Source organism: Azospirillum sp. SYSU D00513 (assembly GCF_017356015.1).
In the GTDB taxonomy this organism is placed as follows: Bacteria; Pseudomonadota; Alphaproteobacteria; order Azospirillales; family Azospirillaceae; genus Azospirillum.
Genome location: NZ_JAFIQV010000017.1, coordinates 1 through 56,236, shown reverse-complemented (window position 1 = coordinate 56,236; position 56,236 = coordinate 1). Strand labels below are relative to the sequence as shown.

The 56,236-nt window shown below is 65.1% G+C and carries 54 protein-coding genes and 1 pseudogene (1 of these 55 cut by a window edge); 31 read left to right on the top strand and 24 right to left on the bottom strand.

Translation table 11 applies throughout. The features are described 5' to 3' along the window. A protein-coding gene (locus tag JUB11_RS14410; protein ID WP_207459251.1) for an MFS transporter crosses the window boundary here: on the top strand, positions 1–261 show its final stretch. 984 nt of this gene lie to the left of the window's left edge; only the last 261 of its 1,245 coding nucleotides appear in the window; its start codon lies off the left edge, out of view; it ends in the stop codon at positions 259–261. A gap of 82 nt (positions 262–343) precedes the next feature. Here JUB11_RS14410 and JUB11_RS14405 read toward each other — a convergent pair whose 3' ends face one another. From JUB11_RS14405 to JUB11_RS14390, 4 genes are all read right to left on the bottom strand, one after another. Further along, entirely contained in the window at positions 344–1,615 is a 1,272-nt protein-coding gene (locus tag JUB11_RS14405) for a TRAP transporter large permease (protein ID WP_207459250.1), read from the bottom strand. 1 nt (position 1,616) lies between these two features. Continuing rightward, positions 1,617–2,084 carry a TRAP transporter small permease gene (locus JUB11_RS14400; protein ID WP_207459249.1) on the bottom strand — a complete coding sequence of 156 codons (468 nt, stop codon included), beginning with the start codon at positions 2,082–2,084 and terminating at the stop codon, positions 1,617–1,619. A gap of 66 nt (positions 2,085–2,150) precedes the next feature. After that, positions 2,151–3,128 carry a C4-dicarboxylate TRAP transporter substrate-binding protein gene (locus JUB11_RS14395; RefSeq protein ID WP_207459248.1) on the bottom strand — a complete coding sequence of 326 codons (978 nt, stop codon included), beginning with the start codon at positions 3,126–3,128 and terminating at the stop codon, positions 2,151–2,153. A gap of 80 nt (positions 3,129–3,208) precedes the next feature. Further along, entirely contained in the window at positions 3,209–4,213 is a 1,005-nt protein-coding gene (locus JUB11_RS14390) for a zinc-binding alcohol dehydrogenase family protein (protein WP_207459247.1), read from the bottom strand. 256 nt (positions 4,214–4,469) lie between these two features. Here JUB11_RS14390 and JUB11_RS14385 point away from each other — a divergent pair, with 256 nt between their 5' ends. From JUB11_RS14385 to opgC, 3 genes are all read left to right on the top strand, one after another. After that, positions 4,470–5,453 carry a GntR family transcriptional regulator gene (locus JUB11_RS14385; RefSeq protein ID WP_207459246.1) on the top strand — a complete coding sequence of 328 codons (984 nt, stop codon included), beginning with the start codon at positions 4,470–4,472 and terminating at the stop codon, positions 5,451–5,453. Between the two features lie 70 nt (positions 5,454–5,523). Beyond that, a complete protein-coding gene (locus JUB11_RS14380; protein ID WP_207459245.1) occupies positions 5,524–6,249 on the top strand; it encodes a hypothetical protein in 726 nt (241 codons plus the stop codon). 84 nt (positions 6,250–6,333) lie between these two features. Further along, positions 6,334–7,530 carry an OpgC domain-containing protein gene (gene opgC, locus JUB11_RS14375; RefSeq protein ID WP_207459244.1) on the top strand — a complete coding sequence of 399 codons (1,197 nt, stop codon included), beginning with the start codon at positions 6,334–6,336 and terminating at the stop codon, positions 7,528–7,530. Positions 7,531–7,552: 22 nt separating this feature from the next. Here the strand turns inward: opgC and JUB11_RS14370 are convergent, their stop codons facing one another. After that, complete coding sequence (locus tag JUB11_RS14370) at positions 7,553–8,311, bottom strand: SGNH/GDSL hydrolase family protein (protein WP_207459243.1); 759 nt, start codon at positions 8,309–8,311, stop codon at positions 7,553–7,555. Between the two features lie 288 nt (positions 8,312–8,599). Between JUB11_RS14370 and JUB11_RS14365 the strand changes: the two genes are divergently transcribed. Both JUB11_RS14365 and JUB11_RS14360 read left to right on the top strand, forming a co-directional pair. Further along, entirely contained in the window at positions 8,600–8,836 is a 237-nt protein-coding gene (locus JUB11_RS14365; RefSeq protein ID WP_207459242.1) for a hypothetical protein, read from the top strand. A 23-nt stretch (positions 8,837–8,859) separates the two neighbouring features. Next, positions 8,860–9,438 carry a hypothetical protein gene (locus JUB11_RS14360; RefSeq protein ID WP_207459241.1) on the top strand — a complete coding sequence of 193 codons (579 nt, stop codon included), beginning with the start codon at positions 8,860–8,862 and terminating at the stop codon, positions 9,436–9,438. A gap of 554 nt (positions 9,439–9,992) precedes the next feature. On the opposite strand, the gene JUB11_RS14355 is transcribed toward JUB11_RS14360, so the two are convergent. Both JUB11_RS14355 and JUB11_RS14350 read right to left on the bottom strand, forming a co-directional pair. Further along, positions 9,993–10,673: a hypothetical protein gene (locus JUB11_RS14355; protein WP_207459240.1), complete on the bottom strand. Its 681-nt coding sequence runs from the start codon at positions 10,671–10,673 to the stop codon at positions 9,993–9,995. Between the two features lie 9 nt (positions 10,674–10,682). Further along, positions 10,683–11,486, bottom strand: coding sequence for a 2OG-Fe(II) oxygenase (locus tag JUB11_RS14350; RefSeq protein ID WP_207459239.1), 804 nt, complete (start codon positions 11,484–11,486; stop codon positions 10,683–10,685). Positions 11,487–11,745: 259 nt separating this feature from the next. On the opposite strand from JUB11_RS14350, the gene JUB11_RS14345 reads away from it, so the two are divergent. Beyond that, a complete protein-coding gene (locus JUB11_RS14345) occupies positions 11,746–13,632 on the top strand; it encodes an asparagine synthase-related protein (protein ID WP_207459238.1) in 1,887 nt (628 codons plus the stop codon). Between the two features lie 6 nt (positions 13,633–13,638). On the opposite strand, the gene JUB11_RS14340 is transcribed toward JUB11_RS14345, so the two are convergent. From JUB11_RS14340 to JUB11_RS14330, 3 genes are all read right to left on the bottom strand, one after another. Beyond that, a complete protein-coding gene (locus JUB11_RS14340) occupies positions 13,639–14,832 on the bottom strand; it encodes a sugar-transfer associated ATP-grasp domain-containing protein (RefSeq protein WP_207459237.1) in 1,194 nt (397 codons plus the stop codon). An 81-nt stretch (positions 14,833–14,913) separates the two neighbouring features. Further along, positions 14,914–15,768, bottom strand: coding sequence for a sulfotransferase domain-containing protein (locus JUB11_RS14335; RefSeq protein WP_207459236.1), 855 nt, complete (start codon positions 15,766–15,768; stop codon positions 14,914–14,916). 2 nt (positions 15,769–15,770) lie between these two features. Continuing rightward, on the bottom strand, positions 15,771–16,670 hold the full coding sequence (locus JUB11_RS14330) for a hypothetical protein (protein WP_207459235.1): 900 nt from the start codon (positions 16,668–16,670) through the stop codon (positions 15,771–15,773). A 415-nt stretch (positions 16,671–17,085) separates the two neighbouring features. On the opposite strand from JUB11_RS14330, the gene JUB11_RS14325 reads away from it, so the two are divergent. The 3 genes from JUB11_RS14325 to JUB11_RS14315 all read left to right on the top strand — a co-directional run bounded on the left by JUB11_RS14325 (position 17,086) and on the right by JUB11_RS14315 (position 18,393). Then, positions 17,086–17,262: a hypothetical protein gene (locus JUB11_RS14325; protein WP_207459234.1), complete on the top strand. Its 177-nt coding sequence runs from the start codon at positions 17,086–17,088 to the stop codon at positions 17,260–17,262. Between the two features lie 376 nt (positions 17,263–17,638). Then, on the top strand, positions 17,639–17,908 hold the full coding sequence (locus tag JUB11_RS14320) for a PqqD family peptide modification chaperone (RefSeq protein ID WP_207459233.1): 270 nt from the start codon (positions 17,639–17,641) through the stop codon (positions 17,906–17,908). Between the two features lie 8 nt (positions 17,909–17,916). Next, positions 17,917–18,393: a lasso peptide biosynthesis B2 protein gene (locus JUB11_RS14315; protein ID WP_207459232.1), complete on the top strand. Its 477-nt coding sequence runs from the start codon at positions 17,917–17,919 to the stop codon at positions 18,391–18,393. 12 nt (positions 18,394–18,405) lie between these two features. On the opposite strand, the gene JUB11_RS14310 is transcribed toward JUB11_RS14315, so the two are convergent. Next, positions 18,406–19,361, bottom strand: a protein-coding gene (locus JUB11_RS14310; RefSeq protein WP_207459231.1) for an IS630 family transposase whose coding sequence is annotated in 2 segments (ribosomal slippage) — positions 18,406–19,013 and positions 19,013–19,361 — 957 coding nt in all. Because the reading frame shifts where the segments join, the coding sequence is not laid out codon by codon here. A gap of 469 nt (positions 19,362–19,830) precedes the next feature. On the opposite strand from JUB11_RS14310, the gene JUB11_RS14305 reads away from it, so the two are divergent. From JUB11_RS14305 to JUB11_RS14290, 4 genes are all read left to right on the top strand, one after another. After that, positions 19,831–20,382 (top strand): tail fiber protein, encoded by a 552-nt coding sequence (locus JUB11_RS14305; protein WP_348771430.1) that lies wholly within the window; start codon positions 19,831–19,833, stop codon positions 20,380–20,382. Positions 20,383–20,466: 84 nt separating this feature from the next. After that, entirely contained in the window at positions 20,467–21,021 is a 555-nt protein-coding gene (locus JUB11_RS14300; protein ID WP_207459230.1) for a tail fiber protein, read from the top strand. Positions 21,022–21,043: 22 nt separating this feature from the next. Then, a complete protein-coding gene (locus JUB11_RS14295) occupies positions 21,044–21,604 on the top strand; it encodes a tail fiber protein (protein ID WP_207459229.1) in 561 nt (186 codons plus the stop codon). A gap of 62 nt (positions 21,605–21,666) precedes the next feature. Next, positions 21,667–22,185: a GNAT family N-acetyltransferase gene (locus JUB11_RS14290; RefSeq protein ID WP_207459228.1), complete on the top strand. Its 519-nt coding sequence runs from the start codon at positions 21,667–21,669 to the stop codon at positions 22,183–22,185. A gap of 19 nt (positions 22,186–22,204) precedes the next feature. Here the strand turns inward: JUB11_RS14290 and JUB11_RS14285 are convergent, their stop codons facing one another. Beyond that, positions 22,205–22,507, bottom strand: coding sequence for a hypothetical protein (locus JUB11_RS14285; protein ID WP_207459227.1), 303 nt, complete (start codon positions 22,505–22,507; stop codon positions 22,205–22,207). A gap of 329 nt (positions 22,508–22,836) precedes the next feature. Here JUB11_RS14285 and JUB11_RS14280 point away from each other — a divergent pair, with 329 nt between their 5' ends. Further along, positions 22,837–23,589, top strand: a complete 753-nt coding sequence (locus JUB11_RS14280; protein ID WP_247887056.1) for a hypothetical protein — start codon at positions 22,837–22,839, stop codon at positions 23,587–23,589. 7 nt (positions 23,590–23,596) lie between these two features. Here the strand turns inward: JUB11_RS14280 and JUB11_RS14275 are convergent, their stop codons facing one another. Next, the gene (locus JUB11_RS14275) at positions 23,597–25,348 is read right to left on the bottom strand and encodes an ABC transporter ATP-binding protein (RefSeq protein ID WP_207459226.1); all 1,752 of its coding nucleotides are present in this window, start codon (positions 25,346–25,348) and stop codon (positions 23,597–23,599) included. 374 nt (positions 25,349–25,722) lie between these two features. Between JUB11_RS14275 and JUB11_RS14270 the strand changes: the two genes are divergently transcribed. Beyond that, on the top strand, positions 25,723–26,955 hold the full coding sequence (locus JUB11_RS14270; RefSeq protein ID WP_207459225.1) for a nucleotidyltransferase family protein: 1,233 nt from the start codon (positions 25,723–25,725) through the stop codon (positions 26,953–26,955). A gap of 27 nt (positions 26,956–26,982) precedes the next feature. On the opposite strand, the gene JUB11_RS14265 is transcribed toward JUB11_RS14270, so the two are convergent. The 5 genes from JUB11_RS14265 to JUB11_RS14245 are packed head-to-tail and all read right to left on the bottom strand — an operon-like array spanning position 26,983 to position 33,015. Further along, positions 26,983–28,179, bottom strand: a complete 1,197-nt coding sequence (locus JUB11_RS14265; protein ID WP_207459224.1) for a glycosyltransferase family 4 protein — start codon at positions 28,177–28,179, stop codon at positions 26,983–26,985. After that, positions 28,176–29,246: a glycosyltransferase gene (locus JUB11_RS14260; RefSeq protein ID WP_282189079.1), complete on the bottom strand. Its 1,071-nt coding sequence runs from the start codon at positions 29,244–29,246 to the stop codon at positions 28,176–28,178. The genes JUB11_RS14265 and JUB11_RS14260 overlap by 4 nt, the downstream gene beginning before the upstream one ends. A 38-nt stretch (positions 29,247–29,284) precedes the next feature. Then, on the bottom strand, positions 29,285–30,553 hold the full coding sequence (locus JUB11_RS14255) for an O-antigen ligase family protein (protein WP_207459222.1): 1,269 nt from the start codon (positions 30,551–30,553) through the stop codon (positions 29,285–29,287). After that, entirely contained in the window at positions 30,553–31,701 is a 1,149-nt protein-coding gene (locus JUB11_RS14250; protein ID WP_207459221.1) for a glycosyltransferase family 4 protein, read from the bottom strand. The genes JUB11_RS14255 and JUB11_RS14250 overlap by 1 nt, the downstream gene beginning before the upstream one ends. 45 nt (positions 31,702–31,746) lie before the next feature. After that, positions 31,747–33,015 (bottom strand): oligosaccharide flippase family protein, encoded by a 1,269-nt coding sequence (locus JUB11_RS14245; RefSeq protein ID WP_207459220.1) that lies wholly within the window; start codon positions 33,013–33,015, stop codon positions 31,747–31,749. Positions 33,016–33,352: 337 nt separating this feature from the next. Here JUB11_RS14245 and JUB11_RS14240 point away from each other — a divergent pair. Together JUB11_RS14240 and JUB11_RS14235 are read left to right on the top strand one after the other, a co-directional pair. Further along, positions 33,353–34,060, top strand: a pseudogene (locus JUB11_RS14240) (IS1 family transposase); the annotation flags it as partial. A 242-nt stretch (positions 34,061–34,302) separates the two neighbouring features. Further along, positions 34,303–35,277 carry an NAD-dependent epimerase/dehydratase family protein gene (locus JUB11_RS14235; protein WP_207459218.1) on the top strand — a complete coding sequence of 325 codons (975 nt, stop codon included), beginning with the start codon at positions 34,303–34,305 and terminating at the stop codon, positions 35,275–35,277. A gap of 93 nt (positions 35,278–35,370) precedes the next feature. On the opposite strand, the gene JUB11_RS14230 is transcribed toward JUB11_RS14235, so the two are convergent. The 4 genes from JUB11_RS14230 to JUB11_RS14215 all read right to left on the bottom strand — a co-directional run bounded on the left by JUB11_RS14230 (position 35,371) and on the right by JUB11_RS14215 (position 40,753). Next, entirely contained in the window at positions 35,371–36,108 is a 738-nt protein-coding gene (locus JUB11_RS14230) for a hypothetical protein (protein ID WP_207459217.1), read from the bottom strand. Further along, complete coding sequence (locus JUB11_RS14225) at positions 36,077–38,326, bottom strand: Wzz/FepE/Etk N-terminal domain-containing protein (protein ID WP_207459216.1); 2,250 nt, start codon at positions 38,324–38,326, stop codon at positions 36,077–36,079. Before JUB11_RS14225 ends, JUB11_RS14230 begins: the two co-directional genes overlap by 32 nt. A gap of 23 nt (positions 38,327–38,349) precedes the next feature. Continuing rightward, on the bottom strand, positions 38,350–39,672 hold the full coding sequence (locus tag JUB11_RS14220; RefSeq protein WP_207459215.1) for an outer membrane beta-barrel protein: 1,323 nt from the start codon (positions 39,670–39,672) through the stop codon (positions 38,350–38,352). A 238-nt stretch (positions 39,673–39,910) separates the two neighbouring features. Further along, on the bottom strand, positions 39,911–40,753 hold the full coding sequence (locus tag JUB11_RS14215) for a metallophosphoesterase family protein (protein WP_247887055.1): 843 nt from the start codon (positions 40,751–40,753) through the stop codon (positions 39,911–39,913). A 323-nt stretch (positions 40,754–41,076) separates the two neighbouring features. Between JUB11_RS14215 and JUB11_RS14210 the strand changes: the two genes are divergently transcribed. The 4 genes from JUB11_RS14210 to JUB11_RS14195 all read left to right on the top strand — a co-directional run bounded on the left by JUB11_RS14210 (position 41,077) and on the right by JUB11_RS14195 (position 46,198). Continuing rightward, positions 41,077–42,222 carry a hypothetical protein gene (locus tag JUB11_RS14210; protein WP_207459214.1) on the top strand — a complete coding sequence of 382 codons (1,146 nt, stop codon included), beginning with the start codon at positions 41,077–41,079 and terminating at the stop codon, positions 42,220–42,222. A gap of 26 nt (positions 42,223–42,248) precedes the next feature. Next, complete coding sequence (locus tag JUB11_RS14205) at positions 42,249–43,622, top strand: O-antigen ligase family protein (protein ID WP_207459213.1); 1,374 nt, start codon at positions 42,249–42,251, stop codon at positions 43,620–43,622. Between the two features lie 208 nt (positions 43,623–43,830). Beyond that, positions 43,831–45,264 (top strand): sugar transferase, encoded by a 1,434-nt coding sequence (locus JUB11_RS14200; protein ID WP_207459212.1) that lies wholly within the window; start codon positions 43,831–43,833, stop codon positions 45,262–45,264. A gap of 64 nt (positions 45,265–45,328) precedes the next feature. After that, on the top strand, positions 45,329–46,198 hold the full coding sequence (locus JUB11_RS14195; protein ID WP_348771429.1) for a WecB/TagA/CpsF family glycosyltransferase: 870 nt from the start codon (positions 45,329–45,331) through the stop codon (positions 46,196–46,198). Between the two features lie 91 nt (positions 46,199–46,289). Here the strand turns inward: JUB11_RS14195 and JUB11_RS14190 are convergent, their stop codons facing one another. Further along, on the bottom strand, positions 46,290–46,508 hold the full coding sequence (locus JUB11_RS14190) for a hypothetical protein (protein ID WP_207459210.1): 219 nt from the start codon (positions 46,506–46,508) through the stop codon (positions 46,290–46,292). A gap of 332 nt (positions 46,509–46,840) precedes the next feature. Between JUB11_RS14190 and JUB11_RS14185 the strand changes: the two genes are divergently transcribed. Further along, positions 46,841–47,431, top strand: coding sequence for a polysaccharide biosynthesis/export family protein (locus JUB11_RS14185; protein WP_247887054.1), 591 nt, complete (start codon positions 46,841–46,843; stop codon positions 47,429–47,431). Between the two features lie 347 nt (positions 47,432–47,778). On the opposite strand, the gene JUB11_RS14180 is transcribed toward JUB11_RS14185, so the two are convergent. Next, a complete protein-coding gene (locus JUB11_RS14180; RefSeq protein ID WP_348771428.1) occupies positions 47,779–48,483 on the bottom strand; it encodes an aspartate/glutamate racemase family protein in 705 nt (234 codons plus the stop codon). A gap of 231 nt (positions 48,484–48,714) precedes the next feature. Between JUB11_RS14180 and JUB11_RS14175 the strand changes: the two genes are divergently transcribed. The 8 genes from JUB11_RS14175 to JUB11_RS14140 all read left to right on the top strand — a co-directional run bounded on the left by JUB11_RS14175 (position 48,715) and on the right by JUB11_RS14140 (position 55,942). After that, complete coding sequence (locus tag JUB11_RS14175) at positions 48,715–49,278, top strand: cysteine hydrolase family protein (protein WP_207459209.1); 564 nt, start codon at positions 48,715–48,717, stop codon at positions 49,276–49,278. A gap of 262 nt (positions 49,279–49,540) precedes the next feature. Beyond that, positions 49,541–50,371 carry an alpha/beta hydrolase gene (locus JUB11_RS14170; protein ID WP_207459304.1) on the top strand — a complete coding sequence of 277 codons (831 nt, stop codon included), beginning with the start codon at positions 49,541–49,543 and terminating at the stop codon, positions 50,369–50,371. Between the two features lie 111 nt (positions 50,372–50,482). Further along, positions 50,483–51,478: an MBL fold metallo-hydrolase gene (locus JUB11_RS14165; RefSeq protein ID WP_207459208.1), complete on the top strand. Its 996-nt coding sequence runs from the start codon at positions 50,483–50,485 to the stop codon at positions 51,476–51,478. A 50-nt stretch (positions 51,479–51,528) separates the two neighbouring features. Further along, positions 51,529–52,983 carry a catalase gene (locus JUB11_RS14160; RefSeq protein ID WP_207459207.1) on the top strand — a complete coding sequence of 485 codons (1,455 nt, stop codon included), beginning with the start codon at positions 51,529–51,531 and terminating at the stop codon, positions 52,981–52,983. Positions 52,984–52,992: 9 nt separating this feature from the next. After that, complete coding sequence (locus JUB11_RS14155; protein WP_247887053.1) at positions 52,993–53,793, top strand: SDR family oxidoreductase; 801 nt, start codon at positions 52,993–52,995, stop codon at positions 53,791–53,793. A gap of 50 nt (positions 53,794–53,843) precedes the next feature. Next, positions 53,844–54,269 carry a hypothetical protein gene (locus JUB11_RS14150; protein WP_207459205.1) on the top strand — a complete coding sequence of 142 codons (426 nt, stop codon included), beginning with the start codon at positions 53,844–53,846 and terminating at the stop codon, positions 54,267–54,269. A 40-nt stretch (positions 54,270–54,309) separates the two neighbouring features. Continuing rightward, positions 54,310–55,026: a hypothetical protein gene (locus tag JUB11_RS14145; protein WP_207459204.1), complete on the top strand. Its 717-nt coding sequence runs from the start codon at positions 54,310–54,312 to the stop codon at positions 55,024–55,026. A gap of 205 nt (positions 55,027–55,231) precedes the next feature. Continuing rightward, positions 55,232–55,942, top strand: coding sequence for a glutamine amidotransferase (locus JUB11_RS14140; protein ID WP_207459203.1), 711 nt, complete (start codon positions 55,232–55,234; stop codon positions 55,940–55,942). Positions 55,943–56,236: the final 294 nt, after the last annotated feature.

Below are 56,236 nucleotides of genomic sequence, written 5' to 3'. Positions count from 1 at the left end.
GCCTTCGCCGTTGCCCTGACGCTGATCGTCCTGCGCTCCCCCGACAGCCGCATCGCCTCCCACCTGTCGGGCATGGCGCAGAGCGTCGGCTACACGTTGGCCTCGGCCGGTCCCTTCGCCGTCGGCGTCCTGCACGGCTGGAGCGGCGACTGGCACGCCTCGGCGGTGCTCTTCGCGGTCGTGGCGGTCGTCGCCGGCTTCTTCGGCATCCTCGCCGGCCGCCCCCTCCAGGTCCGCGCGACCGCAGAGCCGCGGCGCTGACCCGGAAAGGCGGCATGAAAAAGCCCCCGCCCCCGGCGGCCAGCCGGAAGCGGGGGCTTGAAGGCCGGGCCGGACGTGCGGCTCAGACCAGGGCCAGCGACAGCAGCGGCACGTAGGTGACCAGCAGAAGGGCCAGGAACAGGGCGGCCAGCAGCGGAGCGCTCTGGCTGATGAACTCGCCGACGCGCACCTTCGCCAGGTTGCACACCAGCAGCATCACCGTGCCGACCGGCGGCGTCAGGGTGCCGAGCGACAGGTTCAGGATCATCACGATGCCGAAATGCACGGGGTCGATCCCGAGCTGGAGGACCACCGGCTTCAGCAGCGGCACCAGCACGATCAGGATGGCCGTGCCCTCGATGAACAGGCCGAGCACCAGCAGCACGACGTTGACGACCGTCAGGAAGACGTACTTGTTCGTCGTGAAGGAGGTGATCATCGCCGCCAGCGAATCGCCGGCATGCTCCAGCGAGAAGATCCAGGCGAGCGCGGAGCTGGCCATGATCACCAGCATCACCGAGGCGGTGGACTTCGCCGTCTCCAGCAGCGCGCCGCCGACGTCCCGCAGCTTCAGCTCGCGGTAGACGACGAAGCCGATCAGCAGCACCAGCAGCACGGCGACCGCACCGGCCTCGGTCGGGGTGAAGATGTTGGCGCGGATGCCGCCGATGATCGCCACCACCAGGAACAGCGCCGGCCAGGCGCCCAGCAGCGTGCGGCCGATCTCGCCGCCGCTCGGCCATTCTGTGCGGTTCGGCCGGTATCCGCGCCGCTTCGACACGACATAGACCGCAACCATCAGCAGGGCCGAGCAGAGCAGGCCGGGGATGATGCCTGCCATGAACATGCTGCCGATGGAGACGTCCGCGACCAGCCCGTAGATGATCAGCGCGATGCCCGGCGGGATGATCGGCGTGACCAGGGAGCCGGCGGCGGTGACGCCCGCGGCGAAGGCGCGGTTGTAGCCCTGCCGCTCCATCTCCGGCACCATCATGCGGGTGAGCATCGCCGCGTCGGCGAGGTTCGAGGCGCTGACGCCGCCCATCAGCGTGCTCAGCGTGATGTTCGCCAGCCCCATGCCGCCCGTGAACTTGCCCACCAGCAGGTCGGCCACGCGCAGCATGCGCTGGGCGATGCCCGTGTGGCCCATCAGCGTGCCGAGCAGGATGAAGAAGGGAATGGCGAGCAGCGAGGCGTTCTGCGTCGGCCCGATCAGCCGCTGCACCGCGATTTCCAGCGGCACCGCGTTGAAGAACAGGAAATAGGCCAGTATGCCGGCGAACATGGCCAGGTAGAGGCGCATGTTCAGCACGAACAGCAGCAGCATCAGGGGAACGATGACGACCCAGCTCATGTCAGGCGTTTCCCTTCGCGGCGGTGCGCGCGTAGCCGATGCAGCGCGCGAGCGTGAACAGAGCGATGCCCACGGCGCCCAGCGGCACGGCGAGGTCGATCCAGGTCCAGGAGATCTTCAGGATCTGCGTGAACTTGAACTGCGCCTTCATGGCGAGGCTGTAGCCGTACCAGGCCAGCGCCATCAGGAGCCCGACGGACAGCAGCGAGGTCACGAGGTTGACGCCGGCCGCGATGCGGTTCGGCAGCGCCTCGGTCAGAAGCGGGATGGTCAGATGCTGGTCGTCGCGCTCGGCCACCACGGCGCCGATCATGACGATCCAGATCATCAGGAAACCCGACATCTCCTCCGTCCACTGGATCGGGGTTTCGAAGACGTAGCGCATGACCACGGCGGCGCAGAACAGGGCGACCAGAAGGAGGAGCGTGCCGGCTGCGGCGACGCTCGCGATGGTTCCGATGAGTTTCATCGAAGGCTCCGGAAGCGGAAAGGGCGGGCGCCGCCCGAAGGCAGCGCCCGCCCTTCCGGCGGTTTCTTACTTCAGCATGCCCTGGACCTGCTGGTACAGGTTCGGCGACCATTCGGGGAACTGCGTGTAGACGGCCTTGGCCGCCTCGCGGAACGGCCCGAGTTCCGGGGTCACGACCTCGACGCCGGCCTTCTTCATGGCCTCGATCATCTCGGCGTCCTGCTCGGCGGCGAGCTTCTGGCTGTAGAGGCCGGCCTCGTAGCCGGTCTTGTGGATCAGGTCCACCTGCTCCTTGGGCAGGCTGGCGAAGAAGGCCTCGCCGCCGACCCAGACGGAGGTGTTGGTCAGGTAGCCGACGAGGTTCAGGTACTTGGCCTGCTCGTGCAGCTTCTGGCCGTAGAGCACCGAGATCGGGTTCTCCACCGCGTCGATGACGCCCTGGGTCAGGGCCGGATAGACCTCGCCCAGCGGCATCGGCGTCGGCGTGCCGCCCAGCGCCTGGATGGTCTTGATCTGCATGACGTTGTTCGGCACGCGGACCTTCATGCCCTTCATGTCCGCCGGCGTGTTGATCGGCTTCTTGGACAGGATGTGGCGCACGCCGTACAGGTAGTTGGACATCACGATGTGGACGCCCTTCTCCTTCAGCGATTCGTTCTTCTGCTTGAACCAGTCGCTCTCGTAGATCTTGAAGAGCTTCTGCGGATCCTCGGTCAGGTAGGGTCCGAAGAGGATGCCGAGGTCCGGCTCGTAATCGGCGAGGAAGGCGACGTCGCTGAGCGTGATGACGTTCATGCCCATCATCGCCTGCTCCATCACGTCCTGCTTGGAGCCGAGCTGCGAGCTGGGATAGAGGTCGAAGGTGATCTCGCCCTTGCTCTGCTCCTTCACCTGCTCGGCCCAGTGGCGCATGACCTTGTCGAGCGGCTCGCCGGGGTTGTTCTCGTAGGCGACCTTGATGGTCACGGGCTTGGCTTCGGCCATGCCGGCGGCGCCGGTGACGGCCAGGCACAGGGCGGCGACGCCCGCCAGAATGCTCTTCATGATGTCTCCGCTTGCTGTCGTTGTTTCGGCCGGCGGGCGTGACGCGTTTTCGGCGCCGCGGCCCGCCGGGCGGTTGAGCTTCAGACCTCGATCAGCACCTTGATCGTGCTCGCCCGCTCGGAATCCCAGTAGGGCAGGGCCTGGTCGGCCTCCGAGAAGGGGAAGACCTTGGAGATCAGGTCGTCGGGGGCGTGCTCCAGCGTCTCCAGATATTGGATGACGCTGCGGAAATCCTCGGCCGTGGCGTTGCGCGACCCCATGATGTCCAGCTCCTTCAGGTTGAAGAGCTGGGTCTTGTAGGAGACCTGTTCCTTGGCGTAGCCGACATAGACCACGCGGCCGGAGAAGCAGGCGAGGTCGATGGACTGGGTGAAGGTCGCCGGCAGACCGACCGCCTCGATCACCACGTCGGCGCCGTCGCCGCCGGTCAGCGCCTCGACCCGCTCCTGCACGTTCTCCGCCGAGGCGTCGATCGCGTGGCGGGCGCCGTATTTCAGCGCCATCTCGGTCTTGGCCCGGCTGACGTCCACCGCGATGACCTCGGCCCCGCGCGCGACGGCGCCGGCCACCGCACCCATGCCGATCATGCCGCAGCCGATGACGACCACCCGGTCCTGCTCCGTCACCCGGCCGCGCGCAACGGCGTGGAAGCCGACCGACAGCGGCTCCACCAGCGCCAGATGGCGCGGCGCCAGCGTGTCGTTCAGGATCAGCTTGCCGTGGGGCAGGGCGATCCGCTCCGCCAGCCCGCCGTTCTGCTGCACGCCCAGCGTGCGGTTGGTCTTGCAGGCGTTGACCCGGCCCCGGCGGCAGGAGGTGCAATGGCCGCAGCTGGTGTAGGGCACGACGATGACGCGCTTGCCGACCGCGTATTCCGCCGGCACGTCCGGCCCGACCGCGGCGATCTCGCCGCCGATCTCATGGCCGGGGATGCGCGGCAGCGTCACCAGCGGGTTCAGCCCCTTGAAGGTGTTCAGGTCGCTGCCGCACATGCCGATGTGGCGCACGGTGACGAGCACCTCGCCCGGCCCGGCCTGCGGCTCCGCCACATCATGCATGCGGCAACGGCCTTCGCTTTCGATCATCAAGGCTTTCATCGGATCTCACTCTGCTCGCCGGGCGCGCGTGCGGGGGCGCGCCGGGCATCTGGACGGGGCTCGGGCTTCGGGGGCCGGTTGGGACGGCGCGATGACGTATTGTTGTATGTTGTTTATTATCGGTATAAACCAACAGTGCCCCGGCGCTGTCAAGGGCCTTGGCCCTAGCCCTTTTCTGCTAAGCTCATTGCATGGCCGCCGGTGTCCCGGCGTCCTCTCCGGCCGAACGGGTGCGGCGTTCACGATGTCCAAGACCGATCATCTCTTCCGCAGGACGACCAACGAGATCCTGCGCTACATCGCCGATCACGTCCCGGTCGGGGCGCCCGCGCCGACCGAGAATTTCCTGGCCGCCCATTGCGGTGTCAGCCGTTCGCCCGTGCGCACGGCGCTGGCCCATCTGGGCGAGCGGGGGATCATCGGCGGCGGCGGCCAGGCGCGGATCGTGGCGCGCCATCCCCGCGCGGAGGATTATTTCGACGACGTGGCGATGGGGCCGCGCGCCGACCACATCGAGAAGGTCTTCATGGACCTCGTGCTCCGTCAGGAGCTGCTGCCCGGACAACGCTTCTCGGAGGCCGAGCTGGCGCGCCGCGCCGGCAGCAGCACGACCGCCGTGCGGGAGTTCCTGATCGGCTTCGCGCGTTCCGGCCTGATCGCCAAGAAGCCGCAGGGAAGCTGGCGCCTCCAGGCCTTCGACCGGCGCTTCGCGACCGAGCTGGCCGACATGCGCGACATGCTGGAGACGCAGGCGGTGACCCGCTTCGCCGGGCTGGGGCCGGACGACCCGGCCTGGGCGGCCATCGGCGGCCTGATCGCCCGCCACCGCGCGCTGCTCGCCGCACTCGCGGGCGGCACCGGCCATTACAAGGACTTCTCGGCACTCGACCGCGACTTCCACAACATCATCATCAACGCGATGGACAACCGCTTCGTGCGGGAGTTCTACGACGTGGTCTCCTTCGTCTTCCACTATCACTACCAGTGGGAACGGAAGGGCGAGCGCGCCCGCAACATCGTGGCGCTGGAGGAGCATCTGCGCATCCTGGAAGCGCTGGACCGCCGCGACGCCCCCGAGGCCGCCCGCCGCCTCGCCGAACACCTCGCCACCGCCCGCAGCACGCTGCTGGATTCCATAGAGGGCATGGGCGAGGGGATCGGCGAGGAGCCGGAGGAGGACGGCCATGAGAGGCCGGTCGTCTCCCGGCCTCTCATGGCCTCCCGGTAGGGGGCCTCCTTCAGCCACCCTCGATTTCCAGGGTCTCGCCGCGATACGGGCTTTATCGCGAACAGGCCGCATGGTTGCCTCCGGGGTCCGGCGCGGCGGGGAAAGCCGTCTGGCCGGACGGAAACCGGAGGAAGGGATGCGCATGGGGGTGGTCGTCAATTTGCGTGGGACGGCGGGGTCGGGGAAGACGGAGCTGGTGCGCCGGGTCCTGGCCGAATACGGATGGCCGGCGGGCGGCGGGGTGGAGCCGTTGCGCCGGGAGGGGCGGAGCCGCCCGCTCGGTTACCGGCTGGTGCACCCGGCCGGCGGGAACCCGCTGCTCGTCATCGGGCAGTATGGGGGCACGCGCGGCGGCTGCGACACCATCGGCAAGGGGGACGGCGGGCTGGAAGGGGTGTTCCGGATCGCCGGCGATTTCGCGGCGGCCGGTTGCGACGTCCTGCTGGAGGGGCTGGTGCTGAGCGCCGAACACCGCCTGTCCGGCGACTTCGCCCGCGGCCACGGGCTGCATGTCCTACGGCTGGACACGCCGGTCGAACAGAGCATCCGCAACCTCGTCGCCCGCCGCCGCGCCGGTCCGGGCAGCCGCCCCCACATCACGCGCAAGATCATGGCCGAGCGGGACGCCGTGACCGCGGCCTGCGCCCGGCTGGCGGGCGTCGCCACGGTCGAGGCGCTTCCTTTCGAGGAGGCTCATCGCCGCGTCCGTACCCTGCTCGGGCTGCGAGGTGACGAAGCGCGGATCGATCCACCCGGCAGGATTGGAAGCTCGGCTCAGGCCACCTGTGGAGTCTGACAGCTGGGCGATGCGGCCCGTCGGCCAACATCAAGCCGTGCCGGGATCCAGGTCCGGCGATGTCGGTTGGAGAGAGGATCGCCAATGAACCGCTCGGACGTGCTTGACGGGCTGCGGGGATATTTCCTCGTCTTCATGATGGTCAATCACTTCGTCGTCGCGGGCGGCGTGCTTCTCGCCAAGCTCAACCACGCGGAGTTCGGGTTCGTCCAGGACGCGCAGGGATTCGTCTTTCTGTCGGGGCTGGTGGCGGGCCTCTATTACGCCCGGGTCTACACGCAGCGATCCCCGGCGGCGGCCCGCCAGCGGCTCTGGTCCCGGGCGATCGAGCTGTATCTCTACACCGTCGGGGTGATCGCGATCGTCACCGCCGCCATCGCCCTGATCCCCGGCGCGGCCGAACCGCTGGCCGGTTTCCTCGGCCATCTGTCCGGCCGGGAGCCCGGAACGATCCTGGCGGCCCTTCTCCTGCTGCATTCGCCGACCTTCACGGACCTTCTGATCCAATACATCCTGTATCTGGCGGCAACACCCTTCCTGCTGCGCCTGATCCTGAACGGCCATGCCCGCACGGTCGCGTTCGGCAGCGTCGCGGCCTGGGCATCGGTGCAGACGGGGCTTCACCTCCCGTTCCTCGCGGCCATCGACGCCCTGCTGGGGGGCATGACGCCCGGTCTGGCGGTGCGCGGCCCGTTCAACCCGCTGGCCTGGCAGATCCTGTATGTCTCGGGGCTGCTGGCCGGCTGCGCGGTCCAGCGGGGGACATTCGACGCGGAGCGCTGGTTCCCCGTCGCCCGCCCGCCCTTGCTCGTGCCTGCGCTCGTGACGGTGCTGGCCTGCGCCTGCTGGCATCTGGCCCTGGCGAACGGGCTGGTCGGTCCGGCGGTCGAGGCGCACTTCCTGCGCCACGTGAACCGCACCGAGTTCAGCCTCGTCTACCTCGCCAACTTCGCGGCCCTTGCCTACGTGATCGCGTGGCTGCTGATCGCGGGCCACCGGTCGGACCATCCGGTGGCGGCCTGGACGGGGCAGTTCCTGCACAGGCTGTTCACGCTGCCCTTCCTAAGGCTGCTCGGCCGGCATTCCCTGCACGTCTATCTGTTTCACGTCCTCGTCTCCTACGCGGTTCTCCTGCTCGACCTGTTCTTCGGTCCGTTCGGGGAGACCACGAAGACGATGCTCCTGCTCTCCAGCATCACGAGCCTGGCGATCCCGGCCCTGCTGCGGGAGCGGTGGAACGCCCCCAAGCTCCCGCAGCGGTCCCGCGTTCCCGCCTCGTGATGCCCTGCAGGAGCCGCCGCTCCTACCTGGCCGAGGCCGTCTTCCCGACCGTGGAAGGGCCGGCCTCGATCATCGTGGTGAGGTATTCGGCAAGGCAGCGGTAGCTCGCGTCCTTCAGATGGAACCCATCGGCGCTCAACACGCTCTCCGCCGTGAAATGCCCGCCGTCCAGCCAGAACTTCATGATGCCGTAGCGGTCGAGCACGGGCGCGCCCAGCTCCCGGCCGAGATCGGCCACGCCGTCCACGAAGCCGCGGTAGGAGGCGTTCTTGACCTCTCCGGGGAAATGCTGCGGGTTCATCAGGATCAGGTCGGCCCCGGCCTTCCCGATCAGCGCGGCCCCTTCCCGGACGGTGTCCAGGAAGGCCGGCAGGGGAAGATTCTGAAAGCTGTCGTTGGTGCCGATCTGCCAGATCACGAGGTCCGGCTTCTCGGCCAGCACGTCCGTCGCGAAGCGGATGAGGTTCTTCTCCGCCGTCTCGCCGCCGATCCCCTTGTTGAGGACATCGATCCGGGAGTTGGGATGAAGGCGCCCGAGCATCTGCTGCAGCTGCGCCGGATATGTGGCCGATGGGGCGGAGGCGCCCGTGCCGGCGGTGCTGGACGACCCGATGGCGACGACCGTCAGCGGCCGTCCGGCCGCGAGTTCCGCGCGGGTGTGCGCCAGTCCGGCCGTGGTCAGGCTGGTGGTGGCCGGCACCGGGCAGAGATCGGAGGCCGACGCTCCGCCGGCCCACAGCAGAACAAGAGCGGAGAGCCCCCAAAGCGCCGGTCGCCTCATGTCTTTCCCCAGGAGATGAAGGAGTGTTGAAGGCGAGTATCGGGCGCTATGGTTAATGGACTGCTAATACCATTACCATCATTCCTCATGACCAATAAACTTAATATTCACGGCTTTAAGCAAAATGCTTTGCGCATTTCCATCTTCGTGGAGCCCGTTTTGCGGCTGGTCGGCATCCGGAATAGCATTTGCCATTGCCCGCTTGGTCCGCGCGATCCACGATGCAGCAAACGGCCCGTCAAGGCCGTGTGGTTGCCGGTGCGCAGGGCATGGGAATGAGGCGCCGCCGTGCCCGGCATCAGCACCGCATCCTTCCTGTCGATCGCTGATGGCGAGGCTGCCGCGCTGACGCAGGGCGGCATGATGGTTGGCGCAGTTCGCCGCCCGCCGCAAGCGGCGGGCGGGGTGGTGCCGGCGAGCGGTGCCGGTCCCAAGCAGGGCAGGGCATTCGTGCGACAACCCGTCAAAACCCGCCATGTTGTGTATTGCGCCGGCCTGCTCTATTTTCGCGAACATCTTCGCTGAACCGTTGCCTAATAGGAGATGGCATGCATCATCCGGAAGCGCTGGAGCCCATCGTCGCCTTTTTGCGTGGCATCGGCATGGGCGTCGAATATGGCGAGGGCGCGCGCGGCGGATTCCTGCCCGGCGCGAACATCCGGGCCGGGGTGATGCATGTCGATCCGGACACGCTGGTCGGGCCGGGCGATCTCCTGCACGAAGCCGGGCACATCGTCGTGGTGCCACGGCGTTTCTGGGCGCGGCTGGGTTCGAATTTGCAGGTGGACATTGAAGCCCTCCTCGCGGAGGCGGTGGCGTCGGGCGATGCCGCGGCTCCGCAACTCGACATGGCGGCCAGGCAGGGTGAGTTCATGGCCCAGGCATGGTCCTATGCGGCCGTCCTGCATCTGGGGCTGCCCCCGGAATGCATCTTCTTTCCGGGCTCCTACCACTGCGACCGCTATGAAGGGACGCACCCGATGCAGGCATGGCTGGAACGGGGAACCCATCTCGGTCCGCTGTCCCTGGCGCGGGCCGGATTGACCGGCTTTCCGGGTCTGTTCGCTCATATGGGCAGCAACGGGTTGTCTCCCTTTCCCCATATGACTCGCTGGTCCATCGACTGACCGGCCAGATCGTCGGGAGCGCGGCCTTGAACAGGCTCCCGCGCCACGCCGGCGCAAGCAGCCCCACGTCCTTTCCGTCATGACGTTTGGCCGTTTTATGATGCCGTCCCGGTGCCTTGGGCAGCGGCGGCGGTTCCTCGGCTTCGGGCATGGAGACGGGCATGGCAGGACCGTTGCGTTGACGTCCGTGTGTGGCAGCTTCACGAAGCCGCCGCGATCCTCGACCAGCCGCGCCCGCACCCGCAATGGCATGCCGCCCCACCGGTCCCAGATGCCCTGAAGAGCCGCCTGTTCCATCGGGCCGAGTGATGTTCGCCTTCGAAAGGCTCGGCGGCGATGTATGAACGCCGTGGTCGCCGGTGTGGTCTGCCATTTCCGCCATGGGGACGTTCCGCATGCGTCGGGGCGGGCCGTCGGCACCGGTGGAAGCGCGGCAGGCCGCAGGCGGATGGTCTTGCCGGCAATGGGACAAACGCGGGAGGACGCGGTCGGGCTTCAGACCCCCGGTCGTGAAAAGCTGCCGCGCAACGCATGTTGCGCAGGAAAGGCCTCCGTCACGCCGGATCGCCCGCTGCGGCTGATCGGGTGGGGCGGGGGCGTGCCCGATAATGCGCGAGCAGGCGTGGGCACAGCCCCTCCAGTATGTCGTCCAGTTCCGGGTCGCGCGGCTTGTCGCGGTGCTTTTCCGAAACGGCGGGACCGCGCACGTTGCCGAAGACGAAGTCGCGGGTGCGTATGATCTCCGGCGCGTGCTCGAAAAGAGCGGCGATGATTTCGGTGTGGCGGCGGCGGTACTCATAGAAGCTTTCGTCCACCGGCCAGCCAAGCGCGTTCACCGCCCGCAGAACCGCCGGGTCGCGCGCCACGAAATCCTCGTAATGGATGACGGCGTCGAAGCGCTCCCGCTCCGCGAAGAGGCGGTCGAGGATCCGGAACTTCTCCTCCATCGCCCCGGACAGGTCGCGGTAGTTCTTGGTGCGCAGGCTCTGGTAGTTGTCGCGCGGATCGCGCAGCACCAGGACCGTCCGGTCGGGCCGGAACTGCTCGACATGCTCCTCCAGCGGATGGGCGGCGGTCACCACCACCTTCACCACCGAGTCCAGAGGTGTCTCCAGCCGGGGCGCGACATAGCTGTTCATCACGTCCACCAGCGCCAGACAGTCCGGCCGCTGCGCCAGGAACAGGGTGAAGGCGGTGGATCCGCTCGACTGCATGCCATGGATGAGGAGCCGCATCGTCCGTCCCTACGCGAAGGTCGGTCTGCCGGGTGCCGGCGCGGCCGGCGACACCAGCCAGCTGTCGGCGATCTCCGCAGTGATGAAGACGTAGCGGCGGATGTGCGGCGTGGAATGCCGGATGCCGACGCCATGGACGGCGTCGATGCTCTGCGGGAAGATCACCATCTGGTTGGCGCGGTAGGGAATGGTCTTGACTACCTCCACCGCATCCGGCGGAAGCTCGTAGACGTTGATGTTCGGGACCGGTCCGTTCTTCCAGCGGAACAGCTCCAGCTCGCCGCCCACCGCATCGTCGTCGGGATGGCGCAAGTAGTAGAGGCAGGAGAAGATGCGGTTCGGCATGTCGAGATGCGCCCCGCGCGAGGAGGACGGCTTGTCGAGGACCGGCGTGTTGATCTCGGCCCGGGCGTCCTGAAGGATGCGCGCCTTCTTGAAGTCGTCACGCAGCATCAGTCCCATCGGGTGGCCCATAAGGTCGCCGCCCAGCGCTTCCCTCAGCGCGTTCGGCCAGTGGTCGCGGAACAGCGCCACGACCTCCGCGTAGAAGGCGGGAGAGGCGTGATGCGCGACGAAGGCCTTCCACGCCTCGGACATGTCCGGATGGATGAGGATCGGCCAGCTGGAGAGCTGGTAGCGCCGGTTGCTGCGCGGCGAGAATCGCGGGTCGGCCCCCGTGATGGTGGCGAAGGACGGAAAGCCGTCGTTCAGCGCGCGATGCGTCTCCTCGTCCAGAACGTCGCGCACGAACACATGGGGGAACGGATCGAGGTCGATGTCGCTTTGCGTGATGTTGGAAAGCAGGGATCGCATGGCTTGGTCTTGTTGATGGAAACGCTTCACGATGGAGCGAAAGGCCAGCCGGGACAAGCCCGCAGATGCCGCGTTGCCGACGGGTCGCCCCGTCGGCTTCCAACCTTCCGGACGGGTCATCGTCACGGTGCACCTGCACCGTCCGGGGAAGCGGCCCGTGCCGGGACGCCCGGATCGGCTGTCCGACATTGTCGCTAGGCATGGCCCATGCGCGGACGATACGATGCCGGCCGCTTCCCGACGCTCCAGAGCCGCCAACTTGTTTGCAGGAACGTTCCTTCGTCGCCCCGGCCCGGCCGCCGATCCGCCGGCTCACGACGCCCTGATCGGCGTTCTGGATCCTTATGGCAACGCCGACCGGCACGGTGTGTGGGCCGAAGCCCCCTTCCTGCTGGCCCATGCGCTGCGGTTCAACACGCCGGAGTCCGAGCACGAGGAAACGCCCTACCGCTGTCCCGAGAGCGGGCTCGTCATCGCCGCCTGGGCGCGGCTGGACAACCGGGAGGATCTCGCGCGGGCTCTCGGGACCGGCCGGCCGCTGGATGAGCTGACCGATCCGCAGCTCATCCTCATGGCATGGCGGCGGTGGGGCACGGGCTGCGTGGCGCGGCTGCTGGGCGACTTCGCCTTCGCCATCGCCGACCCAGGGGCACGCACGCTGTTCCTGGCGCGCGACCCGCTGGGCGTCAAGCCCTTGTACTACCGCCTGGACGAACGGCAGCTCCGGTTCGCCACGACGGCCGCCCTGTTCGCCGCCGGCGGCCCCTGGCCGGCGGAGCCGGACCCGGACTGGATGGCGCGCTACCTGATGGGGCTGTCGGCCCACCCGACCCTTAGCGCCTATCGCGAGGTGCGCAAGCTCGCCCCCGGCCACTGGCTGCTGGTGGCGCCGGATCGGACCGAGACGGAGCGCTGGTTCCACTGGCGTGACGATCCGCCGCCGGCCAGGCGGCGCGAGGAGCGCTGGGTGGAAGCCTATCGCGCGGTGCTGGAGGAGGCCATCCGCTGCCGCCTGCGCTCCGGCTACCCGCTCGGCACGGAGAACAGCGGCGGCATCGATTCGGCCACCATCACCGCCTATCTCGCCCGTTTCCTGGGGGAGCCGGGGGAGCGCCTGCACGGATTCGGCTTCGCCATGTCCGAACAGGAACCGGCCTTCATCCTGGAGACCAGCCGGGCGCTGGGTATCGTCCACAACCACATCATCACGGCACCGGTCGAAGCCGGCGACGCTTATATCGAAAGGGGGCTGCGTGTCCTCGGCTATCCCGAGGAACACGGCAACGCCACGGGACACATCCCATTCTACCGGGAATGCGGGCTGCACGGCATCCGCACCCTGTTCTCCGGCTTCGGCGGCGACGAGGTGGTCACCAATCCCGGCCATCATCTGCGCCAAGAAATGCTGGACGGCGGCGACTATGCAGGCCTGTGGAACATCCTGCCCGGCGATCCCCTCCGGCGCAGCCTGCGCCTGGCCAAGGCGGTCGCCCTGCGCCGCCGCCGGCCCGAATACAATCCCAGGTCCCGCGATGCCTGGCTGAAGCGCTGGCACCAACGGGCGCTACGCGACGAGGTCGCCACGGAACTGGACCTCTTCCGCGATTACATGGACAGCGCCCGCTACGACGCGCCCTTCCGGCGGATCAACGATTTCATCCTCAAGCATCACCTGCACGACATGCAGGTGACCGCCCGGCTGGAAAGCTGCACCCTTCTCGCGGCGTCCCACGGCATCGACTACCGCTGGCCGCTGTGGGACGTGCGGCTGGTGCAGCAGTACCTGTCCACGCCAAGCATCGAGAAGGCCGGCCCCCTGGGCATCGGCCGCTACCTGCACCGGCGCGCCATTGACGGGGTGGTGCCCGGGCGGGTCGCCTGGAAACCCAGCAAGGATATGGGCACCTCCCGTTTGCATGAAACTCTGAAGACCACGGGCTTGGCCCGGATGGCTGGGCAGGCGCACCGGCAGCAGGCCCATTTGCATCCGGCGCTGGAGGCGCTCATCGACCAGGACAGATGGCGCGGGCAGATCGAGCGCGCGGCCAAAGGCAGTGCCGATGGGGAGTTCGCCTTCATGTTCCGCCGCAACACCAGGGCGATCCGCTGGCTCAACGCTTGGCTCCATGGCGGGCCGGTGGGCTGAAAGATTTCAGTTCCGGGATCGCAGAAACCCGCCCTGGAGCATCTGCACCGTGGCGACGCCCCAGCCCGTGTTGCCCTCCAACAGGATCGGGCCATCCGGGGTCAGGACCCAGTCCCAGGCCAGCGCCCATAGGTCGGGGAACAGCGCGTGCGCCCGGCAGGAGGCCGCCGCCAGGGCGGGCCAGCCGGGCAGGCATCCCATGTGCCGGACCCGCCCCCAGAGCTGGTGCGCCCGCGCGCGCGCCTCGGCGTCCGGCAGTGCCTCGTCCGGAAAGGGCCTCAATTCGCCAGTCGCCGGTTCGATCGGCAGGATCACGTACAGCGGTCGTCCGCTTCGTGGATGCTTGCCCGCCGGCACCTCCAGTGTGGCGCTGAGGCAGGTAAGGTCCTTGCCCTGCCACTGGCTGATGAAGCGCAGGGTGATGGCATCCCCGCCTTCGGCCAGGGGTGCCAGCGTGGGATGGTTTGTGAGAAGCGGTTGCAGCAGGGTGTCGTCCGCCGCGACGAGCGCCCGCCAGGCAGCCTCGACCAGGGCCGTGTCCGTTAATGCGCGGCCGTCGAAAGCCCTCCCGGCCAGCCCTTCCGCGCTGCGCCACGCGGCGAAGGCGCCGCGGCCCTGGTTTCCCGAGCGGCTCTTGCAGAACACGCGCTCCAGCCCGTCCATGCGGCGGGACAGCGTGATGGCGTCGCCCAGCGGCGCGACGGCGTGGGTGCGGGCGACCGGTATGCCCAGAGGCTCCAACGCCCGTCCCAGAGCCTCCTTGTCCTGAAGGAGCGCGACCGACGCGGGCCTCAAGCCCAATGGCCGGCTGCGCCAAGCGTGGTAGGCAGCCGTTTCATGATCGAAGACATAATCCAGGGGAGCGACCTGGAGTCGGTACAGGCGGAAGCGGTAGACATCCGCAGGCGGTATGCACCATCCAAGCGCCAGCGCGAGCACGCGTTGGTGCTGCCGCCTCAGAGGAATGCCCTCCCGCGCGGCCACCTCCGGCCCGAACCGCCGCACCGCGCGCCACGCCGCCAGCGGGCCGTGGGCGAGCACCCATCTCAGCCACAGCCACAGCTCGCCCAGGCACCATAGCGCACGTGGCCGGCGGCGGCCGCTTTCCCACCAGAGCCGCCGGTGCAGCCGGACCTGTTCGTCCGCCCCGGGCTGGAGATAACGCCAGTTGATAAGGCCATGCGGCAGCCGGCGTGCCATGGCTTTCCGCGGAATGGCGCTCAAGCCGCAGGCGATGCTGGTGGGAGCGGGGGGCATGGGCGGGCGCAGGATATCCTTCCCTTAGACAGGTTGGCCGGACGTGTCCAGATACCCGAACCGGCGCATCACCGCGCCATGGTCGGCGATGATCCGCTCGACTTGGCCGGCTGTGAGCGTGTCGCGCCAGCCGCCGCTGCGGCCCTGGCGGAAAAAACGTGCGGCCCTGGAAGGGCGCTCCCGGAACCCTTTCTCCTGCTCCTGGCGGGCAAGTTCCTGGAAACCGCTGAAACGGATCGCCTTCTCCACACGCGCCGGGTCGTCCGGCACTTGCAAGAAGCGTGCAGCCCGGGTGAAGGTGGCCGCCGGATCGTCCAGCATGTCCTCGTAACGGATGACCAGCCGGTTCAGGCCGGGGGCATCGGTCCAGCTCAGGACATGCGCCGACCAGCTCAGCAGCCGTTGCCTCACCTGATCGGTCAGGCGCTGGCGGGAGCGGCACAGGGCATAGCCGGAATCCCCCATTCCCGCGATCGCCTCGTCGATGCTGCATTGGTTGTGGTTCGCGACGGAAGGCGCTACGTCCAGCGGGTTGCGCAGGATGTAGACAGCACCGAGTGTCGCGTCGCGGCTCACCAGCGGCTCGCCGTCCGCGGTGTGGGTGTAGGCGTCGTGAATCTTGTGGTAGCCGACGGTCTCAGCGCGCAACGACCAGCGGTAGACCACGGGGCGCAGCCGCTCCACTTCGTCCGGGTCCAACTCGGCGGTGTCGAAGCCGAGCACCTCGTCGAGCCAGCCACGGCTGCTTGCGATGCCACCGGTTTTGAGGTCGTTGATGTCCGCGGGTGCGGAGCTGTCATCGATCAGGTTGCGCAGAAATGTGCGGAACCAGGTGTTGCCCGACTTTGGGTAGGAGGCCAGCCAATAAATTCCGCCCATGATCAGGGATACTCGGCGATGTCCGCCAGGATGCGCTCGATCATCCGGTCCAGGCTGAAGCCATCGCGCGGGCGGGTGAGGCGGGCCAGACGGATGCGGCCGGCCAGACGGCCGCACAGGGCGAGGTGCTGGGGCTTCAGCGCCATGCCGTTGAGGAAGCGCACCCTGTAGGTGTTGTCGTGAAGCGGCTGGAAGCGGTGCAGGCCCCGGATGGGTTCGAGCGTCATCTCCTCCCCATGGTCACTGCCGAGGATATATACCCAGCGGATGGGCAGGGGGGAGCCGGCCTCAGTGGCGGCGACAGGGAGGTTGAATTTTTCGGTGTTCGGCCGGATGCGACGCAAATTGGCGGTATCAATGCCCAACTGGCTGGCAACGTCCTGCCACAGCTTGATACGAGGAAAGCCGGGCAGGGCGCGGCAGTCGCCGTCCACAGCGACCACATCGTCGGCGAGCACCGGATACTCACGCTGCATGAAGCCGGCCGCCAAGGTGGACTTCCCGGCCCCGGAACGGCCGACGCAGACCATGCACTGGTCGCCGATCCGGATGGCGTTGCCATGCAGCACGAGGCAGCCGCGCTGAAAGAGCAAGGCACCCATGGCGGAGCCAAGAAGGAAAACCCGGAGACTGTCCTCGTCGATCCCCGGTTCCGGATCAATGAGTATCCGGCTGCCGCCGGTCACGAGAAATCGGGCCACGCGAGGAATCCGCAGCCACAGTGCGGTCGCGCTTACCCACAGAAAGGGACCGATCTGCCGACCGTCGGCCAGACCTTCCGTATCAACGACCCCGATGCCGATGCGTATGTCGGCTTCGGTCTCCGCGCCATGCTGCCGCACGGCCAGTTCCGGAAGCGGCAGTTCGCTGGCGATAGTAAGGCCATAAGAAATATAGAACATTCTGACATCATATGTTTTTTTCAAGCACGCGAACAGCCCGGCTTCCGCAGTAGCGTACGGGAATGATGTGCAGGCGCCAATGTGCCAGCATCAAATCTCCGTTCCTAGCCGGACGACCGGAGCGCCGTTCAACCGCCTTCAGTTACCCGGACCACACACATCATGGACGTCTCGTTACCATGCGAAGCGCTCCTCAGCTCACAGGGGGCATGTGGGTTCGCGTCACATAGGTCGCGCTGAACCACACATTGTACACATCTACGCTATTGTGCTTTTTCTGCGCTGCTGGTTTCGGTATGATAGGCCGTGTTGGGTACCATTATCGAAGAGCGGGTGCCTAATGCTTTAAGGCGTGCCGAGATGGCTCCATTGCCTCTCTGGCTGATCGCGTAACGTAGGTGTGGTAGGAAAACTCATGGATAAGATAAGCGGCGACATTGTTCGGAAGCCAGAGGAAATTCTGGTGACGAATGGTCCGATTTCGGTCAAGGAATACGCTGCCCCTGTGTTCTACAAGTTGCAGGTTGCGGGCTGCACGGAAGGGAAAACTGCTGAACATCCCATAGAAAGTTTTTTTACTGGGCCCTCATGATAGGAGCATGGCTGCGTACAGGGGCGGTGTACGCGGGTGGGGGCAATCGCGCCAGTGCTGGAGATGCGATGCACGCCGTGGCATAGGTGCCCGTCGCGCAACAAGCGGGCCAGCTTGAGCGTTTTTCGCTCTGTGACAGTGATAGTGTTCTGATATAGCCACATTTGGGGCTGCTGGTATCTGGTTATACAATGGTGTCTCTAGTGCAAATCCATATAGAATAACGGGTTGGGGAAAGGTGGTGCCTGAGATGTCAGGTTTTCACTAAATAGCATATGCCAAGGCCTTCAACATATTTGCCCGCCTCGGAGGGTGAAGCGTTGTAGGAATCCCAGTTATTGCTTTTGCCAAATGGTCTATGTTTATGGAACCGCTTTTGCTCACCACTCGCCTTGTTCGCAATCCCGACTTTGTGGCCACAGATGTGGACGGCGATATCGTGATGATGAGCATGGAACGAGGTGAATATTACGGCATTGGTGGCGTGGGAATACGCGTGTGGGAATTGCTTGGGCAGCCAACCTCGCTTGCCGAAGTTGTCCAGACTATCTGTTCGGAATACGCGGTCGACGAGGCTACCTGCGAAAAGGACATGCGGTCTCTCATTGGAGAAATGATCCGTAACGGCGTGGTTACAGTCGGGTGAGCGGGTATGTGGCGAAGTTCGCGCGCAAAGTGCGCAGCTTCCTGCGTCAGCCGCTTTTCATCCGGCTCTGGTTCCTCCCGCTCTGGATCCTCCTCGGTCTCAGTAAGCTGCTGATTATCGGGGTTCCCTTTCGCCTTCTGGCGCCCCGTCTGGGCAATAGGGCGGGAGTGTACCCTTGGGTCCCCCTGCTCGACCCGCAGCAGGAAAAACGGGCGCGGCTAGTCGGCCATGCCGTGCGTTTGGCAGCCCGCTATACTCCCTGGAATTCGAATTGTTTTCCGCAAGCGGTGAGCGCACGTCTCCTGCTCGGCTTTTACGAAATTCCGTATGCCCTCTGTTTTGGCCTCATGCGTGAATCCCGGTCGGGTGAGATGAGGGCTCATGCTTGGGTTGTGGCTGGCAAGGTGGACGTTACGGGTGGAGCGAGCTTCGGTCAGTTCTCGGTGGTCGGTTGTTTTATCGCCCCGTACATAGGCGACACTTAGAGCTTCGAGCTTTTAATCTACCGCATACCCTGCGTGCCTGAGATAGTTCCAGCACTCCTCGGGTGTATAGAGGTCGCAGATGGAGCCGACGGCCTTCCACAGCTCCTCGATGGTTCTGGCTCCGATGCGTCGGAGATGAGTTTTGAGTTTGGCGAAGGCTATTTCGATCGGGTTGAGATCGGGGCTGTAGGGAAGCAGGAAGAGGAACCAGGCGCCGCGCTCCTTGAGGATGGCCTCGGCCTTTTTGCTCTTGTGGCTGGACAGATTGTCCAGGATGACGACGTCGCCCGGCCGCAAGGTCGGGGCGAGCTGGATCTCGACATAGCTGTCGAAGAGGGCTCGGTTCATCGCGCCCTTGATGATCCAGGGGGCGGTCGGTCCGTCGCTGCGCAAGGCGGCGATGAAGGTCTGTGTGCCCCAATGGGCGAAGGGAGCCTTGGATTTGAGCCGCTGACCGCGCCGGGCCCGCCCGCGCAGCCGGGTCATCTTGGTCGTGGTGGCGGTCTCGTCGAGGAACACCAGCCGGTCCGGCTCCTGGCGCATGCGGGGCTGGCGGCTGTTTCGCCAGATTCGGCGATCCTGGGCGACGTCATCGCGCCCGGCTTCGCTCGCCAGCAGTGTTTTTTGACGGTGAAGCCGCGCGTGAGCAGGAAGCGCGACAGCGAAGCGGGATGAACCGTGACCCCGCACTCGGCTTTCAGCTTGGCCGCCAGTTCGGGCATGGTGATGTCGCCCTGCGCCTCCACCCAGCCGATCAGGCGCTCGGCATAGGGGACCAGCTTGCCACCGCCGGGCGAGCGCCCTTGCCGCGCCGGCTCCAGCGAGCCGGTCTCCTTCATGCGCTGCGCCAGCCGGATGCTCGTGCTGGCGCTCACGCCGAACCTGCGCGCGGCGGCCCGACGCGAGCTGCCACTTTTGATGTCCCCATAAATCTGGACACGAAGATCCGCGGAATAGCCTTGGCCCATGATCCACCTCCAAGGAGGGTGAATCACACCCACAGCCCACAGAGCAAGCCCGATTCACACTTCAAGCAAGATGCTCTAACCTGCTCAGCGTGGCTGTCTTCGACAGGGCCGCTGCAACCCGAAATCCAACAGGATTCCTTTTTGTTTGAAGCTATGACCCTACAACCCCGCCGATGTGTCCGGCGGGCCTCCTATCATCGCCGCTATCACGGCGTGTCCCCCCGGCATCACTAATGGGATGCCGGGCAGAAAATACATACAAAAGAATGCGCGCGTTGGTAGCGATTCCAACGTTTATAATTTCGTATGCCGCCATGCCTGTAAACGCTCGGCAACTTGCTTCGGGTGAGGCGGTTCGATATACTACTTTTGTTACCCCGTGTGACCGCTGGCCATACGGGGTAATCTGGCGGCAGTCGCCGCCAGTCCCGACGACAACACAGCGGCCGGACGGCCGCGGGAGGATACGGTGTCGGATCCCTATCTCGGTGAAATCAAAATGTGGGCGTTCCCCTGGGCACCCCGCAACTGGGCCCTGTGCGATGGCTCGATCCTGCAGATAACCCAGTCCACCGCGCTCTATGCGTTGCTGGGCACTGTGTTCGGCGGCGATGGCAAGACCACCTTCGCGTTGCCCGACCTGCGCGGCCGTACGCCCATGGGCATTGGCGCCACACCGGGCACCACCACTCCCTACCAGCGCGGCAACGTCGGCGGAGCGGAGACGGTCGCCCTGACCATCAACACGGTGCCGGCGCACTCCCACAATATCGTCGCCAATCCCAATCCCGGCACGGCTCTGGCGCCGGCAGGCGCCATGATGGCGAACGTGGTTCCGGCCCCAGGCGTCACGGCAGACTTCTCTGTCTATCTGCCGGGGCCGATGTGGACCGCCCAAGCGCAACTCAATGCCGGCACCTTGTCCTCGTCCGGAGGCAACCAGCCGCACAACAACATGCAGCCGTTCGCCGTCGTGAACTTCTGCATCGCAACGACGGGCAACTTTCCGCCGCGGAACTGAGTTCCAGCCGCGCAACGCCCTTTCCCTATTCATCGCCGCCCCCGTACCCCACGGGATGTCGTGGCCAGTGATGAGGACATTTCCATGGATCCCTATTTGGGTGAAATCCGTATGTTCGCGGGCAACTACGCGCCCGCGGACTGGCATATCTGCGACGGCAGCCTGCTGAACATCCAGCAGTACCAGGCACTCTATTCGCTACTCGGCATCGCCTGGGGTGGTGACGGCGTCAGCACCTTCGCTTTGCCCGATCTGCGCGGTCGCATCCCCGTGGGCCAGGGCAACGGACCGAACCTCACGCCGCGCACCCTCGGCCAGAAGGACGGCACCTCGACGGTCCAGATTCAGACCGTCAACATGCCGGCTCACACCCACACGGTGAACGCCAGCAACACGCAGGCGACGCTGACGAACGTCGCCGCCGGCGTCGGCTTGGCGCAGCCGGTGCAGGCGACGGCGGCCGGCAACGTGGTGCGCTACGCGCCGCCCACCGCCAACCCGCTGACAATGCAGGTTATGGACACCGACATGGTGACGATGGCCCCAGGCGGCAGCCAGCCGCACGACAACCTGATGCCGTACCTGTGCATCAACTACATCATCTGCGCCAGCGCAGGCCTGTACCCCGACCGGCCGTAACCGACGATTAGGAGTCGCGATCATGGATGCATTCTACGGCGAGATCCGCCTCTTCGCGTTCGGGTTCCAACCGCAGGGATGGATGCTCTGCGACGGTCGGACCCTGCCTATGCAGAACTATCAGGCGCTGTTCGCGGTGATCGGTTTCACCTACGGCGGCGACAACCAGACCCACTTCAATATCCCGAACCTGCAGGGACGGGTGGCGGTCGCCGCTGGCGACGACCCGCTGGACGCCTTCGACCCACAGGTCGCCGCATTCGGTGGTGAAACCGGCGTAACTCTGACGACGAACCAAGTCCCGCCGCACACCCACACCTTTACCGGTGCCGTTGCTGCCGGCACGGTGCGCGTGGCGGCAGCGCAGGGCAACTGGCTATCGGGACCGGTTTTGCTGTCATCGAGCGGCAACAAGAGCAGCTCGGCTTTCGCGCCCGAACCGGCGTCCGGCACTGTGACACTCGCCCCTGGCACTGTCGCTCCATACAATGGCCTGGGCCAGGCACACGAGAACCGGCAGCCCTTCCTGGCGCTCGGATACTACATCTGCTACGAAGGCGCCGCGTTCCCGGTGCGGAACTGACGGCGTCGGCCCGGCGGCGGTTGCTGCCGGGCTCCCCGTTCCTCCAGTCATTTTCCGGTGCCATGCCCCACACCGATCTTCCCGCCGTTCCCCCGGATCTCGCGGCACGCGGCGTCACTCTGCGCCACCGTAGCAAGGCGGACACCGAGTTCGTGCGCGACGTCTACGTCGCCTACCGCTGGGAGGAGGTCAAGGCCGCTGGCTGGCCGCAGGAGATGGCACTGGCCTTCCTGCACGACCAGTTCCGCCTGCAGTCCGTTCATTATGACACGCACTATCCCGGCGCCGCCTGGGGTATCGTGGAGGTGGAAGGGCAGCCAGCCGGGCGCCTATATCTGCAGATGGACAGCGGCGGCGACCTGCGCATCATCGACATCGCCTTCATGCCGCCCTACCGCAACCGGGGATTCGGCGGAGGCCTGATCGCGGCTGTGCAGGACCATGCCCGCGCCACCGGCGCCGCCAAGGTCAGCATCCATGTGGAAAGGCAGAACCCCGCGCTGCGCCTGTACCGGCGGCTGGGGTTCCAGCCGGTGCAGGAGGGCGATGTCTATTTCCTGCTGGAATGGCCGGTCGCCTGACCGGCCAGCCTCCACCGCGTCAGGTGAACACGGCCTCGTAGCGGAAGGTGCCCGCCTCCGTGCGGCCGATCGGCACCAGGAACAGGTCGAACTGCCCCATGGTGTCGTTCTCCAGCCGGTGGATCTTCTGATTCAGGTGGATCTCCCGGCTTTCCCCCTCGAACACCAGCGAGAAGGCGGCCCGGTGGCCCTCGGGCGGCACATGGCGAGGCAGGAGGGATGCCTCTGTCAGCGTCAGCGTCTCGGCATGGGCGGGATAGCTGACGCGGAAGCCCTGGCCGACCAGGGGTTCGAAATCTTTCACGGTCAAACGCTCGAGCATCGGGCAACATCCTGACGCGATATGTATGATGACGAGAAGCATATCAAAAATATTGTGGTCCAGGTAGAGGCATATTGCGCAATGTCTCCCAAGAAACGCTGGGGCAAAACGCACCGCAGGGCTCCGTCGCTTCATTGGAGATGGTTTGATGTTCGCGTCCTTTGACCATGGGATCACGATCGGCCTGCATCAGGTGGTTCTGCATGATTGTCCTTGATGAACGGTCGCCTGAATCGTGATGACACGGCGAACGCGCGCATTCCGACTGCAGCGCCCACCCCTTTCAAGAACCCCGACTCGAAACCCCGACCTGTAACTGGAGCGAACCGATGATGCTTCCGGACCTTCCACAATTCCAGACGGACCTGTTCATCCCGGCTTACCGGCCTATGAGCAGCGGCGAGTGGGAACTCCGCCGTCCGGCCACGGTCCTCTGCCCCGGCTACTGGTCCGGCCCGGTCCTCGCGGTCAACATGGTCGGCCTCGTCCGGCGGGGCGCGACCTGGATGTCGATGACGCCGATGGAACTGGAAAGCCAGGAGATCGGCGTGCGGCTGGCGCACGGCCATGTCGTGATCTTCGGCATGGGCATGGGCTGGGCGGCCTGCGTCAGCGCGCTGCGCGACGAGGTCACCGCCGTCACCGTCGTGGAGCTGGACGAGGACGTGCTGGCGCTGCACCGGGAGCTGGACGTCTTCTCGCAGTTGCCGGAGCAGGCCCGCGCCAAGATCCGGGTGGAGCGGGGCAACGCCTATGAGTGGACACCGCGCGAGCCCGTGGACCTGCTGATGCCCGACATCTGGCTGCCCCTGGTCTCCGACGGCCGGGTGGAGGAGGTGCGCCGCATGCAGGCGAACGTCCAGGCGAAGGAAATCTACTTCTGGGGGCAGGAGATGGAGATCGCGCGCCACGCCGTCGCCGCCGGCCGGACCCTGGACGACGCCGGCATCCGCGCCACGATCGAGTCCTTCGGCCTTCCGCTGATCGGCACCGATTATCCCGACTATGCCGGAAAGCTGAACGCCGCCGCCCGCCGCTGGATGCGCGGCCGCTGGCTGCCCGGCACGGTTCCGCCCTTCTGAGGCGGGATCAGCCCGCCATGCCCAGGGCGGCTAGCCGCCCGCCGGCGCTGGCCCGGACCTCCTCCCATCCGCCGGAGGCCACCAGCCCTCCCGCTTCCAGCACGAGCACCTGGTCGGCGCCGCGCACGGTGCCGGGCCGGTGGGCGACGACGATCAGCGTCGCCGCCCCTCGCAGACGCCTCAGCGTTTCCGCAACCCGTTCCTCCGTCCCGGCATCGAGCGCGGAGGTGGCCTCGTCGAGGATCAGGAGGGCCGGGCGGCGCAGGAGAGCCCGCGCCAGCGCCACGCGCTGCCTTTCGCCGCCGGACAGCCGCGCGCCCCGGTCGCCCACCACCGTATCCAGGCCCTGCGGCAGGTTGCGCACCACGTCCGCCACCGCCGCGTCCTCCAGCGCCCGCCACAGCCCGGGCTCATCCGCGTGGGGTGCTGCGAGCAGCAGGTTCGCGCGGATGGTGTCATGGAAGAGGAAGGCGTCCTGCGGCACATAGCCGACACTGCGCCGCCAAGCGGTCCGGTCCGCACCGGCGACCGGAACGCCGTCCGCGAGGAGGCGACCTTGTTCCGGCTCCAGCAGGCCGAGCAGCAGGTCGGCCAGCGTCGATTTGCCGGCGCCGGACGGGCCGACGATGGCGGTGGTCCGGCCGGCCGGAATGACGGCGTCGATGCCGCGCAGGGCCGGCGCCTCGGCCCCGCCATGGCGCGCCGCTACTCCCTCCAGGCGGATCTCGCGGGCAAGGGCGGGAGCTTCGGCGCTGGCGGGCGGCTCGGCGGCGGCCTGGCAGCGGTCGAGCAGCGTCTCCGCCGCGGCGTGGCCGGGCAGGGCGTTCAGAAGGCGGCGCCACTGCTCCTGAAGCCGCAGCCCCGCCATCATCAGCCGTCCGAAGGCCAGCACGAAGACGAGCGCGTCCGCCACCCCCATGCCGAAACCCCGCACCGCCACCGCCACGGCCAGCGCCGCCGAGACGGCGGCCGCCGCGCGCACCACGGCACCGCCGGTCGCCATCGTTGCCGCATGGTCGAGCTGGCGCGCGCGCAGGTCGCCCAGCCGCGAGGCGAAGAGGGCCGCCCGGCCGTCCTCCGCGGCGAAGCTCTTGACCACCCGCAAGCCGGAGAGATCGTCGGTGAGATCGGCGTTGAGGCCGCGGTGAGCCTCGCCCAGGGCGCGGCCGAGCAGGGCGTGGCGGCGGTCGAGCGGCCGGGACAGCAGCGCCACGACCGCCGCCGCGCCGAGCGTCGCCAGCGTCATCGCCGGCGACAGGCCGAAGGCGACGCCGAGCAGCACGGGAATGGTGATGCCGGCGGCGAGCAAGCTGGCCAGCGTGTCCACCGCGAGACCGGCGCGCCCGACCTCCCCCATGATGACATGCGTGACGTCGGCGGCGCGCAGGCGCTGGAAGGCCGTCCATTCCATGCCCAGGACCGCCGCGTGCAGCTCCTGCCGCAGATCGTCGACGAAGCGCAGCCGCAGCCGCGTGGCGGCGATGGCGCGCGTCCGGATGACCAGCGCCGCCGCCCCGGCGAGCAGCGCATAGAGCGCCAGCGCGCCTTCCAGCGAGGCCAGCGGCCCGAGCAGCGCCCCCAGCCCCTCGACCATGCGGCGCGACCCGGTGACGCCCAGCACGTCCAGCAGGGGCACCAGCAGCATGATCCCCGCACCCTCGGCCAGCGCCGCCGCCACCGACAGCAGCGCCAGCGCGAACAGCCGGCCACGCCCGAGGGACAGGATGCGCCGGACCAGGCGCCGAAAATCACCACCCATGTCGCTCGTTCCTCAGCTCATGCGAGGGTTGAAAGGGAGACCGCCGGGCGGGCTGTCCGGGGTTCACCGTGCGGCTCACGTCACAGCGCGGGTTTTTCCGTGGGAAAGGTTCCTTCTAGCAAAGGGAGCGTGGCGCCCGCAGCTGCCGTCCGGCATAGCCCGCGCCGATGTCACAGGCTGTTGATCTTGGGCACCATCGCACCGACCAGAAGGCGAGTGACCAGCTTTTTCCACAAGGCCGGATGACATTCGCCGTGCTATCAAGTGGTGCCCTTCGGCTGGTTCCCGGCGTCGGCAAGAGGCGCGTTCGTCATAGGCTTCTCAATGCCCGACCTCACATCCGACCTGCAATCATGATTTCTTCGGATGCTCCCATGCCGGTCGCCCTCACCCTTGCCGAGGCTCGTCCCGAGCCGTCACCTGGGTTCCTGATGACGGCGCGCTGGACCGGATCGCCCGAGATAAGCCTGCTTTGCGGCATCATCGCGATGGGGCAGGGCGCGCCGCCACCCCTTCCGGAGCGCGGCATCGACTGGGACCGCTTTCTGCGCATGGCCCGTCATCATCGGGTCGCGCCGCTCCTGGGGCCGGCGCTCGATCCGGCCGTCGCGATGCCCGAGCGGATCCGTGCCGCACTGGCGCTGCTGCGGCAGCGGACGGCGATGCAGATCCTGGCGCGCAACGCCGAGATGCTGCGGCTCGTCGGGGCGCTGGAAGGGGAGGGCATCGAGGTGCTCGTCCTGAAGGGAGCGCCGTTCGCGATCCAGATCCATGGCGATCCGAACGGGCGGGCGTCCCGCGACATCGACCTGATGGTCCGGCCGGAGGCGGAGGAGGCGGCGCTGGCCTTGTTGAACCGGCTGGGCTACCGTTCCACCGCCGCCGACGACCCGGAACGCGCCGGGTTGGCGCCGGTGAACGAGGTCGAACTCGTCCACCCCGTGTCCGGCCATTGCGTGGAACTGCACACGCGCTTCATCGCCGATGACCGGCTGTTCCCGATGGCGGTCGTGCGCCCGTTCGAGACGGCGGTGACCATGACGGTCGCCGGGCGCGCGGTGAGGATCCCGGCGCCGGAAACCGCCCTGTGCTTCGCCGCGCTGCACGGCACCAAGCACCTGTGGCGCCGGCTGTTCTGGGCGGCGGACATGGCGGCGGCGGCGCGGCGGGAGAGCATCGACTGGACCGCGGTCCTCGACCTCGCCTTGCGGACCAACACCGAGCGGCACCTCGCGCTGGGGCTGCATCTTGCGCAGGAGCTGTTCGGGACGCCCGTGCCGTCGCCGGTCCTGGCCTTGCCATCGGCCATGAGGGCCGCGCGGCGCGCGCTTGCGCTGCTGCCGCCCGTCATTGACGGCGACGGTCTGGCCAATGATGTCGATGCGATCGCGCGCGTCGGCGGGTTGCGCTATCTCTGGTGGGAGTTCCGTTTGTATCGGCGGCTTTCGGCCGGGCTCGCCGTGCTGGGCATGCACGCCCGGCCAACCTTGAAGGACCGGGCGGCGGTCGCCCTGCCGCCCTGGCTGGACGGGCTGTATTACCTGGTGCGGGTCTTCCGTATCGTCGGTGGGAGCCTGTTCGGCGGGCGGGGAAATCGAGGTGAATAAGGTCGGAAAGCCGAGTCTTCAGCGGCGTCACTGCCGCGAGGCAGCCATTGCCCGATCATAGACCGACAGCAGCTGAGTCCAGTTTCTTTCAGCGGTGTAGCGGGCCTCGAAGGAAGCCCGCACTTGCGCGCGCATGGCGAGCAAGTGATGGGGATTGTCAAAGCACCATGCGACCTTTGCTGCCAAACCCGCAGCGTTGCCGGGCTGGAAGAACAAGCCCGTCCTTCCTTCTTCCACCATTTCCGCCGCCGATCCAATCCGCGACGCAATGACCGGAGTGCCGGCGGCGAAGGCCTCCAGCAGCACCAGAGGGCAGCCTTCGTACCATTCGCTTGGGAAAAGCAGGACTGACGCTCCAGCCATTTGCCGTGCGACCTCCTGCGAGGACCGCTGTCCCAACCAGGAAATACCTGGGCTGCCGGCCAGGGCTGCGCGCACAGCCGGCGCCTCCGGGCCCTCTCCGATGACGCGCAACGGCAGGCTTCCGCCAAGGTGGCGCCATGCGTCGAGAAGGGTCGCTATACCCTTTTCGGGAGAGAGACGCCCGACGAACAAGGCGTATCCGCCACGGCCCTCTCCGACAGGAGGGGTGGTCGTCAGGAAGTTCGGCTTGACCAGAAGCTTTTCCGCCGGAAGCCCGAACTCAATGAATTTCCGCCGGGAAAATTCGCTGAGCGCGATGAAGGCGCTGGTCGTGCGGCTCCACGAGCCCAGCCATCGGTGCGCGACCTGCATGGCCGCCACCGCTGCGCTGCCGGCCGTGCTGCCACGGTAGCAGCGGTGCCGGATTGCGGGCCATGGAATGTGCCGGCCGATGCAGCTCTCGCAGACCGCGCCGTCCCGGACCATCGTCGCGCCGGCACAAAAAAGCCGGTAATTGTGCAAGGTCTGAACGGTGGCAACGCCTTCGGCCCGTGCGGCATGATGGACCGAAGGCGAGACGAGCGGAAAAAAATTGTGGACGTGGACGAGGTCGAAGCGGCTTTCACGCAGGATTTTTCGAACCCGCGCGTAGGACGCGCGCGACCAGGTTGCGTTCAGAGCCGCGGAGATTCTGCCGGTTCCTGCAATCCGCTCATTCGTTTCGGTGTAGGTGACAACGTCGCATGCATTTGACTGCAGCAGAAGTCGTTCGGCCTCGCATACGTTGTCCTCACCACCGTGCTTCTGATAGCGGTTGTGGACCTGCAGGATACGCAGGCGGCGCGGGGCGTCCACGTTCATCCAGCCGCTCCGAGCACCTCGTCGAAAAGGGCCTCGATCCGTGGCACGATCCTGCGGACGTCGTACCGTTCGGCGGCCTCCGGCGCGGTTCGTGCCAGCGCTGCATGCCATTCGCCGTCTGTCAGCAGCCGCTTCATCGCTTCGGCCATGGCGGTGATATCATCCACAGGAACAAGGGGGCCATATCGACCGCCGTCCAAGATCTCGTCAGGCCCGGCGACGTTCGTCGCAATGACCGGCACCCCAAGCGCGAGCGCTTCCGCCACGACTAGGGCGAAGCCTTCCAATCTTGAACTAAGGACGAAGCCGGTCGCCCGTGCCATGAGCGGATAGGGATTCTTGAGGAAGCCGACGAAATGAACACTATCCTTCACGCCTTCTCGTTCAGCGAGCCTGCGCAGGTCCTCCTCAAGATTCCCCTTTCCGGCAATAACCAACTGATGCAAGACACCCGCGGCCCGCACGCGCGCGTGCGCGGCAATGAGTACGTCGAACCCCTTTTGGAAGTCCAAGACGCCCACGGCGACAATCAATGGGGACGCGAACGGTACCGCAGCTACGGTCGTCGAGGTATCCCGTGCCAAACGGCTGATCTCTTCGAGGTCGATGCTATTCGGAATGCAGCGTACATTCTCAAGATGAAAATCTTCAGCCAGATCCCGCGATACGCTCTGACTGACGCCGACGACGCTATTGAGATGCGGGTAAACGGCATGGAACACCGGGCGGTGTAGCCATTCGGGGCGCAATCGATAGCGGAAAATCGCCGAAATGTGGATGTGCATCCAACTGATCACTGGGCGCCGCGTGATCAATGCCGCGATGGCCGCCAAGTATGTGGGCGTGAGTTCAGACCAGGAAATGATAAGGTCATGCTCACGCCCAGCACGGATGATCGCAATCAGAGCTGTCATTCGGGACCGGAGCGATCTGCCGCCTTCGAGTAGTAGGAAATCAACTTCCTTTGGGAATTCATCCTTCAAAGATAAGTCTCGTTCGAGGACAAGCAAAGTAACCCTGTAACGGTCACGTCGCATGTGCCGCAAGGTCGTTGCGAGAAGCCGCATGGATCCGTGGAGATGCGGAACTACGAAAAGGATGCGTTTCATTGCGCTTTAACCCGCCTGGTCCACTCCATGCGAGCGGCGCCGTAAAGGAGTCCCATTCCGCAGTAGAACGGTACTGCAATAAAAGGCGTCTCCAGCGCATTCCCAAACAGCGCCAGCGACCAAACCACCAAGAATTGCCCCAGCAGACAAGACCGGTATGGTGACGATGGAAGTCTGAGGAACATCAGAATAAAGCAGGCCGATAGGCCCAGATATAGAGCAGCTCCAACCAATCCAGTGTAACATAGAAGGTAAATAAGGAAATTGTGAGGTGTTCTGAGCCCTTCGACGTCTGCGCCTATGTCACTAAGCTCTGGGCCGTATCCATGGCCGAACAGCCAAAGTTCGGGTGTTTCAAGGCTATCCAGAACTTCGGTCCAAAGATCGAAACGCCAATCGATCGTTCCATGTCGCGCGTAGATGTCCAAGGCCTGACTGCCTTGACCACCATCAACGAGCATTTCATGCGCACTGTCGGCATCGAAGCTCGCGACGACCTGCGCGGCGATCCAACTCGGGTCAAGCGATCCTCCTCGCCCTTCCGAGGCTGGTATGAGGCCGCCTACGGTGATTACGATGATGCCGACCGCGATGGTCCCGCTGCCTACCCGTAACAGCGTCCGTGTGTTGCTCTGCAACGCTACTACTAAACCACCGCCCAGCAGAATTGACAGCCATAAAGCACGGCCTGGGTTGGCAAGGGCGGCTATGATATCTACTGCAATTGCGACGGCGCCCACGATACCAGAATGGGCAGAAAAGGCGACCAGCCCCACAATAAGGTAGGAAACCATTGCCGGAGTATCGAACGCCGATACGTCGGGAGCCCAAGGCAGATAAATATCAAGCCTGGACGTATATGATGCATACAAAATTCCATTTAGGCCGGCCAAAAGGCCTGCGACCACATAAAACTTTGCAAGCTTTTTCCGATCTATTTGGTGTCCAATAATCTCACCAAAAAAGAAAAACAACACATAGTAATTAGCCGCGAACTCTTTGAGAGCAATTTCTAGGTCATAGCCAGCGGAAACACCACGAAGAACGGCGACCCCTCCCCATACCAACCCAAGGCCAAGCCATAGGGTAATTGGGCGTAAAACGGCTATTTGGTTTAAGATTGCCGGGATCCATCTCCTAGCTAAAAGAATTATACTCAGCAAGAGAAAAGCTTCTGCCGGAAAAAGGGGGCTAAACCCCAGGTAGGCGAATGGACGCCCAAAAACGAGGTATCCGCCAATCAAAAAAAACGAGAGCAAATACATTATTTGAGTTCCAATCTTTTGTAAAGCACGCGCCACTCTTCTGCTACGCGCTTCACACCATAACGGGTAACTGCTTCACCTAATGCTATTCCCATTTCCCTGCGCTCGTTTTCAGGGGTGTTTGCAAAGCGCGTCAACGCACCAGAGACACTGTCTTTTGTGGATTCTACAATGATGCTGTTCTTGCCATCGATCATCAAATCGCTCAAACCGTAGACCGCGGTTGCAATAATGGGAACGCGCGCAGCAGCAGCTTGCAGTCCGACGAGAGGAAAGACTTCGTAGCTCGACGGAAGGACAAATGCATCGGCACTCCAGAGGAAAGGACGGACATCGTCCTGCATCCCAACAAATTCTACGGCATCCTCAGCATGTGCCTCCTTCACGCGTCGGCGCCATTCCACCAACATCGAATCTGTGCCTCCGACTACGATCAATTTTATATTGACGTTGTCGAGGCTACCGATAGCGTCGATCAGAATCCCTAAGCCCTTGCGTTCGAAATGCCCAAGGGCAATGAATGAAAGTAGGATTTGGTCCGGTTTTATCTTCATGGACCTCCGCAGATGCTGCCGGTCAAGGTCAGGAGGCGGTCCAAAGTGATCCACATCAATCGGATTTCCGAGAACTCGAATTTTATCACGCGTCCATTCATGCCGACGGACAAGTTCCTCAGCCAAGCCACGTGACGGCGCGACGATTGCCTTGGCACGACCGAATACCCACGGTTCAAGGATTGCGTGCAGCCAGTGATCCAACCATCGCGCCCATCGGCGTATGCCGCTCGGCCGAACTTTCGTCCAGTGATCTGCAAGAAAAGCGCCATGACAAAAATGCGCATAGACCACGCCGCTGAATAAGAGATTGCTCTCTACGATTTGGATACAATCAAACTTTTCGCCAGTTTTCCATTTGTACACGCCGGCTATGATAGGAGCCACTATGTGAAACGCAACAAAAAGTACCGCCAGTGGGCGCAAGGGAAGTGGGATGCGAACGAATGAAATCCGATCCGGGCGAGGATTGTCGAAATTGGTGGAAAAAACTACAAAGTCATGTTCGTCGCACAGCTCCTTAAGAAGTAGCAAATGGCAAGATCCAGCCGGACTTGTGGCGGTCAATGAGTAGTCAAAAACGGCAATGCGCATGAGTGTTCCTCCGTATATAATGATTCTGTTTAGATCGTACTTTTTTTATAATGAGAATGGGTCGGCATGACGTAGGCGCAAAACTGTAATCATTGCGACGACAACGAAAAATTCAGTCAAGACAACTGTGATTGCCATACCGATCTCAGCCAGCCCGAAGCCCCAAGCCAATGTGATCGCAAGAAGGACGTATACAAGTCCAGAAATAAGAGTTATCGCAACGAACAGCCTATCCATCCCGAGCGGAATCATCCACTGATATCCTAAGGCGTGCGAACACGCGGAAAGGACTGGAAGCAGAGAGAGAATCCGCAAGATAACCTGTGAGCGCTCATATCCGGGACCCAGCAGCAGGGCAGTTACTTGGGGAGCGAAGATCAAAAGGCCCAGGCTGGTCGTGAAACCAACCGATAGAAAAAAGTAGAACGTTATCCGTGCAACCGAAGCGGCCTCGTGGCGCGCGTTATGTACAAGGTGGCTGAGATGTGGGTACATTGCTCCTCCGAGAGGTCCGATAAGGCGCGCAGCCGCCCTCGCGATCCGGTCGGCACCTGCAAAAAATCCGACTACCTGTGCAGGAACAGCTAAGCTTAGAAGGAATGGCGTGCCGATTGTGTAAAGGCCTTCTGAAATGCGGAAGATTAACATATCCAGGCTACGGGCGAGCGTGTCAAAAACCAGAGGCGCGCTAGGTAGCTTCGGTTTTGTTAAGTTGCAAGCAAGCCTGAGTCCGATAAAGGAATATGCCATCGCGGCCGCCCCCTGCAGTGCGAGATAACGCCAGCCCTCGTCAGGGGAGCCAACGAGCAGAATGGTTCCAACCGTTGCGGCAGTTTTGCAGATCAGATCGGCGATGACCACTGCATTGAGCCGTTCGATGCCTTGAAAAAACCATGACATACTAAGGGCGTTGCCGAGACCCCACAGAAGGCCCGACCAAAAAACCGCCTTGTTTTCTTGAAGGAACGGAAAGGCGGACGTCATGGCACTGACAGCGAAAACAACGACAGTCAAAAGCACGAGCTTTGCCCCTAGGACGGCACCAACAATCCGTGCCATGGATTGTGGATCGTTTCGGTGCCTAGCCACCTCACGCGTAGCCGTAATATCAAATCCAAATTCAACCACGCGGGAGATGTAAAAGCCTAAGGATTGCGCGAGTATCACAATGCCAAGGCTCTCAGGGCCAAGTACTCTAGCTAAGTAGGGGATAAGGGCAAGCGGCAGCAGCACGTTTGCGGCATGCGTTACCGAAAACGCTGAAACGTTGCGGACGAAAGATTTTCCAAAACGCATGCGCACCCATGTTAGCATATGGGCTAGCCTCCCCCCGACAATTTCCGTCGTAGACGGAAACCGATACACCCATCTCAGTAAAAATCCGATGAAGATCTGAGGTCTCAATCGACTCCGCTTAAATGCTTGCGGGTATGGTCAGGCAGCGAGAATGGGCTGTCCAACGAGCGCGCGTGAGATGGGTTGATGGGGGATATGCCGATGAGGCGCCCTATGCCGATCATGGGTCGGATGTGTGCATGAACGTCTGCACCCTGGAGAGGAGGGTGTCACGTTGTAACGATGGATCCCATATACCCGGTTTCAGCAACGATGGATGGCCGGTTAGGGAGAACAGAATTGGTGCCCGCGCTGCCGTAGCGTGCGGGTGGTGAAATCGGGCCACGCCCGTGGCAAGCAGCGTTGGCTGTGCCGGAAGTGCGGCTATCAGTTCACCCGTAGGCCGGATTGCGGTGTGCCGGAGACGACGAAGCAGGCGGCGGTGACGCTTTACGGTCATGGGCTGTCGCTCCGTTATGTCGGCAAGCTTCTGGGCACGACCGCGCAGTCGGTGCTGCGCTGGATCTGCCGGTACGTGGACCGGCACTGCCCCAAGCCGACGCCGCGGCCCGTCAGCCTCATCGAGATCGACGAGATGTGGCATTATCTCGGCTGCAAGGCGCACAAACTCTGGATCTGGAAGGCGTATGAACGCGATGGCGGGCGGCTGATCGATTGGGAATGCGGCAACCGTGACGAAGCGACCTTCCGGCGTCTGTACGAGCGCCTGCAACGCTGGAACGCGCGGCTGTTCTGCACCGACCAGTTTGCCGTCTACGACACGGTCCTGCCGGTCGGGCGGCACTATCAGGGCAAGGACCAGAGCGTCGCCTTGGAACGCGACAACGGACGCCAGCGCCATTGGGTGGGGGCCTGCCGCCGCAAGTCGATCATCATCTCCAGGAGCATGGACATGGTGAACCGCCGAATGGCGCTGTTCGCCAATCTCCACGTCAATGAGGAGGCCCGCCCCGAGGTGCACCGCCTTCCCAGCTTTGCCATTCGACCCGCGGCAGTCACCTAAAACTCATCATTACTGCGTGACACCCTCATTTTTTGATAGGTCGCTTACTGCGCCTTGGTAGCGAAAACTTTACCTTCATAAGCTTAAAATGTGATTTCTAAGCTGCCGTGAGCGGCAAGAAGGGCTTCGGGAGCGGGAAGTATGGGTCATGTCGAGGTCAACGGATCGGCATAAAGAACTGTCCATAAAGAGGCAGAAGTGTTGTAATCTAAGACAGAATTGTTTATTGGAAAGGACCAGCAGTGAAACAGATTCTTGTCCTCGGCGCTGGGGGTTTCATCGGGAGCCATTTGGTAAAGCGACTGAAAGCTGAAGGCAACTGGGTGCGCGGCGTGGATCTTAAGTACCCTCGCTATGCTCCCACACCTGCTGACGACTTTGTGCTCGGTGACTTGCGTGATCCGGCGCTCGTACGCCATATCGTCGATCGTCGTTTCGATGAGGTCTACCAGCTTGCTGCAGACATGGGCGGTGCTGGTTATATCTTCACCGGCGAACATGATGCCGAAATCATGCACAATTCGGCAATGGTCAACCTGAACGTCCTTGATGCCTGTGTGAAACGCAACATCAAGCGCATCTTCTACTCATCTTCGGCCTGCATTTATCCGCAGGAGAACCAAACCGATCCTGACAATCCGAACTGCCGCGAGGACAGCGCCTACCCGGCTCATCCCGACAGCGAATATGGTTGGGAAAAGCTCTTCAGCGAACGGCTCTTTTTAGCCTACCACCGCAATCATGGTATCGAGTCGCGTATAGCGCGCTACCACAATGTTTTTGGGCCGGAAGGCTCCTGGAATGACGGCCGTGAGAAATCGCCAGCGGCCATATGCCGGAAGGTTGCCATGGCCGAAGACGGAGGCGAGATCGAGATTTGGGGCGATGGTACCCAGACCCGCTCATTTCTCTTCGTTGATGAGTGCCTTGAGGCGACGCTGCGCTTGATTCGATCCGACTTCACCGGTCCGGTGAACATTGGTTCCGAAGAGATGGTCAGCATCAATCAGTTGGTCGATATTGTTTCCTCGATCGCCGGGAAGCAACTGCGCAAGCGGCACGTGCCTGGGCCGCTTGGCGTGCGTGGCCGCAGATCGGACAACACGCTCATCCGCCAACGCCTCGGCTGGGCGCCAAGCCAGGCACTGCGCGTCGGGTTGGAGCAGACGTATGCCTGGATCACGGAACAGGTCCGTGGTCGCTCGGTGGATTGTTGAAACGCTCCGGGGCGCTGCGACAGCGCCCCGGACATACAGTTTCATTGTGTTGGAAGCCTTGGAAAAGCGCTGTCATTTGCGTCGATGCAACGGTTACGACCGGTTTCCGTGCAGACGCTGGAACCGGGCCATGTCAGCTTCAGTCAGGCTGTCCAGGGCAGCGCGCACGATGGCAGTCGCCTCTGGGCGCGCCGCGAGCTTAGCCACCCGCTCCGGTTCGACCACCCACCACTGGCGGATCTGACGATGCAGCAGCTCCAAGGTCTCGCGATCCAGCATCGGGAGCAGCTGCAATCCCATTTCGATGCGCGTGGCCATCAGGGCTGGAACAAAGGAACCGGAAAGCATCGACATGCGCAGGGCTGACGCGGCGCCGGCGAATTCACCCTGCCCATGACGGATATGGGCTAGACGCAGCCAGGCACTCGGCTGGCCGGGTGCGTTGCTCAACGCGGAGGCAGTCGCTTCGGCGGCGGCGGCGAGGAGTTTCTTCCGTTCGGCGTCCGATTCGGCCGCCTCGGCGGCGCGAAGCAGCAGCAGGCCCCGGTCCCCGTCCAATTCGCTGTCGCGCGTCCAGCGGTTGCCAAGGGCCACTGCTTCAGCCGCCGCCAGGAGTTCGGAGGTTGGTCGAGGCACTCCGTTGTGGACATTCCACGCGACCGCGCGAGCGTCCAACGTCGAAACTCCCGCCACCAGCCCCGGCAGCCCGAGAGCAAGGAGAAGGCAGCCGGCCAGCCCGCCCAAGACCGCCGGCGCGGTGTGCGACGCGCGCCGGGTGGAGGACCGGCTCTCCGCCGCGTCACTCACCGTAATATTCGCGGTAGCGGCCATAATACTGTCCATAGTCGCCATATCCATAGCGGGCATGCTTGCGCTGGTTCACCTGCGACAGCACCACGCCGAACAGGTTGACGCCAGCTCCACGCAACAGCTTCATTCCGTTGCGCACGGCGTCGCGCGGGGTGGCGTTCCAGCGTACCAGGTAGACCACCCGGTCGGCCAGGCGGGCCAGGGTACGGGTGTCGGCCACCGCCAGCACCGGCGGCGAGTCGATGATGATGCGGTCATAGCTCTTCAGAAGCTCGGCGAGCAGAGCCTCGACCGGTGCTTCCTGGATCACTTCGATGTCCTTGCGGTAACGGCCGGCCGGCAGGAAGTCCAGCGCACCTCCGATGCCACGCTGGATGACCTCCTCGGCCTTGCAGTCGCCGGCGAGCAGCTCGACAAACCCGCGGTCGCCCTCGACGCCCAGGGCCGTGTGCAGGCGCGGCCGGTGAATGTCACCGTCGATGAGCAGAACGCGGTCGTCCACCCTGGAGAAGAGCATGGACAGGCACAGCGACACGAAGCTTTTGCCCTCCTTGGGAACCGAGGAGGTTATGAGGATCACACGCGCCGATTTGTCCTCACCCATATGAAGGGCGGTGCGCAGGCTGCGCACACCGTCGGCCAGGGCCGAACGGGGACGTTCCAGCACCTCCAGTGCCGGCCGGTCGCGGCGGCCGCCCTCGAACGGGATCAGGGCCAGCGTCGGCAGGCCGGTCAGTTCCTCGGCATCGTCCGAGGAGCGCACGGCGTTGTCCAGCCGGTCGATGATGAAGACCAGGGCGATGCCGCCCAGCAGGGAGAACAGCAGCGCGACACCCAGGATGGAACGCGATGCCGGGGAGGAGGGGCCTACCGGGATGTCGGCCGGCGACACGATGCGGGCGTTGGCGCGCTGCATGTGTTCCTGTTCCGCCTCGCGCTTGAAGCGGGCGAGGAAGGCCTCGTACAGGCTCTTCGTCGCTTCCGATTGACGCTCCAGTTCACGCAGCCGCACCTCGGCCGCGCCGGCCACATTGGTCTGGCGGCGCAGCCCGTTGAGTTCGCGCTCAAGCGCCGCGACGCCGGCCGCGGCGACTTCCACGTCGTTGGATACGGAAGACCCGATCTTCTCGATTTCGTTCGCGATCTTCCCGCGCAGGTCATTCAGGTCGGCCCGCATGCCGAGCATCCGCGGATGCCGCTCGCCGTAGGTCTTCAGCGCTTCCGACATTTCGCGGGACTTCAGCGCTTCCTGCTCGCGCAGGCGCTGGATCAGCACCGAGTCCAGAACGTCGGACGAGGTATCGACACTGCCCCGCGTGCGCAGCAGCACGCGCACCTGGTCCAGGCGCGCCTGCTTCTGCGACAGATCCGTCCGTGCCAGGACGAGGCGCGAATTGATCTCGGAAAGCTGCTGGTCGTTGATCGTGGCCTGACGCTCGCTCTGGCGCCGCAACCCATGTTCGGAGCGGAACTGCTCGACGGCGTTCTCGGCAGCCACCACGTCGCGGCGCAGGGTTTCGAGCCGTTCGCCAAGCCAGCCGCTGACCCGCCGCGCTTCCTCGAAACTCGCTTCGAGCCGGTCGACCATGTACAACTCGGCGACGGTGTTGGCGATCAGCGCGGCCTTTTCGCGGTCCTCGGACACGAACTGAACGGAGATGATGTAGGAGCGGCGCTGCGGTTTCACGGCGAGGCGGGACGAGAAGCCGCGGACGATGGCGGCACGCTCGATGTCCTCGCGCGCTGTGGGGCCCAACCCTTCGCGGTCATCCTTGCGCGCCGTCCAGGACGCGGGAATCCAGGACATCGGGTTCAGCTTCGCGAGAAAGGCCGCAAGGGGCTTGGGCTCGCGAAGCTTGGCGTTGAACTCCGGATCCTGGTCAAGACGGAGCTTCTCCACCACGCGCCTGGCCAACATCGCGGAGCCGATGAGTTCCGCTTCCGTCTGCACCACGGCTTCCGTGAGCCGCTGGCGGCTCATCATGACCGCGCGTTCGGACAGCACGTCGTTGGTTTCCGGCGCCTCGATCACGATCTGGGCGGTGGCGGTGTAGCGGGGAGTCGTCTGCTGCAGAATCAGGACGGTCGGCACCATGACCAGCGCCATGCAGGCAAGGATCAGGTGCTTGCTGCGCCAGACCAGACGCCACGCCCAGCGGGCGCTCTGGCGGAAGTCGAAGGGCGCCCGCGCCGCCGGCGGGGCGAGCGGGTCGTGGTCGATCGTGGCCAGGAAAGACATGTGTAACGCCTAATGTTGCTGCGTCAGTACTGGAGGCCCAGCCGCAACATGAAGACGGTCTGCTGGTAGCTGTCCCCAGCCCTTTCCGACCGTTTGTCGCGGTAGCCGATTTCACCGCCGGTATAGATTTCCGGGGTGAAGGCGTAGATGGCGCGTGCGCGCGCCTCGTAGGTCCAGGCGTTCATATCGTCCACGCCCTCGAACTGGTCGTAGGACACGCTCCCGAAACCGGTCAGCACGATGTTGCGCTCGAGTTCGTGGCGGATCGTCAGGCTCGCGGAGTTGCGCACCATGGACGACACGCCGCGCCGCGTGGTCTCGTTGACCGACCGCTCGAGCGAGGGAACGACGATCGTCAGCGTCGACGGCGTCCAGTTGAAGGTGGCCCGCATCGACACGCCGCTCGGATCGGAGAACCGGTTGTCTTGGTAGTCCTGCGAGAAGTAGCCGACCAGGAAATCGCCCCGCACGAGCTGGCTGAGGTCCACCCCGATACCCGTTTCGACGCGGTAGCCATGGCTGTCGCGGTTGAAGCCGTTGCGGTCGGAGGAGTCGTCATAACGCCGTGTGTTGGCCGACACCTCGGTCACGGCCGCGTAGCCGGGGAAAATCTCGTAGCTGCCGCGGAGCCGTCCCAGCATCTCCCAGCGGTCGCGGTCGCTGTTGGAAATCGAGGTGCCGAGCGCAGTGTCGACCTCGCCGAAAGTCCGGCGGTCGAGCCCGACCTCCCCCTGCACGGTATAACGGCCGAACTGGTGCTTGAGGCCGCCACGGTTCACCATGCCCTGCGTTGGCGTCGGCTCCTCGCCCTGGATGTCGTCCGGGCTGCCCCGGTCCTCATGGCGGGAGAACAGCTGGCCGAAATAATTCGCCTGCGTTTCCCGCGAGATGTCGTAGCGCCCGTCGGCCTCCAACTGGAGTTCGGTCCGGTTGTCCTGGCTGTAGCGGCGGTGCAGGTACTGCTCCGCCAGCAGAGACAGGTTTATCGCGTGTTCCCGGAAACGCGAGCGCAGCCGCAGCTCCGGCCGGATCACCGACAGGAAGTCGCCCCGTTCGTCGCGTTCCGTGGCGAAAAGATTGCTGTTGTACTGCCCATCGATTTCCAGCCTGGGCAGGACGAGGAACGAGCCGAGATCCACGCCGCGCGGCTGATAGCTGTCGTGGACCCGTTCGGCGTCGGTACGGGACGTACGGTCTTCCGGATCGGTCTCCGTCGTTACCTTGGCTCCAGAGCCCTGACGCCGCGGATCCTGCTGCGGTTGCGTGCCGCCCTGCGTCTGTGCGGCGGCAGGTGCGGCAACGGCCAAAAGGCCCGCCGCCAGCATCGCCACTGCGCCAGCAGCCATATGCCGGTGCCGCGGGGCAGGCTGGGGCAGGGGCGAAACAATCGGCGAGGCAGCGGCCTGAATCCGGTCACCGCCAAGCGCAGAGGATCGATGTTTGGGCATTTACGACGTTCGGCTAGTTGGGCTCTCCTTCGTTGTACCACTCGTGCGCATGACCGACCAATAACAAGATAGAGACCTGAGAGGGTTTTTCCCGTCTGCTGTGTTTTCGCAACCTCAGGCGCGCGGCACGCGCGTCTCAGCCCCGCGCTTGAATGATCCGCCGGCTGCCGCCGTGCAGCGCCACGGCGGTCAGCAGGCCCGTTGCATAGGCGCCGGTGTCCAGGCCAATCCGGTTGGGCAGGATCTGCGGCTGGTCCATCACCGTGTGGCCATGGACCACCACCTTTCCGTGCCAGCGATGCGACGACAGGAATGGCTCGCGGATCCAAAGGAGATCCTCGATCTTCTGGCGATCCAGCGCCACGCCGGGACGCACGCCGGCATGCACGAACGTGTAGTCGCCAAGGGTCACCATGGTCTCGAGGGACTCCAGGAACTGGCGGTGGGCAACGGGCATGCGCTCTTCCAAGGCGTCGCGCAACGCGCGGCAGCGCGCCGGATCGGCGGTGCCGGCGGACGCCCGCACGCCATAGCTCGCCAGCGCCTCAATGCCTCCGAAGGCCAGCCATTCCGCGGAGGAGGGCGGATCGCGCAAAAAATCCAGCATGGCGGCTTCGTGATTGCCCAGCAGGAACCGGCAGGCGGGACCGGTCCCCTTGGAGGCATCCGCCGCAATGGCCTGCAGGCGCTCAATGACGCCGCGGCTGTCAGGCCCACGGTCGACATAGTCGCCGAGGAAGACGAGGAGCGGCTGCAAGCCCTCCTCGGTTCGGAGACGCTCCGCATCAACCGCGATGGCAGCGAGCAGCCGCTCCAGGCAGCGGCGTTCCCCATGGATGTCACCGACGGCGTAGACGCACAGCCCCTCGGGTGCCGATGGGGGCGGAACGTCCCTGGCCGGCTGGCCAGGGGAGGTGCCGAGAACCCTGTGGAGGAAGGACCATATCATGCGTGAGCGTTCGCCGTTGCAGCGGACCATGCGGGGCGCGGTCCATGTCCCTTTAATGACTTTTGCAATAGGCTGGCCTCTATCCGAAAAGCAATGGCGATTTATCGGGCGGCTGAATCCTTCCCGGCGGGTTCCGGCCCGTCCTGGCCCACGCCACGCTCGGACGTTCGCTGGAATGGCTCGGTTCGGCATGCGGTTCGAATTCGGCATTCGTTCTGCCTGGTCCGCCAGGCTGCGGTGTTGCCGACGCGTGCAAGTCGCTGGAAGTTTTGCTGCCTTTTGGGGTATCGTACCTCCTATGGTCGCATCATGGGCGGCCTTTTCCGCCGATGGGACAATGGGGAATGGGTAGCATGAACAAGATCCAAGGCCTTCTGGCCACAACGGTTCTGGCCGCCAGCGTCGGCTTTGCGTCGGCAGGGCATGCTCAGGGGAACCAGGGGCAGGGCCAGCAGCAGAGCCAGAACCGCGGCAACCCGGGCCAGAATGCGATGCAGGGCCAGGGGTCCGAGCGGGTGGCATTGCCTCCTGCCCTGCAGGCTGCCATGTTGTCGGGCAATGCGCAGGCGGTGCAGCAGGCGATCAATACCTTGAGCGCCGGGAACCCGCAGCAGGCCGCCAGCCTGGCCAGTCAGGTCGTGCGGGCCGCCGAACAAATGCTCAGCACCAACCCTCAAGCGGCAATCCGCGCCGCCGCCGCCGCAGTCGAGACGGTTCGGTCCAGCGGTGTTCAGCAGTCGGCGCCGCAGCAAACGGAGTCGGTCGTGACCGCGGCCGCGCGGATCTTCGTCTCTCCTTCGGCCCAGAGAGCCGCGCCCGAAGGCGCCGCCCAGCTCGCCTCGGCGGTCATGCAGGTGGCGGCAACCACGGGGAACCCCACCTTGACGGCGACCGTCTCCAACCAAGCGGTCAGCATGGCGGAATCCATTCTCGCGGTTGCGCCGGCGGCGGCGGTCCAAGTCGCCGCCACTGCGGTGCAGACCGTGCAGCAGATGCCCATCACCCAGAACGCGCCGCAGACGGCCATGCAGGTCGCGACGACCGCCGCGCGCATCATCATCCAGCCGGAAGCCCAGAGGGTGAACCCCCAGGCCGTAGCGTCCATCGCCCAGTCCTCGGTGCAGATCGCTTCCAATCCAGCGGTCTATCAAACCGCGCCGGCTTCGGCGATCGGGGTGATGGCCAACGCCTATGCCGCGGCGACCAGCCAGACGGTCGTCAACGCCGCGCCGGGCGTGACGGGCAGCGTGCGCGAAACGCTTGTGACGGCCTCGCAGACGAATTCGCTCAATCAATCGAACCCGGCGAACCCCGCAGCGATCAACACGATCCTGTCGGGCGTCAATCCCAGCACGGGGCAGCCGCTGGTCGTGGCCAACAACCAGTCGAACGGCCAGTCCAACAATCAGGCTGACAATCAATCCAACACTCCGGCCAACAACCAGCCGAATATCCCGATCCCTCAGGAAAACAGGATATTCACCGCCAGCCCGAGCTGAGCGGAGATTCTCGAAGGAAGTCTTCCTTGCCCGCATCGACCAACACAGCGATCTTACGTCTGCTTCTTGCCCTTGTCCTGCTCGCGCCGCTGCCGCTCGGCAGCAACCGCCCATGGGCTTGGAGCCTGCTCGCCATTGCGGTGGGCATTCTGTTGTTGGTCTGGTGCGCCTGTTCCTTGACAGGAAGGGCCCGTGCCCCGGTTCCGCTGAAGCGGCTGTTGCCCGTGGCTCTTCCCTTCATGCTGGTGGTCATCTGGGCCTTCGTGCAATCGCTCCCCCTCATCCCTCTGGCGTGGTGGCATCCGCTGTGGGGGGAGGCGGCACAAGCGCTTGGCCTGCCCGTCGCTGGCGGTGTGTCCATCGATCCGGCGATGACCCATGCTGCCATCCTGCGGCTGTTCACCTATGCTGGAGTGTTCTGGCTGGCCGTCCAGCTCGGGCGGGAACGGGCGCGGGCGCGTGAGGCCATCGTGGCTGTGGCCGTGGCGGGATGTGTCTACGCCGCCTATGGGTTGGCAATGCATTTTTCCGGCTGGGAACGCATTCTTTGGATCGAGAAGTGGGCATATGTCGGTGACCTCACCGCGACGTTCGTGAACAGGAACGCTTATGGCGCTTATGCGGGCATCGGCGTTCTGTGCTGTGCGGCGCTGTTCATGCACGCCCTGCGTCCGCCGCGCCCTGGCGAAACGCGCCGCGTCTTCGACCTCACGGAAACGATGCTGGTGCGGGCTCTGCCCTTTCTCGTGGGGGCGGTGGTCATCGGGTCGGCGTTGTTGCTCTCGCATTCGCGTGGAGCGTTTCTTGCCACCGGCTTCGGCCTCTTTGTCCTTCTCTTAGCGGTCGCGGCCGGACGCTTGGTGCGTCCTCGCGTGGTGTTCGCGGTCGGGCTGCTGATTGCCGCTCTCGGGATCGGCGTGGTCGGCGTCAGCGGAGAGGGAACCGTCGAGCGGCTTGCCTACACGGTTGCGCAGGGCACGGACCATGATCGTGAGGAACTGTACCGTCTGACGGTCGACGCCATCGAGGACGCGCCCTGGACCGGCCATGGGCTTGGCACCTTCCTTCCGGCGTTCCGGATGTACCGTGACACTGCGCTCCCTGCGCCCACGGTGTGGGATTACGCCCACAACATCCATCTTGAAACCGCAATGGACCTCGGGCTTCCCGCGGCCGCGATGATGGCGCTGGCCTTGGCTGTCGTGGTCGCCACCTGCATGCGCGGCTTGGTGACGAGGCGGCGTGATCAGATCTATCCAGCCATCGCAATCGCCGCGGCCCTGCTGACCGGAGCGCACGGTCTTGTCGATTTCAGCGCGCAGATGCCGGCGATCGCCGTCACGCTCGCCTTGCTCCTTGGTGTCGGCTACGCCCAATCCTGGCGCACGGCGGAGGGCTGACCGCGGCGCGGCTTCGCCGCGTGCATGACGCGGGAAATTGTACAGGGAAATGGTGCCGTCCGATGTTCAAGCTCGCTGGGCTGGCTTTCAGAGTTCCATGCGCAAGCCGCCCGTGATCGCATTTATGTCCTTTGACCTAAGCCGTGTGTCAGGCTATGGTTTTTCACCTAATTTGACGGGCATGCTTTGAACATCGGTCGGCGCACCCATGGAAGTTGAGCAACTCCGGCGCATCATGCCCGCCCTACTGGCCTCGCCACCAGCAGATGCCGCCCGTATGCTCGGGGGCGTCAAGGTTCCTCCAACCGGTCTCGCTTCGGCCGTTCTGGCCATTGGAGACCTTTTGGTCCTGGAAGCCGCGCTGCTCGTCGCGGTCCTCCTTCGCGAACAGGCCAATCACTGGCACCCCATCGATATCAATCCGAGTGTTTTTGCCGGAGTCGGCGTGGCCGTGGCCTTTCTTCCCCTGGCCTATGCTCTTGCGCGGCTCTATCCGGGTTATGGCCAGACGAGCGTGGAGAGGCTGCGCAAGCGCGTCACGGTGACGGCGCTGTGGTTCGGCGCGATGATCCTGTTCGACCGCCTGGCGCAGGAAGGGCAATGGTCGCGTGGTATCCTGCTCGCCACGGCCGGCTTGTCTCTCCTGGCCGTTCCTCTTTGGGACGCGGTGGCCCGGAATTTTCTGAATCGGCGCGGGTGGTGGGGCGAGGCTGTGGTTGTCCTTGGGCCGGAGGTCCAGCGGCGTCAAGTGGTGGACTCCCTGACGGCGCTGAACGATCTCGGCTGGATTCCCGTGGCCGAGGGGGAACTGCCCGCGCCCGGAGAACCGGCGGTTGGCAATGTCGCCTTGGCTGTGGTGGTGTTGCCGAGTCATGGCGTTGGCCTATCCGAGGTCGCGGATCATCTTCCGTACCGGCGTGTGGTTCTCGTTCCCGGCGTGGGGGATGTACAGAATCTCTGGGTTTCCGTGCGCGATCTTGGAGCTCATCTTGGCCTTGAGATGCAGCGCAACCTGCTGGCTCCCGGCAACCGACTGTTGAAGCGTGTGCTCGACCTGCTCCTGGGAACGATCGCGCTGACCTGTTCGGCCCCGGTGATCCTGCTGTTTGCGCTGCTCGTCGCGATCGTTTCTCCCGGACCGATTTTCTACACGCAGGATCGCGCCGGCCTTGGCGGTCGGCCTTTTCGCCTGTGGAAGCTGCGCACCATGATTGTCGGCGCCGACACGATGCTTCAGCAGGTGATCGCCTCTTCCGAGAAGGCGCGCGACGACTGGAGCCTATCGATGAAGCTTCGCCATGATCCTCGGATCATTCCCGTTCTCGGCCATCTGATGCGCCGGTTCAGCATCGATGAACTGCCACAGTTCTGGAACGTGCTGCGTGGCGACATGAGCCTCGTCGGGCCGCGCCCGTTGCCGGCCTATCACATCGAGCGCCTCGATCTCGCCGCAGGCCGGATCCGTCAGCGTGTCCGGCCGGGCATCACCGGGCTGTGGCAGGTGTCTGGGCGCAACACGACGACGCTCGCCGAGCAGCAGCGTATGGACACTTACTACGTGCGCAACTGGTCTTTGTGGCTGGATCTTCACATACTTGCCCGCACCGTTCTTGTCGTAATGACCGGTAAGGGTGCTTGGTGAAAGATATTCAAAGGAAAAGCCCTTCGTGGATAGGGCGATCGCCTTTACGGTATGAGGTTTCATAATGGTACAGAATCTAAATGAGGCTGCGGATATTCTTGACCGCCCTCATCCCGCTTCTAAGGGAAAATGCTCCCCGTCCTGGCCCAGCGTCAATGTACTTGGCGTCGAAGTCCACCCGCAATGCATGCAGCAAGCGGTTGGAAGAATTGCGTCCTGGATCGGTAAACGTGCGTCGACCTATGTTTGCGTGACGTCGGTGCACGGAATCATTCTATGCCAAGATGATGCGAACCTTAGGGACATTCACAACGACGCAGGCATGGTGACCACGGACGGAATGCCGCTCGTTTGGCTGTCACGACGTGCTGGCCATGCGACTGCCGAGAGGGTGTATGGCCCCGATTTCATGCTTGAGGTGTGCTCGGCATCGCGTGAGCAGGGATGGCGGCATTTCTTTTATGGTGGCACGGATGACGTTCTGCTCAAACTGCGCAACAATCTGGAGAGCGCTTTCCCTGGCCTGGTAATCGCTGATGCCTACGCACCACCCTTTCGGTCCTTGAGCGAGGCAGAGGATGAAGCCGTGGTCGAGCGCATCAACGCAGCCAAGCCGGACATCGTGTGGGTGGGTCTCGGAGCCCCGAAGCAGGAGCGCTGGATGGCGGCCCATCTTGGCCGCCTGAAGGCTCCCGTCATGATCGGTGTTGGCGCGGCCTTCGACTTCCACGCGGGCGTCAAGCCGCAGGCACCCCGTTGGATGCAGCGCAACGGGCTGGAATGGCTGTTCCGCATGGTGACCGAGCCCAGGCGCCTTGCCGGCCGTTATCTCAGATGCAATACCCTTTTCCTTTGGTATCTGGCCCAGCAGCGGTTGGGTTGGCGCCGCTTTCCCATCACTGAAAATGCGGTGTGCGGGAAGGCGGGCACATAAAATGGAGCGGCCCGATGTCCCTGATGGGAATCAGGAGGACAGGGTCAGCCTCCGGTCCGCTGCCTTCGATACACCGGGCCGGAACGGAACCTCAGTCGCACACGCGGTCGTGGATGTCCTCGTACATCATCGGACTGCTCGTCATTTCGAGATCCTCCTCCACTCGTTGGCGGGTGTAGTTGCTGAAATCATCGGAGGAGGCGCTTTGTGCGAAATTGCGGCATTGCACCTCCGCGACCTCCGGCGGTGCGTCTGTGGCACAGGCGGTGAGCAGCACGGCGGCAAAGGCAGGAGCAAGAAGGCGCATCATGATGGTCTGCCGGTCAGGTTGAGATCCCTGATAAACGCGCGCGGCGCCATGATGGTTTCATGAGGTGGCGCCAAGCGATGAGTTTACCGCGCATTGATGCTCGCCTCCTTATCTTTACAGCAGCGAAGGGGAAACCACTCATCAAGAGGTCCCACGACATCGGATCAGAACTCGCGCGCTGCCCTCGGAGCGGGTACGACAAAACAGTGGCATCGCCCATGGCTGTTGAAAAATCGCCTCAATGTTGATTTATTCGAACTAGCGGTTCTGGCTAACCCTTTCAGGTTATGAACCGGACGACATCGCGCCACCTTCAACTCTGGTACTTTGCCATGCGCATCTTCAACGACCGTTTCAAAATGTCGGCTCTCTTCGTCGTGTCCGTGCTTCTGGCGGGATGCAGCGGTACGGTGGGTGAGTTTCCAAGCGCGGTTGCGCCAACCAAGGCCGTTGATGCTGCCGAGGGGTATCGGCTCGAGCCAGGCAATCGGGTGCGCGTCGTGGTCTTCAACGAGCAGAACCTGTCCGGTGACTTCATGGTCGATCCGGTCGGCAATGTCGCCATGCCTCTGATCGGCAACGTTTCGGCGAGCGGAGTCACTTCCAAGGAACTCGCGGCGCGCATTGCCGGCCTTCTTCAGCGGGACGCTTACCTGCAGGACCCGAAGGTCGCCGTCGAGATTCAAACTTTCCGTCCCTTCTATGTTCTTGGCGAGGTCCGCCAGCCCGGCGAATTCCCCTACACGAACGGTATGACGGTGCTGAGCGCAGTCGCACGGGCTGGTGGCTACGACTATCGCGCACGTGAAGGACAAGCCGTTCTGGTCCGCTTGGAGAATGGGGAGCAGAAGGAATACGCGGCCGCGGAACGAACCCCGATTCTTCCGGGGGATATCATCCGCGTGCTGCAGCGCCGGTTCTAAAGCGTCGCGCATGAGCTTTGAATCGGGCTTGCCCCAGGCGCCTGGGTGTAACTCACCCACATGATGCCATGTCCGGAAATTCCGGATTCAAGGGGGCGTAGGGGGGATTGCGGCGGCGGTCGCGGTCCCCGTCCCCGTCCCGGAGGGGTCGCGGAAGAGGGCGACCGGATCGCTTGGTCTCCTTCAAGGCGTCGAGCAGCGGCGATGTTGAAGCGCCGCCGTCTTTCCGGCTGAGTCAGTGGTGCTGCAGCCGGACGGTAGAAGGCGACACGTCACCTGCATCTGCATCACCCCGCAATCAGGGTGAGCCGGACGCCACACGGATCTTGCCGCCGCCACGGGTGGTCCTACAGGTCGGCCAGCGCCCGCTCCACGGCGGCCTCGGCGTGGATGGCCGTGGTGTCGAACAGGGGGACGGGGCTGTCCTCCGGCTGGACCAGCAGCATGATCTCGGTGCAGCCGAGGATGACCGCCTCGGCGCCGCGCTCCACCAGCCGGGCGATCACCTCCCGGTAGGCCTCGCGCGAGGCGGCCTCGACCCGGCCCTGCACCAGCTCCTCGTAGATCACCCGGTGGACCAGCGCGCGGTCCTCGTCGCCGGGGATCAGCACCTCCAGCCCGTGCCGGTCGCTCAGGCGGCCCTTGTAGAAGTCCTGCTCCATGGTGAAGGCGGTGCCCAGCAGCCCGACGCGCCGCAGCCCGGCGGCGCGGATGCGCTCGGCCGTGGGATCGGCGATGTGCAGCAGCGGCAGGGTGATGGCCGCCTGCACTGAATCCGCCATGCGGTGCATGGTGTTGGTGCAGATCAGCAGGAAATCGGCCCCGCCGCGCTCCAGCCGTTGCGCCGCCTCGATCATCAGGGCGGTGGCGTCGTCCCAGCGGCCCGCGTGCTGGAGCGCCTCGATCTCGGCGAAGTCGAAGGACCACATCAAACAGCGGGCCGAGCGCAGCCCGCCCAGCCGGTCGCGCACCCGCTCGTTGATGATGCGGTAATATTCGGCCGAGCTTTCCCAGCTCATGCCCCCGATCAGGCCGATGACCTTCTGCGGCACGGACGACACTCCTGCAAGACACCAGGGGCGGCGATGACCGCCCGTCGCGCGCGAGTGTGTCAACGCATCCTCGCTTCGGCAAGCGCCGAAAGGGCGGTCATGCCCGCCGTGTAAAGGCAACGGAGCCGTTACGACTCTCTACGGCCCTTTACATCCCTTTACAGGCGCAAGAGACGCCGCCGCGCCATGATCGTCCCAGGCAGACACGCCGCGAACCCGGAGGATCGAGAAATGGCCAGGCGCGCCCTCATCGTCATCGATCTGCAGAACGACTATTTCCCCGGCGGGAAATGGACCTTGGCCGGCGTGGAGGCCGCCGCCGCCAACGCCGCCCGGCTGATCGCCGCCGCCCGCGCGGCGAAGGAGCCGGTCGTGCACATCCGGCACGAGTTTCCCACGGCCGACGCGCCCTTCTTCGTTCCCGGCTCCAGGGGCGCCGACATCCATCCCGCCGTCGCCAGCCGGCCGGAGGAGCCGGTGGTGCTGAAGCACCAGATCAACTCCTTCCGCGACACCGAGCTGAAAGGCCTGCTGGACGGCTGGGGCGTGGAGGAGGTGGTGATCTGCGGCGCCATGAGCCACATGTGCGTGGACGCCTGCACCCGCGCCGCGGTGGATTTCGGCTACAAGGCGACGGTCGTCCACGACGCCTGCGCGTCCCGCGACCTGGCCTTCGGCGGCGTCACCGTGCCGGCGGCCCACGCCCACGCGGCCTTCATGGCGGCCCTGGGCTTCGCCTACGCCACGCTGCTGTCCACGGACGAATACCTGGGCACGGCCGCCGTCGCGGCCTGATCTCACGGCCGGAAGGCCCCCCGCGCCGTCGCGTCCGCGGCCCGCCGCGCACGCCGCGCCCGAACGGCCGGCCGGCGGCCGCCCATGCCGGACCATCGGAGCCTGCATCATGAAGAGCATCATGACCCGCGCCGCCACCGGCGCGACCCGCCGCGACGTCCTGGCCGGCGGCATCGGCCTGACCGCCGCCGGCCTCGTCACGGCAGCCTTTTCCCCCGTCACGCCGGCCATCGCCGGCATTTCCACCGAAGGAGACCGCATCATGGGTACGATCAAGACCAGGGACGGCGCCGAGATCTTCTACAAGGACTGGGGGCCGCGCGAGGCGCAGGCCATCGTCTTCCATCACGGCTGGCCCCTGTCGGCCGACGACTGGGACAGCCAGATGCTGTTCTTCCTGTCGAAGGGCTACCGCGTCATCGCCCACGACCGGCGCGGCCACGGACGCTCCACCCAGACGGCCACCGGCAACGAGATGGACACCTACGCCGAGGACGTGAAGGCTCTGGCCGCCGCGCTCGACCTCAAGGGAGCCATCCATGTCGGCCATTCCACCGGCGGAGGCGAGGTCGCCCGCTATGTGGCGCGGGCCGAGCCGGGCCGCGTGAGGAAGGCCGTGCTGATCGGCGCCGTGCCGCCCGTCATGGTCCGGTCGGACAGGAACCCCGGCGGGCTGCCGCTGGAGGTGTTCGACGGCTTCCGCGCCCAGGTGGCCGCCAACCGCGCCCAGTTCTACCGCGACGTTCCCGCCGGCCCCTTCTACGGCTTCAACCGGCCGGGTGCCGCCGTGTCGCAGGGGGTGATCGACAACTGGTGGCGGCAGGGCATGATGGGCGGGATCAAGGCCCAGTATGACTGCATCAAGGCCTTCTCCGAAACCGACTTCACGGAGGACCTGAAGGCGATCGGCGTGCCGGTGTTCCTGATGCACGGCGACGACGACCAGATCGTGCCCATAGCGGATTCGGCACTCCTCGGCATCAAGCTGCTGAAGCAGGGCACCCTGAAGGTCTACGAGGGCTTCGATCACGGCATGGCGACCACCCGTGCGGACGTGATCAACGCCGATCTTCTGGCCTTCTTCCAGGACTGATACCGGGTTCGGAGAATTCCGACCTCCGAACCCGGTATAGGGCCGCGACTGCGGCCCCGCGCCCCGTGGCGCGGAAGTCCTGACCACAGGTCAGGACGTCATGAAAATCGCATGATCCGTCCGAAACCCGTCCATCCCGAAACGGCGGAGGCAGCCATGGTCCACCCGGTCGAAATCCCTGACCCGTTCGCCATCGCGCGGCGATCCTTCCTGGCGGGCGCCGCCGCGCTGGTGGCGGCCGGCACGCTGGCCACCGGGCGGGCCGTGGCGGCTCCGCCGCGGCGGTTCGGGCACGGCACGTTCCAGATCGACGTCTTCAGCGACGGCTTCATCACCCTGCCGGACACCATCATCGCGCCCGACGCCGCGCCGGCGGAGCGGGCCGACATCATCCGGCGGCTGGGCGGGCGGCAGGGAACGGCCGACATTCCCGTCAACATCCCCCTGATCCGGGCCGGCGAGGCGCTGATCCTCGTCGATGCCGGGTCGGGGGACAAGTTCCAGGCCACGGCCGGGCGTCTGCGGGACAATCTGCTGGCCGCCGGCGTCGATCCCGGCGCCGTCACCCACGTCGTGCTGACCCACGCCCACCCCGACCATTCCGGCGGCATCCTGCGGCCGGACGGCACCCTGTCCTTCCCCAACGCCGTCCATCATGTGGCCGCGGCGGAATGGGATTTCTGGATGGGACCGGATCCGGCCGCCCGCTATCCGGGCCTGCGCGACTTCGTGCCGGGCGCCCGCCGCGACCTCGGCGCCATGGCCGGACGGCTGGTCCGCATGCGGGACGGGGACGAGCCGGTGCCCGGCCTGCGCGTGCTGGCGACGCCGGGCCACACGCCGGGCCACATCTCGCTGGAGCTGGCGGGCGATGACGGCCTGCTGATCACGGGCGACGCCATCACCAACGTGGTCGCGTCGTTCGAGCATCCGGGATGGCGCTTCGGCTTCGACACCGACCAGGAGCAGGGCATCGCCACGCGCCGCCGCCTGATCGACCGGGCGGCGGCGGAGAAGCTGCGCATGCTGGGCTATCACTGGACCAGCCCCGGCTTCGCCATCGCCGAGCGGCACGGCACCGCCTACCGCTGCGTCGCCCTTTCCTGAACGGTCCCCGGCACGCCCGCCCCACGCCCCCTCCACACGGAGCCCGCGCCATGACCAAGCCGACCCTGACACACGCCAACGGCGCTCCCGTCGCCGACAACCTGAACATCCAGACCGCCGGAAGCCGCGGGCCGGCGCTCCTGCAGGACATCTGGCTGATCGAGAAGCTGGCCCATTTCGACCGCGAGGTGATCCCCGAACGGCGCATGCACGCCAAGGGCTCCGGCGCCTACGGCACCTTCACGGTCACCCATGACATCACCCGCTACACGACGGCGAGGATCTTCGCCGGGATCGGGAAGCAGACCCCCGTCTTCGTGCGCTTCTCGACGGTCGCGGGAGAGCGCGGGGCGGCCGACGCGGAGCGCGACATCCGCGGCTTCGCCGTGAAGTTCTACACCGAGGAAGGCAACTGGGACATCGTCGGCAACAACACGCCCGTCTTCTTCTTCCGCGATCCGCTGCGCTTCCCCGACCTGAACCATGCCGTCAAGCGCGACCCGCGCACGGGCATGCGCGACGCCAGCAACAACTGGGATTTCTGGACCCTGCTGCCGGAGGCGCTGCACCAGGTGACCATCGTCATGTCCGACCGCGGCATTCCCCGGTCCTACCGCCACATGCATGGCTTCGGCAGCCACACCTTCAGCATGATCAACGCCGCCCACGAGCGGGTGTGGGTGAAGTTCCATTTCCGCAGCCGGCAGGGCATCGAGAACCTGACGGACGCGGAGGCCGAGGCCGCCATCGGCAGGGACCGCGAAACCCACCAGCGCGACCTGTTCGACAGCATCGAGGCCGGGGACTTCCCGCGCTGGACGCTTGCGATCCAGGTGATGACGGAGGCCGAGGCCGCCCTCCACCGCCACGACCCGTTCGACCTGACCAAGGTCTGGCCGCACGCCGACCATCCGCTGATCGAGGTCGGCGTGCTGGAACTGAACCGCAACCCGGAGAACGTCTTTGCGGAGGTGGAGCAGGCGGCCTTCTCCCCCGCAAACATCGTGCCCGGCATCGGCTTCTCCCCAGACCGCATGCTGCAGGCCCGGCTCTTCTCCTACGGCGACGCCCAGCGCTACCGGCTGGGGGTGAACTTCAGCCACATCCCCGTCAACGCGCCGAAATGCCCCTTCCACAGCTACCACCGCGACGGCGCCATGCGCACCGACGGCAATCTGGGCGCCACGCCGCCCTATGCCCCCAACAGCCGGGGGGAATGGGCCGACCATCCGGACGCCCGGGAGCCGCCGCTGCCGCTGGACGGGCCGGCGGCCCATTGGGATCACCGCGTCGCCGACGACCATTGGGAACAGCCGGGCAACCTGTTCCGCCTGATGGGTCCGGCGCAGCGCCAGGCCCTGTTCGAGAACACGGCCCGCTCCCTCGGGGGTGCGGCGCCCCACATCCAGCGGCGGCACGTCGAGAATTGCAGCAAGGCCGACCCCGCCTATGGCGCGGGGGTCGCGGCCGCGCTCGGGCTCCCGGCCCTCCAGGCAGCGGAATAGGAGATGGAAATGGCAAAGGGAACGGCGATCATCACCGGTGCCTCGTCCGGCATCGGCGCGGTCTATGCGGAGCGGCTCGCGCGGCGGGGGCACGACCTCGTCGTCGTCGCCCGCGACCGCGACCGTCTGGCGGCGCTCGCGCAGCGGCTGTCGGGGGAGCATGGAGTCGCGGTCACTCCGCTGCCCGCGGATCTGACCCGAGCCGACGACCGCGAGCGGGTGCTGGCAACGCTGCGGGACGACGGGGCGCTCTCGCTCCTCGTCAACTGCGCGGGCATCGGGCCGAAGGGGCCGGTGCTCGGGTCCGAGCCGGCCGCGCTCGAGGGCATGCTTCACCTCAACGTCGACGTCCTGCAAGCGCTCACCGTCACCGCCGCCCGTGCGTTCGCGGCGCGCCGCCAGGGCGCGATCATCAACATCGCGTCGGTCGTCGCCCTCATGCCCGAGCGGTTCAACGGGAGCTATTGCGCCAGCAAGGCCTTCGTCCTCACCCTGACCCAGGCGCTCGCCGTGGAGCTGGAACCGCACGGCGTGCGGATGCAGGCGGTGCTTCCGGGCTTCACGCGGACGGAGCTTTTCGAGCGCGCGGGCATCGACATCAAGGCGATACCGCCGGAGATGGTCATGGACGCCGGGGACATGGTCGATGCGGCGCTCGCCGGCTTCGACGCGGGCGAAGTCGTCACCATTCCGTCGCTGGCGGATGTCCAGTTGTGGAACGACTTGGAGAAGGCGAGGATCACCCTGGCTCCTCATCTGTCGCTCAAGAATCCCGCGGCCAGATACAAGGCCGCGGATGGCGCCGTCTGATCGGGCCGGACGCCGTGTGATCGGCGCCCATGTGATCGGGGAGGGAGGTCATGACCCTGCCGTGGCGAGCGGTCGGCATCCTCGCGGTCGCGGCCGTCCTGCTTCCCGACAAGCGTGCCGTTCATGTCTGCCTGACCCAGGCCGGTAACGCGGCGCTCGGGGCCGGCGATCCGGTGCCCGGTGCCTTGGAGGGCGTGACGGGCACGCCGTCGGAGGCGGACAAGGAGCATCTTCTGATGACCCTGGTCACGATGATCAAGCGGCTCCAGGACGCCGGCGCCATCCCGATCCAGCGCATGTGCGTGAGCTGCCGCCATTTTCGGCCCCATGCTCACGCCGATGCGGCGACGCCGCATCACCGCGCTTTCGTGGACGCGGCCTTCGGTCAGCAGGATATCCGCATCGAATGCCGCGACCACGCTGCAGCCGATCCTTCGCACCAAGCTGCCACTTGGGGCGTGTTTCACAAAGGATAGCCCAAACCTCCAGGCAAGGAAGAAAGCAGGAGTCATGCACATGTTCGCCAAGCTTTTGACCGGCGCGACCGTCGCCGGAACGCTGTCGTCTTGGCTCGGCGTGGCCAACGCCCACTCGATCGAGGCCAAGCCCACAGATGCCGTGAAGGCGTCGTTCGACATCGTCGAGACCGTCGTCGTCACGAAGAAGGACGCAGCCGTCTTCACGACACGCGTGCGCGGCACGGCCGGGTCCGACAAGCCCGCCGCGACGGGCAAGTTCGCGGGCTCGTCCGTCTACGCCTATGTCTGGCCGACCTCGCTGAACAGCGGCGACATCGGCTTTGAAAAGGACCAGGGCATCGTCGCCCTTGCCGTCACCTTCCATCCGGATTTCGACGACGCCGCCGATGGTGGACGCAATCGCGACGTCTGGCATCCACATTGGGTCGTCCTGAACGAGGACAAGGCGTGCAAGGGCGGATTGAAGGTCACCGACATTCCGGATGGCCGGAAGCCCCGGGTTCCGCCGACCTGGCCGAAGGTCCCGCTGCTGATCGACAGCCCGGACTATCCCACGACCTTCAAGGGCGACGCGGTCGAGGTCGCGATCCCGCTGTCCCTGCTCGGCGGCATCAAGGGCGCATCCTTCGACGGTGTCACGGCCGGCCTCAAGGTGAACGGAGACCTGCATTCGCCGCTGCTCTGCGTCGACGACGTGTTCAAGGTCGCGTCGGGCAACCTGAGCCTTCCCGGCAAGGTCGTCACCGGCAAGTAGGGCGGCAAGCAGGGCAGGGCGCCGGTCCGCGGACTGCCATCGGCGGACCGGCTTGCTTCTTCCTCCAGGCAAATGGAGAGAGGACAGCAGGCCCACTATCCGCATTTCCGCCGCGAGTGCGATCGTACCGGACCTTCCCGGCTGACGCGCCGCCCTTTTCCGAAACCGGCATCCGACCGCCGTCCGCGCCAGAAAGAGGCATGCCATGACGAAGACCGCGCTCGTGCTTCGGCACGTCCATTTCGAGGATCTCGGGTCCTTCGCCTTGCCCATCCGGCAGGCGGGCTATGATGTCCGCTACACCGATGTCGGGGATCCGGACTTCCCCCCGGGGGACCCCCATGACCCCGACCTGCTGATCGTCCTGGGCGGGCCCATCGGCGTCTATGAGGAGAAGCTCTACCCGTTCCTGGTTCCCGAACGGGCGTTCATCGCCGCGAGGCTCGAGGCCCGGCGGCCGCTGCTCGGGCTGTGCCTGGGCGCGCAGCTGATCGCCGCCGCCTCCGGTGCGCGCGTCTTCCCGTCGGGCGTCAAGGAGATCGGCTTCAAGCCGGTTTTCCTCACCGCGGCCGGGGGTGAAAGCCCGCTGCGTCACCTGGAAGGAACACCGGTTCTTCATTGGCACGGCGATACCTATTCGCTGCCCGCGGGAGCGGTGAACCTCGCTTCCAGCGACCTGGTCGAGCAGCAGGCCTTCGCGATCGGACGTGACATCCTCGGGCTGCAGTTCCATCCCGAGGCGGACTGCGGCGAGCGGTTCGAGCGCTGGCTCGTCGGTCATGCCGCCGAACTTGCGGGCGCCGGGATCGACGTGAACGCCCTTCGGCGGGACGCGCGCGCTTATGGGCCGGCCCTGCGTGAGGCGTCCGAAAGGATGATCAGGGAGTGGCTGTCCGCTCTGGACGGCCGGCGCTGACGATCGGAGCCCGCCGAGACGGGCGAGGCATCATCGATCGTCTTCATCCCAGGCGCATTTTCCGCCCCAAGCCTCTGGTCAGCGGGCGCGGGTCGGCTGCCGAGCCCTTCGAGGAAAGGTTGCCGGCGGGTTCGGAACCGCGCCCGCCGCCGCGCAAAAGGGCTGAACGCGGCTCTCGGCCGAAAAGGGTTCATCCCGCGCGTATGGAGATACCGTGATGCGGATCAAGCAGGAATAAGGTTGGGTGCCAGGGCGGTCGTCCCGCGTCAAGGCTGGCGCTGGCGCGCCACCGCC

Bases quoted from the DNA above. Each gene is read 5' to 3' on its own strand.
- JUB11_RS14405 (WP_207459250.1), bottom strand. From the start codon at position 1,615: ATGAGCTGGGTCGTCATCGTTCCCCTGATGCTGCTGCTGTTCGTGCTG.
- JUB11_RS14400 (WP_207459249.1), bottom strand. From the start codon at position 2,084: ATGAAACTCATCGGAACCATCGCGAGCGTCGCCGCAGCCGGCACGCTC.
- JUB11_RS14395 (WP_207459248.1), bottom strand. From the start codon at position 3,128: ATGAAGAGCATTCTGGCGGGCGTCGCCGCCCTGTGCCTGGCCGTCACC.
- JUB11_RS14390 (WP_207459247.1), bottom strand. From the start codon at position 4,213: ATGATCGAAAGCGAAGGCCGTTGCCGCATGCATGATGTGGCGGAGCCG.
- JUB11_RS14385 (WP_207459246.1), top strand. From the start codon at position 4,470: ATGTCCAAGACCGATCATCTCTTCCGCAGGACGACCAACGAGATCCTG.
- JUB11_RS14380 (WP_207459245.1), top strand. From the start codon at position 5,524: ATGGTTGCCTCCGGGGTCCGGCGCGGCGGGGAAAGCCGTCTGGCCGGA.
- opgC (WP_207459244.1), top strand. From the start codon at position 6,334: ATGAACCGCTCGGACGTGCTTGACGGGCTGCGGGGATATTTCCTCGTC.
- JUB11_RS14370 (WP_207459243.1), bottom strand. From the start codon at position 8,311: ATGAGGCGACCGGCGCTTTGGGGGCTCTCCGCTCTTGTTCTGCTGTGG.
- JUB11_RS14360 (WP_207459241.1), top strand. From the start codon at position 8,860: ATGCATCATCCGGAAGCGCTGGAGCCCATCGTCGCCTTTTTGCGTGGC.
- JUB11_RS14355 (WP_207459240.1), bottom strand. From the start codon at position 10,673: ATGCGGCTCCTCATCCATGGCATGCAGTCGAGCGGATCCACCGCCTTC.
- JUB11_RS14350 (WP_207459239.1), bottom strand. From the start codon at position 11,486: ATGCGATCCCTGCTTTCCAACATCACGCAAAGCGACATCGACCTCGAT.
- JUB11_RS14340 (WP_207459237.1), bottom strand. From the start codon at position 14,832: ATGGCACGCCGGCTGCCGCATGGCCTTATCAACTGGCGTTATCTCCAG.
- JUB11_RS14335 (WP_207459236.1), bottom strand. From the start codon at position 15,768: ATGGGCGGAATTTATTGGCTGGCCTCCTACCCAAAGTCGGGCAACACC.
- JUB11_RS14330 (WP_207459235.1), bottom strand. From the start codon at position 16,670: ATGTTCTATATTTCTTATGGCCTTACTATCGCCAGCGAACTGCCGCTT.
- JUB11_RS14325 (WP_207459234.1), top strand. From the start codon at position 17,086: ATGGATAAGATAAGCGGCGACATTGTTCGGAAGCCAGAGGAAATTCTG.
- JUB11_RS14300 (WP_207459230.1), top strand. From the start codon at position 20,467: ATGGATCCCTATTTGGGTGAAATCCGTATGTTCGCGGGCAACTACGCG.
- JUB11_RS14295 (WP_207459229.1), top strand. From the start codon at position 21,044: ATGGATGCATTCTACGGCGAGATCCGCCTCTTCGCGTTCGGGTTCCAA.
- JUB11_RS14290 (WP_207459228.1), top strand. From the start codon at position 21,667: ATGCCCCACACCGATCTTCCCGCCGTTCCCCCGGATCTCGCGGCACGC.
- JUB11_RS14285 (WP_207459227.1), bottom strand. From the start codon at position 22,507: ATGCTCGAGCGTTTGACCGTGAAAGATTTCGAACCCCTGGTCGGCCAG.
- JUB11_RS14280 (WP_247887056.1), top strand. From the start codon at position 22,837: ATGATGCTTCCGGACCTTCCACAATTCCAGACGGACCTGTTCATCCCG.
- JUB11_RS14275 (WP_207459226.1), bottom strand. From the start codon at position 25,348: ATGGGTGGTGATTTTCGGCGCCTGGTCCGGCGCATCCTGTCCCTCGGG.
- JUB11_RS14270 (WP_207459225.1), top strand. From the start codon at position 25,723: ATGCCGGTCGCCCTCACCCTTGCCGAGGCTCGTCCCGAGCCGTCACCT.
- JUB11_RS14265 (WP_207459224.1), bottom strand. From the start codon at position 28,179: ATGAACGTGGACGCCCCGCGCCGCCTGCGTATCCTGCAGGTCCACAAC.
- JUB11_RS14260 (WP_282189079.1), bottom strand. From the start codon at position 29,246: ATGCGGCTTCTCGCAACGACCTTGCGGCACATGCGACGTGACCGTTAC.
- JUB11_RS14255 (WP_207459222.1), bottom strand. From the start codon at position 30,553: ATGTATTTGCTCTCGTTTTTTTTGATTGGCGGATACCTCGTTTTTGGG.
- JUB11_RS14250 (WP_207459221.1), bottom strand. From the start codon at position 31,701: ATGCGCATTGCCGTTTTTGACTACTCATTGACCGCCACAAGTCCGGCT.
- JUB11_RS14245 (WP_207459220.1), bottom strand. From the start codon at position 33,015: ATGCTAACATGGGTGCGCATGCGTTTTGGAAAATCTTTCGTCCGCAAC.
- JUB11_RS14230 (WP_207459217.1), bottom strand. From the start codon at position 36,108: ATGGCCGCTACCGCGAATATTACGGTGAGTGACGCGGCGGAGAGCCGG.
- JUB11_RS14225 (WP_207459216.1), bottom strand. From the start codon at position 38,326: ATGTCTTTCCTGGCCACGATCGACCACGACCCGCTCGCCCCGCCGGCG.
- JUB11_RS14220 (WP_207459215.1), bottom strand. From the start codon at position 39,672: ATGGCTGCTGGCGCAGTGGCGATGCTGGCGGCGGGCCTTTTGGCCGTT.
- JUB11_RS14215 (WP_247887055.1), bottom strand. From the start codon at position 40,753: ATGGTCCGCTGCAACGGCGAACGCTCACGCATGATATGGTCCTTCCTC.
- JUB11_RS14210 (WP_207459214.1), top strand. From the start codon at position 41,077: ATGAACAAGATCCAAGGCCTTCTGGCCACAACGGTTCTGGCCGCCAGC.
- JUB11_RS14200 (WP_207459212.1), top strand. From the start codon at position 43,831: ATGGAAGTTGAGCAACTCCGGCGCATCATGCCCGCCCTACTGGCCTCG.
- JUB11_RS14195 (WP_348771429.1), top strand. From the start codon at position 45,329: ATGGTACAGAATCTAAATGAGGCTGCGGATATTCTTGACCGCCCTCAT.
- JUB11_RS14190 (WP_207459210.1), bottom strand. From the start codon at position 46,508: ATGATGCGCCTTCTTGCTCCTGCCTTTGCCGCCGTGCTGCTCACCGCC.
- JUB11_RS14185 (WP_247887054.1), top strand. From the start codon at position 46,841: ATGCGCATCTTCAACGACCGTTTCAAAATGTCGGCTCTCTTCGTCGTG.
- JUB11_RS14175 (WP_207459209.1), top strand. From the start codon at position 48,715: ATGGCCAGGCGCGCCCTCATCGTCATCGATCTGCAGAACGACTATTTC.
- JUB11_RS14170 (WP_207459304.1), top strand. From the start codon at position 49,541: ATGGGTACGATCAAGACCAGGGACGGCGCCGAGATCTTCTACAAGGAC.
- JUB11_RS14165 (WP_207459208.1), top strand. From the start codon at position 50,483: ATGATCCGTCCGAAACCCGTCCATCCCGAAACGGCGGAGGCAGCCATG.
- JUB11_RS14160 (WP_207459207.1), top strand. From the start codon at position 51,529: ATGACCAAGCCGACCCTGACACACGCCAACGGCGCTCCCGTCGCCGAC.
- JUB11_RS14155 (WP_247887053.1), top strand. From the start codon at position 52,993: ATGGCAAAGGGAACGGCGATCATCACCGGTGCCTCGTCCGGCATCGGC.
- JUB11_RS14150 (WP_207459205.1), top strand. From the start codon at position 53,844: ATGACCCTGCCGTGGCGAGCGGTCGGCATCCTCGCGGTCGCGGCCGTC.
- JUB11_RS14145 (WP_207459204.1), top strand. From the start codon at position 54,310: ATGTTCGCCAAGCTTTTGACCGGCGCGACCGTCGCCGGAACGCTGTCG.
- JUB11_RS14140 (WP_207459203.1), top strand. From the start codon at position 55,232: ATGACGAAGACCGCGCTCGTGCTTCGGCACGTCCATTTCGAGGATCTC.